Source organism: Streptomyces sp. NPDC005955, from assembly GCF_042871255.1.
Lineage (GTDB): Bacteria > Actinomycetota > Actinomycetes > Streptomycetales > Streptomycetaceae > Streptomyces.
This window is the reverse complement of record NZ_JBIAIF010000018.1, coordinates 1-57,671: the sequence shown is the minus strand read 5'-3', so window position 1 is coordinate 57,671 and position 57,671 is coordinate 1. Positions and strand designations below refer to the sequence as shown.

Below are 57,671 nucleotides of genomic sequence, written 5' to 3'. Positions count from 1 at the left end.
GGAGCGGGTCGCCGCCGAGCGGACCGTCCTGATCGCCCTGGAGGACCTGCACTGGTCCGACGCCTCCACCCGCCACCTCCTCGCCTACCTCTTCCGCACCCTGCGCCGCGGGCGGATCGTCCTCCTCGCCAGCTACCGCGCCGACGACATCCACCGGCGCCACCCGCTGCGCCCCCTGCTCGCCGAACTCGACCGGCTGCGCACCATCCGCCGCATCGAACTGAATCGTTTCAGCCGTGATGAGGTCGGTGCCCAGATGGCCGGCATCCTCGCCGCGGAACCCGACCCCACCCTCGTCGACGAGATCTTCGACCGCTCCGACGGCAACCCCTTCTTCGTCGAGGAACTCGCCGTCGCCGCGGGCGAGGACTGCTGCCCACCGCTGTCCGACTCGCTGCGCGACCTCCTCCTCGTCCGGGTCGAACGGCTCCCCGACCACGCCCAACGGGTCGTCAGGACCGTCGCCGAGGGCGGCTCCAGCATCGGCCACGCCCTGCTCGCCGCCGTCGCCCGACTCGGCGAGGACGACCTCATCGAGGCACTGCGCGCCGCGGTCGGCGCCAGCATCCTCCAGCCCACGCCCGACGGCGACGGCTACCGCTTCCGGCACTCCCTGGTCCGCGAGGCGGTCAGCGACGACCTGCTGCCCGGCGAGCGCTCCCGCCTCAACCGGCGCTACGCCGAGGCCCTGGAAGCCGAACCGGCCCTGGTGCCCGCCGACGAGCGCGCCACCCGCCTCGCCAGCTACTGGTACCACGCGCACGACCCGGCCAAGGCCCTGCCCGCCGTGCTCGAAGCCTCCACCGAGGCCCGCCACCGCCACGCCTACGCCGAACAGCTGAGGCTGCTGGAACGGGCGATGGAACTGTGGGACGAGACGCCCGAGGAGGTCCGCGCCCTGCTGTGCGCGGGTGACAACGTCGGGTCGGCCCCGCGCTGTGACGTCACCCCCGGGACCACCCGCCTCACCTATCACGACGTACTGGCCGAGGCCACCGTCGCCGGACGGCTCTGCGGGGAGCGTGACCGTGCGCTGAAGATCACCAAGCGGGCCCTGCGGCTGCTCCAGGAAGAACCCGACGCCCTGCGCGCCGCCTGGTTCTGGGTGCAGCGGTCCATGCTCGTCCAGACCCTCGCCCGGGGCGACGGCTGGCAGGAACTCGCCACGGCCCAGGACCTGGTGAGCGGTCTGCCGCCGTCCCTGGTGCACGCCGAGGTCCTCGCCCGGGTCGCCAACTGGTTGATGCTCCACCAGCCGGGCCCGGACAGCCTCACCGCCGCCGAACGCGCCGTCGAGTACGCCCGCATGGTCGGCGCCCGGGACATCGAACTCAACGCCCGCCTCACCCTGGGCGGCCTCATGGTCGACGCGGGGGACGTGGAGGCCGGGCTCGCCGAGATGTACGAGGTCAAGGAGAGCGCGCAGGACCTGGGCCGGGGAGCGGTCGGCCGCGTCTACGTGAACCTGCCCTCCGCACTCGAAGGCGTCGGCCGCTCCCGGGAGGCGGTCGCCCTCCTCGACGAGGGCGCCGAACTGGCCCGCACCCTCGGCCTGCGCGACACGGAGGCGTGGATCTGGAGCAACCGCGCCGAGTCCCTGTACGCGCTCGGCCGCTGGGACGACTCCGCCTGCTCCATCGCCCGCACCCGGCACCCCGTCTACGGTTCCAAGCCCCGCGCCTCCGCGGCCGTCCACGCCGCGCACCTCGCGCTCGCCCGCGGGGACGACGCGGAGGCCACCCGTCAACTCGCGGAGGCCCGCCGCTGGTACGGCAGCTACGGCCCGATGCCCCAACACTCCCTCCCGATGGCCGCGGTCGCCCTGGAGGTCGCCGCGCACGAAGGCCGGGTCCTCGACGCCCGGGTGGAGCTCGACGCCGCGATCACCGGCGGGTTCCCGCCCGGCACCCAGCGCTACGGCTGGCCCCTGCTGCGGGCCGCCGCCACCGTCGAGGCCGACGCCCGTGGGCTGCCACCGGCCGGCCCGGGCCGGGCCGCGGCCCTCGCGCGCATCCGGTCCGCCGCCCGCACCCTCACCACCGGTGCCCCGGTCTGGCAGGCCCACGACCACTGGGTCCGTGCCGAGCTCCGTCGCGCCGAAGGGACCGACACCCCGGCCGACTGGCAGGAGGTCGTCACCGCTTTCGGCCCGCTGGAGCGCCCCTACGACCTGGCGCAGGTCCGCTTCCGGCTCGCCGAGGCCCTGCTCGGCGCGGAGGACGACCGCACCCGTGCCACGGAACTCCTCCGACAGACCGCCGCCCTCGCCCGCCACCTGGGGACCGTCCCGCTCGGCGAAGCGGTGGAGCGGCTGGCCCAGCGGGCCCGCCTGTCCCTCACCGGCCTGCCCGCCCCGGCCCCCGTCGACCCGTTGACCGCCTTCGGCCTGACCAGCCGGGAACGCGACGTCCTACGGCTGGTCGCCGCCGGGCGCAGCAACCGTCAGATCGCCGAGGAACTGTTCATCGCGCCGAAGACCGCGAGCGTGCACGTCTCCAACATCCTGGGCAAGCTCCAGGTCTCCGGCCGGGGCGAGGCGGCGGCCCTGGCCCACCGGCTGGGGGCCTTCCCGCCGGCGCCCCGTGCGGTCGGCGCGGGCAGCGAGCGGCCCGCCGCCCGGTGACGTTCCGCGCACCCCCGGACACGGGGCGGGCTCGACTACGCTGACGGGGAGAACCGGCCCGAGGAGGCACCGTGTTCAACGTGATCGACGCAGTCTTCGCCCCCGGACGCAGGCACACCGACGACGAGACCAAGCGCCTGGAACTCACCCGCGAGGACCAGAGCGACGGTGACCCGGGGCGGGGGCCGATAGACCTCGGCTCCGGCAAGGTCACCGTCCGGGTACCGCCACCGGCACCGTCGTCGCCGCCCGCCGAACCGTCGGACTGACGGCCGCGGGTCAGCTCACCCGCAGCTCCAGGACCCGGTCGTCGGCGCCCCCGGGCGACCCGCGGCCGTCCGTCTCGCTGGTCATCAGCCACAGCCGGTCGTCGCCCGCGGCCACCACCGTGCGCAGCCGCCCGTACTCGCCGCGCAGGAACGCCTGAGGCTCGGGCGCGCCGTCCACCCCGCTCACCGGGATGCGCCACAGCCGCTCCCCGCGCAGCCCCGCCATCCAGATCGAACCCTGGGCGTAGGCGATGCCGCTCGGCGAGGCGTCCGAGGTGGGCCACTGCGCCACCGGGTCGCGGAACCCGGCCCCGCCGCCCTTGCCCTCGACCTCGGGCCAGCCGTAGTTGCCGCCCGGGACGATCTCGTTGAGCTCGTCCCAGGTGTCCTGGCCGAACTCCGCGGCCCACAGCCGCTTCTCCTCGTCCCAGGCGAGCCCCTGGACGTTGCGGTGTCCGTACGAGTAGACGTACGAGTCCTCACCCAGGGGGTTGCCCGGTGCCGGCTCGCCCTCCGGGGTCATGCGCAGGATCTTCCCGGCCAGCGACCCCTTGTCCTGGGACAGTCCCGTCTGGCCGATCTCCCCCGTGCCGGCGTACAGCATCTTGTCGGGGCCGAAGGCGATCCGGCCGCCGTTGTGGTTGCTGCCCTTCGGAATCCCGCGCAGCACCGTGTCGGGTGCGCCGAGCTGCTGCCCGGTGGGCTTGTCCTCCTCGTACCGCAGCCGCGCGATGCGGTTGTCCGAGGCGGTGGTGAAGTAGGCGTAGACCATCCGGTCGGAGGCGAAGGAGGGCGAGAGCGCGAGCCCCATCAGCCCGCCCTCGCCGGCCGCCGCCACCCCGGGTACGGTGCCCAGCTCCACCCGCGCACCGGTCCGGCCGTCGATCCGGCTGATGGTGCCCTCGTCGCGGGAGGAGACCAGCAGGTCGCCGTCGGGCAGCGGGGCGAGGCCCCAGGGGGACTTGAGGTCCTCGGCCACCGTGCGCACCACCGCGGCGGTGCCCTTCGCCGGGGGAGCGTCGGCGTCGGCCCCGGACGCGGAGGCCGAGGGCGCCGTCGACGCGTCCGTCGTCCGGCTCCCGAGGGCGGGGAGGTCGGAGCCGTCCGAGGAACACCCGGTGAGCAGGAGCGCGGCGGTGGTGAACACGGCCGTCACGGCTGGACGTCGCACGATCTCGGTCCCTTCGTCGTGGTCAGTGGGCACGGCCGGGCGGTTCGGCACCGTCGACCGTCGGCGGGCCGGGTGCCCAGTCTCCCGTACACCGCCCGGCCCCGGAACGTTCCCGGTCCGCACGCCGGGTGTCGCCGGTCACCGACACCTCCACCCGGTGGGTCCCGTCCTCCCCACCCGGCGCCCGCACCGGGCCGCTCGCGGCCGCCTCGTGTCAGACGCCCACGACGGGTCGCCCACCGGCCAGTTCGAGGCGGCTCCCGGTGAACCGCTGCCGCATGAGCCGGTCGTGGGTGACCACCACCAGCGCGCCCTCGTACGAGGTGAGGGCCTGCTCCAGTTCCTCGACCAGGGCCGGGGAGAGGTGGTTCGTCGGCTCGTCCAGGAGCAGCAGGTCGACCGGCCGCGTGACCAGCCGGGCCAGCTCGATCCTGCGCCGCTGGCCGTACGACAGCTCGCCGATCCGCAGCCGCAGGTCGGCGGGCCGGAACAGGCCGAGGGAGAGCAGCAGGTCGCGCTGCTCCTCCCGGTCGCCGGGCCGGTCGTGGGCGAAGGCGTCGAGCACGCTCAGGTCCGACGGCCACGGCACCTGCTGCTGCCGCAGCATCCCCACCTTCCCGGACACCCGCACCGTGCCGCGCTGCGGCCGGACCTCGCCCGCGAGGACCCCGAGCAGAGTGGACTTGCCCGCCCCGTTCGGCCCGGTGACGAGCAGCCGCTCGCCCGGAGAGAGCGACAACTGCGGCAGGTCGAGCCGGTCGTCCAGATGGACGTCGATGAGCTCGGCGGCGGGCCGGACCGTGCCGCCGGCGGCCTCGCCGTTGCTCGTGCCGGTGGGCACCGATGCGGCGAACACCAGGGGATCGGGCGGTAGTCGGACCGGTGCGGCGGTCAGCCGGGCGACCCGCTCCTTCGCGTTCCGGATCCGGACCGTCGCCCCGTGGCTGCGGTCGCGGGAGCGGAACGCGCCGTGCCCGAACTTCGCCATCGGCACCTTGCGCGGGATCGCCCCGAGCCGCGCCGCGTTCGACTCGGCCAGATGACGGCTGCGCACGAGCTCGTCGCGCCAGTGCCGGTACTCCTGGAGACGGCGGCTGCGCTCGGCGGCCTTCGCCGTGCGGTAGCCGGCGTAGCCGTCGCCGTAGCGAGTGATCTTTCCCTCCGCGACCTCCAGGATCGTGCTGGTCAGGTTGGCCAGGAAGGCGCGGTCGTGGGTGACCGCGACCACCGTGCCGCGGTGCTCGCGCAGGTGCGCTTCGAGCCAGCCGACGGCTTGGTCGTCCAGGTCGTTGGTCGGTTCGTCGAGCAGCAGCAGCTCCGGTCGGGCCGCGAGCGTCGCGGCGAGCGCGAGCCGGGACCGCTCACCGCCGGAGAGCGAGCCGAGCAGGCGGTCGCGCGCCAGTCCGGGCAGGCCGAGCCCGTGCAGGGCGATGTCGACGCGGTCCTCGGCCCGGTAGCCGTCGCGCGCCTCGTACAGGGCGAGGTGCCGCTCGTAGGCCGTGAGAGCGGATGCGAGAGCGGGACCCTCGTCGGCCGTCTCCAGCTGTTCTTCGTCGCAGCGCAGTTGGGCTTCCAGGGCCCGCAGTTCGGTCAGTGCCAGGTCGACCGCGTCCTGGACGGTGGCGTCGGCGGGCAGGTCGAGCGCCTGCGCGAGATAACCGACGCCGCCGGGCGCGCTGACGGTGACCTCACCGCTGTCGGGCCGTTCACTGCCGGTCAGCAGCTTCAGCAGCGTGGACTTCCCCGAGCCGTTGTCCCCGATCACGCCGACCTTCTCGCCGGGCCGGACGGAGAGGTGGACGTGGTCGAGGACGAGCTTCTCGTCGTAGCGCTTGGTGAGGTCGTGCACGGCCAGTTGGGCGGTATGGGTGCGCAAGAGCGGCCCCCCTTCGGTGGTGACGGACAGGTGGCGGTGCGCCCACCGCGGAGCGAGGCTCTACGCGGTGGCGCGTGCTGTCGTCACAGGGTTCCCATGGGCAAGAAGGTACGGGGCGATGGCCTCCGTGTCAAGACGGTGCGTATCGTCTCGCAGGAGGAGCGGGCAGACGCAAGGCCGCCCGACGGCTCCCGCCCCTTCCGGATGCCGCGCCGCCGCAGGTGGAGGCGGATCGCCCGGGACGAGTGGGCCTGGTCGGCCAGGACCACGTCCGGCGTGGCTCCGGGGCGCCCCTGGCCGGGCCGTGACCCGGGTGAACGCCGGTGCGTCACCGGCCTGCCCGGGCGCGAACCCGAACGCCGGCGGGCGGCAGCGGGCGCCTGCGGCGAGCGGTGAAGACCTTCAACGGCTCCCTCGGTACGGGCACACCGGGCATCGGTCAACGACGCACGTCAACCAACGATCCGACGATCGGATCGACACGGAGCGACCCACGTCCTAGTCCCACGGCTCCCAGGACTCCCGGACCGGCGGCAGCCCCGCGATCTCCGCCCGGTCCGCATCGGTCAGCCGCAGCCCCGCCGCCCCCGCGTTCTCCACCACCCAGCGGGCCCGCTTGGCGCCCGGGACCGCGACCACGTGCCGGCCCCGTTCCAGCACCCACGCCAGCGCGACCTGCGCCGGGGTCACCCCGGCCGCGGAGCCGCCGTGCCGCCGGGCCACCCGGCGCAAACCCGCCACGATCGCCTGGTTCGCGGCCATCACCTCCGCGGTGAAACGGGGGTGCCGGGCCCGTACGTCGTCCGGTTCGAAGCCCTGACCGGGGGTCAGCGTGCCGGTGAGGTAGCCGCTGCCCAACGGCATCGCGGCCAGGAAGCCGACCCCCCGCGCCTCGCACCAGGGCAGCAGCACCTCGACGGCCTCCGGCGACCACACCGACAGCTCCGCCTCGACCGCGGCGACCGGGAACACCTGTTGCAGCCGCTCCAACTGGCGCACCGTCACCGCGTGCGGCCGCTCCCCGGACCGGCGGGAGGCGCGCACGCCCAGCGCACACACACCGAGGGCGCGCACCTTGCCCGCGCCCACCAACTCGGACATCGCCCCCCAGGTCTCCTCGACCGGCACCTCCGGATCGGGGCGGTGCAACTGGTACAGATCGATCACATCGGTCTGGAGTCGACGTAGCGAAGCGTCACAGGCCCGCTTCACATAGCTGGGGCGACCGTTGGCCACGATGTGCTGGTCGCCCACCAGCAGGCCGCACTTGGTGGTGACGAACGCCTCGGCCCGACGCTGTCTGAGGACCCGTCCGATCAGCAGCTCATTGGTGAAGGGGCCGTACATGTCGGCGGTGTCGAGGAGCGAACAGCCCAGGTCCAGGGCCGTGTGCAGGGTGCGCACGGACTCCTCGCCGCGCCGCCGGGAGGCGGAGTACGCCCAGCTCATCGGCATGCAGCCGAGCCCCACCGCACCCACCCGCAGTCCCGTCGCGCCGATCGTCCTGCGCTCCACCTCGCCGTACCCTCCCACTGCTGTTCGAGCGGCCCCCAAACTAACCGCTGCGCACCGGACCTCCTCGCCGCAGGGGCCGCCCACCGGCCGTCGCGGACCGGCCCGGGAGCGCCCACTAGCCTCGGAACCATGACAGGTGACGTGTGGCTGCCCGTGCCCCCGGACGAGATCGAGGGCCTTCCCGACGCCCTCTCCTACTACTTCTACGACGGCGGCGAGGACGGCGGGCAGGCGTACCCCGCCGACCCCGCGGACTGCGCGTTCTTCACGGTGCCCTATCTGAAGCAGCCGTCCGTGAAGGTGGGCGCACTGCCCCTGATGCACCGTCTGGAGGTCATCCAGACGCTCACCGCGGGAGTCGACGACGTCCTGCCGGCGCTGCCCTCCGTGCGCTCCGGCGTGCACCTGTGCAATGCGCGCGGGGTGCACGACGCCAGCACCGCGGAGTTGACCCTCGCACTGATCCTCGCATCCCTGCGCGGCGTCCCGGACTTCGTGCGCGACCAGGACCGCGGCCGGTGGCGCTCCGGCTTCCGCCCCGCGCTCGCCGACCGCTCGGTGCTCATCGTCGGCTACGGGTCGATCGGCGCGGCGATCGAGGAGCGGCTGCTGCCCTTCGAGGTCGCGGCCGTCACCCGGGTCGCCCGCTCCGCACGGATCGCCGCCCGCGGTCCGGTGCACGCCCTGGACGCAACCCCCGCCCTGCTCCCGCACGCCGACGTCGTGGTCCTCGCCACCCCGCTCACCGATGAGACCCGGCACCTGGCCGATGCCGCGTTCCTGGCCCGGATGAAGGACGGCGCGCTCCTGGTGAACGTCGCCCGGGGCGCCGTCGTCGACACCGGGGCGCTGCTCGCGGAGCTGACCCGGGGCCGCCTCACCGCCGCGCTCGACGTCACCGACCCCGAGCCGCTGCCCGAGGACCACCCCCTCTGGCACGCACCGGGGGTGCTGATCAGCCCCCATGTGGGCGGGCCCTCCAGCGCGTACCTGCCGCGGGCCCGGCGGCTGCTGGTCGCACAGTTGACCCGGTACGCGGCGGGGGAGCCGCTGCTGAACCCGGTGCTCGTCACCGGGTGAGCCGCACGGAGCGGCCACCGGTCGAGGTCCGCACGGCGTGCGCGGAGCGACCGCGGCGCACCGAGGTGCGTCGAGCGCCCCCCGGGGTGCCGCGCACCGCCGGGCCACGCCGTGCACGACCCGCGGAACGTCCCCCGGCGCGCCACCCGGCGGTCGGGGACCTCCCGCCTTCCCCCAAATGCTCCGTGTGTCGGAAACGCCGCCGACCGTCACGGAGAGTAGAGCAACTATGTCCCTGAGTGACGAGTCTGGTGTATCGTCGGCATCAAGGGGCTGCGCCGCACGCTGTTCGGCGCGGGGGACGAGACAGTGAAAACGCAAGGGGGGCGATCGTTGATGCACGGCCTATGGAACGACCATCCGACACGCAGAGGAATCCGACGGCGATCCGCGCGCGCACTCGTACGCCGCGGACCGGGCGGTGAGAGCAGCCGCCGCGAAGACACCCGCCCGCGCCACCGATGTCAGCGAGGGCAGCGCAACCGTGCCCGCTCCCAGCCGGGGAGCGAGCGGTGAGCGCCCGGGGCGCCGCCCTTTCCGTCCGGCCCCGTACGGGCGGCGGGACCGGCCTGGTGACCCAGATCCTCCTCGCCTTCGTCTGCGGGGGCTACGCGACCGGGGCGGCCCTGGACTGGGGATCGCCCGAAGTGGCCCTCGTCATGGGTGACTTCGGGCTGAGCGCCGCCGCGGCGACCGCCGCCGTGTCCTGCCTGCTCTACGCCCGCACCCGACACAGCCGCTCACGGGTGGCCTGGTACCTCTTCGCCCTCTCCTCGGCGATGGCGGCCCTGGGCAACGGCGTCTGGGGCTGGTACGAGGTCGTGCTGCGGGAGCCGGTGCCCAGCCCCAGCTTCGCCGACCTGTTCTTCCTGTGCTTCGCCCCACCCGCCATCGTGGGCCTGCTCCTCCTCGCCAAACGACCCGTGACCAGGGCCGGCTGGATCTGCCTCGCCCTCGACACCTGGCTCATCGGCGGGTCCCTGCTCACCCTCTCCTGGAGCCTGGCGCTCGCCCACACGGCACGCTTCGACGGCCAGAGCGTCGCCCACGCGGCGCTGTCCCTGGCGTACCCGCTGCTGGACATCGCCCTGGTCAGCATCGTCCTGGCGCTCCACTACCGCCGCACGGCCGTCAACCGCTCCGCGGTGAACACCGCGATCGGTGCGCTCGCCGTCACCGTGATGTGCGACGCCCTCTTCAGTTCGCCGATCCTGCACGCCAGCTACCGCTCCGGGCAACTCCTCGACGCGGGCTGGTTCGCGGGCTCCCTGCTGCTCGCCTACGCGCCCTGGGCCTCGCTCCCGGACGCGACCGGACGGCCCCCCGACCAGGAACCCGTGCCCGACGAACGCCCCCTGGTCCTGCCGTCCTTCCCCGTGTCGGTGCTCCCGGTATCGGGCCCGCCATCCCGTGGGGACACGGTGCTGCGGTCCTTCCCGGCGCTCCGCCTGCCGCACCAGCGCGCCGCCACCGACAGCGGCGGCGACGACAGTCCGGCGCCGCGCCCGCCGAGCGGCGTCCCGTTCGGCGTCCCGCCCGGCGGGATCCCGTCCGGCACCAAACGCCCGCACGAAGGCGCCCCGTACCGCGGCCGTCCGCACGGCGCCCACGGCCATGAGGGCCACACCCACCAGCGGCGCCACGAGGACCACGGGCACCAGGGCCACGGCCACGCCCCGACGAGCCGCAGTGCACGGTGGGGGCAGCCGCTCCGGTCGGTTCCGGCGCCCGACCGCGGGTGGCCGGAGACCGGAACCGACCCCGGTGCCTACGGGCCCGCCCGGCACCCGGCCCAGCCGTCCCAGCCGTCTCAGTCGCCGTGCCCGCACGAGGGCGCACCCCGGACCGCCCCGCGGCCGCTCGCCGGCTCGCTCGCCGCGCTCGCGCCCTACCTGGCGGCCACGGTCTGCACCCTGGGCATCCTCTACAACGTGCTCAACGACCGCAGCATCGACCGCGTGGTCCTGGTCACCGCCTGCACGGTCGTCCTCGCCCTGGTCGTCCGGCAGGGCATCGTACTGATGGACAACACCACCCTCACCCAGGAACTCGCCCAGAAGGAGAACCACTTCCGCTCCCTGGTGCAGGGCTCCAGCGACGTCATCATGATCGCCGCGCCCAGCGGGGTGCTGCGGTACGTCAGTCCCGCCGCCGCCGGGGTCTACGGCCGTGACGCGGAGGACCTGATGGGCAGCGAACTCGCCGCGCTGATCCATCCGGACGACCTCGGGGCGGTCGTCCACGAGGTGCGCAGGTTCCTCGCCGCCAGCGCGGACGACGAGCCCACGACCCGCATCGAGTGCCGCTTCCGCTCCGGCAGCGGCCAGTGGCTGCACGTGGAGTCCACCGTCAACCGCCACCACGGCGGGCTGCTCTTCAACAGCCGTGACGTCACCGAACGCGTCCGACTCCAGGCCCAGTTGCAGCACAGCGCCGAGCACGACCCGCTCACCGGTCTGCCCAACCGGGCCCTGTTCACCCGCCGGGTCGCCCGCGGCCTCGGCGGACGCCGCTCCGCCGACCGCGATCCGGGCACCGCCGTGCTCTTCATCGACCTCGACGGCTTCAAGGCGGTCAACGACACCATCGGGCACCAGGCGGGCGACGAACTCCTCGTCCAGGCCGCCCGCCGACTCCAGGAGGCGGTACGGCAGAGCGACACCGCCGCCCGCCTCGGGGGCGACGAGTTCGCCGCCCTCGTCCTCGGCGACGGCACCACCGACCGGGCCGCCCGCGAACGCCACATCCTCGACCTCGCCGACCGGCTGCGGGCCCGACTGTCCGAGCCCTACCCGATCGACGGCAACGACGTCCGGGTCGCCGCGTCCATCGGCGTGGCCTTCGCGGAACCGGGCGTCGGCGAGAGCGAACTGCTGCGCAACGCCGACCTCGCGATGTACCGGGCCAAGGCCGCCGGCAAGGGCCGTGTCGAGCTCTACGCCCCACAGATGCAGGCCGACGTGGTGCGCCGCGCCGAACTCGCCGGACGCCTCAGGGCCGCCCTGGACGACGGCGAGTTCGCCCTGCTGCACCAGCCCGTGGTGCACCTGACCACCGGGGTGATCGGCGCCGTCGGCGCGCAGGCCCGTTGGAGATCCGCCGAGGACGGCCTCTTCACCCCCGCCGAGTTCCCGTGGGCGCCCGACGACACCGACCGCGCCGCGGAGCTCGGGCGCTGGACGCTGGAGGAAGCCCTCGCCCGGGCCGCCGACCGGGCCGACGCGGGCCACCCCACGACCGTCGTCGTCCGGGTCGGCGCCCGCCACCTGGTCGAGCGGTCCCGACCGCTGTCCACCGTCGAGGCCCTGCTGGCCCGGCACGGGCTCGCCGCCGGGAGCCTGGTGATCGAGCTGGCCGACAGCGACCCGACGGTGCCCTTCGACGAACTGGAACGCCGCCTCACGGCCCTGCGCAGACTCGGGGTGCGGATCGGCCTCGACGGTTTCGGCAACGGGCACGGAGCCCTCACGGCTCTGCGACGGCTCCCGCTGGACATCCTCCGACTGGACCGGAGCCTGGTGGAGGGCGTCGTCGAGTCCGGACGGCTCCACAAGATCACCAGCGGTCTGCTGCGCATCGCCACCGACCTCGGCCTGGAGTCCGTCGCGGACGGGGTGGACCTACCGGAACAGGTCACCGCGCTGCGGGCGATGGGCTGCACCTACGGTCAGGGCGCCGCCTTCTCCGCCGCACTGGACGAGTACCGGCTGCGGCGCGCCCTGAGCACCGGCCGCTACCCGGTCCCCCAGGAGGCGCCCGCCGGCGCCCCCCACGAGGACGCCCGGGACACCGGGGGAGAGGGCTGGGACGGTCGCGGCGCCGTCACCGCGTCCGTCCTCGCGGGCGGCGGGGCCCCCGCTCGGCCCGCCCGCGAGCCGAGCGGCACCGGCCCGGCCGCGGCCCGTGAGGCCCGACCGTCGGCAGGCGGATACGGCCAGCTCAGCCCGGGTGCGTACCCGGCGTTGCCGCCGCCCGCGCACCGTCGCGGGCTCTCCGCCCGCTCACATAATGAGACCCACGTCCCACCCACTTGACAGGGGTTGAGTGCGGGGGAGAGGGTCTGAGCCATGCGCACCCGAATTCTCGTACTTGGACAGCGCGTCGGCTGAAGCAGGGTCCTTCACGGCACCCAGCGAACGCACCGGCGCGCTCCCCTCGCTTGCCTCACGGCACGAGGGGTTTTTTGTTGCACCGGCACCGCGCCGGTCGCCAGACCAGACCGCAGCACTCCGTACAACTCTCGCAAATCCCCCTCAGCATCGAGAAGAGAATGCCGATGACCGAGCAGGCCACCGGGGCCCATCCGCAGCCGCGGCCCCGTTCCGGAGGACAGTCCGTCACCGTCGAGCACGTCACGGGCGCGCAGTCCCTCATCCGCTCCCTTGAGGAGGTCGGGGCCGAGACGGTGTTCGGCATTCCGGGCGGCGCGATCCTGCCGGCCTACGACCCGATGATGGACTCCACCCGGGTGCGACACGTCCTGGTCCGGCACGAGCAGGGAGCCGGTCACGCGGCCACCGGGTACGCCCAGGCCACCGGCAAGGTCGGGGTCTGCATGGCCACCTCGGGGCCGGGCGCCACCAACCTGGTCACGCCCATCGCCGACGCGCACATGGACTCCGTCCCGCTCGTCGCGATCACCGGCCAGGTCGCCTCCGCCGCCATCGGCACGGACGCCTTCCAGGAGGCGGACATCGTCGGCATCACCATGCCGATCACCAAGCACAACTTCCTGGTGACCAAGGCCGAGGACATCCCGCGGACGATCGCCGAGGCGTTCCACATCGCCGCCACCGGCCGCCCGGGCCCGGTCCTGGTCGACATCGCCAAGGACGCCCTCCAGGCCCGCACCACCTTCAGCTGGCCCCCCGCCCAGGACCTGCCCGGCTACCGTCCGGTCACCAAGCCGCACGCCAAGCAGATCCGCGAGGCCGCCAAGCTGATCACCCAGGCCAAGCGGCCCGTGCTGTACGTCGGCGGCGGGGTCATCAAGGCCGGTGCCACCACCGAGCTGAAGGTCCTGGCGGAACTGACCGGCGCGCCGGTCACCACCACGCTGATGGCGCTCGGTTCCTTCCCCGACAGCCATCCGCAGCACCTCGGCATGCCCGGCATGCACGGCTCGGTCGCCGCCGTCACCGCGCTCCAGAAGGCCGATCTGATCATCGCCCTCGGCGCCCGCTTCGACGACCGCGTCACCGGCAAGCTGGACAGCTTCGCCCCCTACGCCAAGATCGTCCACGCGGACATCGACCCCGCCGAGATCGGCAAGAACCGCGCCGCGGACGTGCCCATCGTCGGTGACGCCCGCGAGGTCATCGCCGATCTGGTCCAGGCCGTCCAGAAGGAGCACAGCGACGGCCACACCGGCGACTACGCCGACTGGTGGACCGACCTCGACCGCTGGCGCGACACCTACCCGCTCGGCTACGACCAGCCCGCCGACGGCTCGCTCTCGCCGCAGCAGGTGATCGAGCGGATCGGTCAACTGGCCCCCGAGGGAACCATCTTCACCGCGGGCGTCGGCCAGCACCAGATGTGGGCCGCCCACTTCATCCGCTACGAGCAGCCCGCCACCTGGCTCAACTCCGGCGGCGCCGGGACCATGGGCTACGCGGTGCCCGCGGCGATGGGCGCCAAGGCCGGTCAGCCGGAGCGCACGGTCTGGGCGGTCGACGGCGACGGCTGCTTCCAGATGACCAACCAGGAACTGACCACCTGCGCCCTCAACAACATCCCCATCAAGGTCGCCATCATCAACAACGGCGCCCTCGGGATGGTCCGCCAGTGGCAGACCCTGTTCTACAACCAGCGCTACTCCAACACCGTCCTGCACAGCGGTCCCGGCGAGGCGACCGGTGACGGCCAGCCCGTCCCCGGCAAGCCCGCCGGCGGCACCCGCGTCCCGGACTTCGTGAAGCTGGCGGAGGCCATGGGCTGCGTGGCCCTGCGCTGCGAGTCGCCCGACGAACTCGACAAGGTCATCGCCGAGGCCAACGCCATCAACGACCGTCCCGTGGTCGTCGACTTCATCGTCCACGAGGACGCCATGGTGTGGCCGATGGTCGCCGCCGGGACCTCCAACGACACCATCATGGCCGCTCGTGACGTCCGCCCCGACTTCGGCGACAACGAGGACGACTGAGGCCCGGAAGACGATCGAGGCAGGGAAGAAAATGACCGTCATGTCCAAGCACACGCTCTCGGTCCTGGTCGAGAACACCCCCGGCATCCTGGCCAGGATCGCCGCACTGTTCTCCCGCCGCGGCTTCAACATCGACTCGCTCGCCGTCGGCGTCACCGAGCACCCCGACATCTCCCGCATCACCATCGTGGTGAACGTCGAGGACCTCCCCCTCGAACAGGTCACCAAGCAGCTCAACAAGCTCGTCAACGTCCTGAAGATCGTGGAGCTGGAGCCCGGTTCGGCGATCCAGCGCGAACTCGTTCTGGTGAAGGTCCGCGCCGACAACGAGACGCGCTCCCAGATCGTCGAGATCGTCCAGCTGTTCCGCGCCAAGACCGTCGACGTCTCGCCCGAGGCCGTCACCATCGAGGCCACCGGCTCCAGCGACAAGCTGTCGGCGATGCTCAAGATGCTGGAGCCGTTCGGCATCAAGGAACTCGTCCAGTCGGGCACCATCGCCATCGGCCGGGGCGCCCGTTCCATCACGGACCGCTCGCTGCGGGCCCTGGACCGCTCCGCCTGACCCGGCGGCGGCGGGACCCACCCGGTCCCGCCGCCCCACCCAAGCCCTCGTGTGCGCGGGACCCTCCGCGCGCGTGGGGCGGTACGACCAGCGCACCGGCGCCCTCCCGCACGACGTGGGGGCCCGCGCGCGTACCACCCCACGCGCGCGCCCGCATCGCGAGACCCCGCACCGTCCCCGTCCCCGCCCGCCGTACGGTGGGACGCACAACCAGCGACACCGGTAGAAACCAAGGAGAAACCCAGTGGCCGAGCTGTTCTACGACGCCGACGCCGACCTGTCCATCATCCAGGGGCGCAAGGTCGCCGTCATCGGATACGGCAGCCAGGGCCACGCCCACGCGCTGTCGCTGCGTGACTCCGGCGTCGACGTCCGGGTCGGTCTGCACGAGGGCTCGAAGTCCAAGGCCAAGGCCGAGGAGCAGGGTCTGCGTGTGGTCACCCCCGCCGTGGCGTCCGCCGAGGCCGACGTGATCATGATCCTCGTGCCGGACCCGCTCCAGGGCAAGGTCTACGAGGAGTCCATCAAGGACAACCTGAAGGACGGCGACGCCCTGTTCTTCGGACACGGCTTCAACATCCGCTTCGGCTTCATCAAGCCCCCGGCCGGCGTCGACGTGTGCATGGTCGCCCCCAAGGGCCCGGGCCACCTCGTGCGCCGCCAGTACGAGGAGGGGCGCGGCGTGCCCTGCATCGCCGCCGTCGAGCAGGACGCCTCCGGCAAGGCCTTCGCGCTCGCCCTGTCCTACGCCAAGGCGATCGGCGGCACCCGCGCCGGCGTCATCAAGACCACCTTCACCGAGGAGACCGAGACCGACCTGTTCGGTGAGCAGGCCGTCCTGTGTGGTGGCGCCTCGGCGCTGGTCAAGGCCGGGTTCGAGACCCTGGTCGAGGCCGGCTACCAGCCGGAGATCGCCTACTTCGAGTGCCTGCACGAGCTGAAGCTCATCGTCGACCTCATGTACGAGGGCGGCCTGGAGAAGATGCGCTGGTCGATCTCCGAGACCGCCGAGTGGGGCGACTACGTCACCGGCCCGCGGATCATCACCGACGCCACCAAGGTCGAGATGAAGAAGGTCCTCGGCGAGATCCAGGACGGCACCTTCGCCACCAACTGGATGAAGGAGTACGAGGCCGGGCTGCCGAAGTACAACGAGTACAAGAAGGCGGACGAGGGGCACCTCCTGGAGACCACCGGCAAGGAGCTGCGCAAGCTCATGAGCTGGGTGGACGAGGAGGCGTAAGCCTCCGGGGCGCGCGCCTGCCCGTGCGCCCCGCGCCGGGGCACCGGCACTCCCGTGCGCTGCCGTGCGCCTGTGCGCCGCACCGCGCCCGCACGGGGCGCCCCGGCACGGAACCGTCGGGGGCGCGCCACGTCCCATCAGGCCGGGAGGGGCCGGATCACACGATCCGGCCCCTCCGGTCGTTGACGTCTCCCGCTGTTCGTCCTCGTCCGTCCGTGCGGATCGGGTGCGTTGTTTGTCCAGTCCGGCCAGCCACGGATGGGTGATCCTTCCGGTGCGGCGGAATTCGTCCCCCGTCACGCCACTACACTGCACAGCACATACGCGTCAGGCCCACAGCGTCGTGCGTCTTCCACGCGGCAAGCCAACCTCCACCGCCTGCGGCCGTCGGGACGGCCGTCCGCAATGGACTTGTGAGGACTCACGTGAGCACTGCTGCCAACGGCAAACCGGTCGTACTCATCGCTGAAGAGCTGTCGCCCGCGACTGTCGACGCACTCGGGCCCGACTTCGAGATCCGCCACTGCAACGGGGCGGACCGCGCCGCGCTGCTGCCCGCCATCGCGGACGTCGACGCCATCCTGGTCCGCTCGGCCACCAAGGTCGACGCCGAGGCCATCGCCGCCGCCCCCAAGCTGAAGGTCGTCGCCCGCGCGGGCGTCGGTCTCGACAACGTGGACGTGTCCGCCGCCACCAAGGCCGGCGTGATGGTCGTCAACGCCCCGACCTCCAACATCGTCACCGCCGCCGAACTGGCCTGCGGTCTGCTGGTGGCCACCGCGCGCAACATCCCGCAGGCCAACTCCGCCCTGAAGAACGGCGAGTGGAAGCGGTCGAAGTACACCGGCGTGGAACTCGCCGAGAAGACCCTCGGCGTGGTGGGACTCGGCCGCATCGGTGCGCTCGTCGCCCAGCGGATGTCCGCCTTCGGCATGAAGGTCGTCGCCTACGACCCCTACGTGCAGCCCGCGCGCGCCGCGCAGATGGGCGTGAAGGTCCTGTCGCTGGACGAGCTCCTCGAAGTCTCGGACTTCATCACCGTCCACCTGCCGAAGACCCCCGAGACCCTGGGTCTCATCGGCGACGAGGCGCTGCACAAGGTCAAGCCGACCGTGCGGATCGTCAACGCCGCGCGCGGCGGGATCGTCGACGAGGAGGCGCTGTACTCGGCGCTGAAGGAGGGGCGCGTCGCGGGCGCCGGGCTCGACGTGTACGCGAAGGAGCCCTGCACCGACTCGCCGCTGTTCCAGTTCGACCAGGTCGTCTGCACCCCGCACCTCGGCGCCTCGACCGACGAGGCGCAGGAGAAGGCGGGCATCGCCGTCGCGCGCTCCGTGCGGCTGGCGCTCGCCGGCGAACTGGTGCCGGACGCGGTGAACGTCCAGGGCGGCGTCATCGCCCAGGACGTCAAGCCGGGGCTGCCGCTCGCCGAGCGGCTGGGCCGGATCTTCACCGCGCTCGCCGGTGAGGTCGCGGTCCGGCTCGACGTCGAGGTGTACGGCGAGATCACCCAGCACGACGTGAAGGTGCTCGAACTGAGCGCGCTGAAGGGCGTCTTCGAGGACGTCGTGGACGAGACGGTGTCCTACGTCAACGCTCCGCTGTTCGCCCAGGAGCGCGGGGTGGAGGTCCGACTGACGACCTCCAGCGAGTCGCCCGACCACCGCAACGTGGTCACCGTGCGCGGCACCCTCGGCGACGGCCAGGAGGTGTCCGTCTCCGGCACCCTGGCCGGTCCCAAGCACCACCAGAAGATCGTGGCGATCGGTGAGCACGACATCGACCTCGCCCTCGCCGACCACATGGTCGTCCTGAAGTACGCGGACCGCCCCGGGGTCGTCGGCACGGTCGGCCGGGTCCTCGGTGAGGCGGGCGTCAACATCGCGGGCATGCAGGTCTCCCGCTCGGTGGCCGGTGGCGAGGCCCTCGCGGTCCTCACCGTCGACGACACCGTGCCGGCGACGGTGCTGGCCGAGCTGGGTGACGAGATCGGTGCGGTGTCCGCCCGTTCGGTGGACCTGACCCACTGAGGTCAGGCCCGCCGTGAGGCGGTGAACCACGCACGGACGGGCCGGTCGATCCCCCCGGATCGACCGGCCCGTCCGTGTGCGCAGGACGCCCTAGACGGGGTCGAGGGCGCTCGGTACGGGTCGTTCCGCGGGGACCCCGGCCGTCGCCCGGCGCACCAGCACCAGGGCGAGGACGGCCGCGAGCAGCAGGACCGCCGTGCCGCCGAGGGCCGCCGCGGCCATGCCGTCCGTGAACGCCCCGCGGGCCAGGGCCGTCAGCGCCGCCCCGGTGCCCGCGGGCAGTTCGGCGGCGACCGCGAGGGCCCCGCCCAGCGTTTCCGCGGCGGCTTCCGGTAGCCCCGGCGGGGCGTCGTCCTCCATCCGGTGGCGGAAGACGGCGGTGCCGATGGAGCCGAGGACGGCCATGCCCAGTGCCCCGCCGAACTCCTGTCCCGTCTCCAGCAACGAGGACGCCGATCCGGCCCGTTCCGGTGGGGCCGCCGCCAGCGCCACGTCCGTCATCTGCGCCATCACGGTGACGACTCCGCAGGCCAGTACGCCCGATCCGGCCAGCACCAGCCACAGCGAGTCGGTCCCGGCCGCGGTCAACAGCGCGAAACCCCCCGCCGCCGTGACGAAGCCGCCGGCGACGACGTGACCCCGGTGGGCGCCCCGCTGGACGAGCGCCGTGGTCACCGGGGCCGCGAGAGCGATCAGCACCGACGGCAGCAGCGACCACAGGGCGGCCTCCATCGCGCTCTTGCCGAGCACGGACTGGAGGTACTGGGTGGTGAAGTAGGCGGAGCCCATCATCGCGAACATGGCGAGCGAGTTGAGGAAGACCGCCGGGCCGAAGCCGCGCCCGCTCAGCAGCGCGGGCGGGATCAGCGGGGACGCCGCGGTGCGCTGGCGCAGGACGAACAGGGCGGTGCAGAGCAGACCGGCCAGCAGGGACAGCACGGAGGGCGTCGCGAAGCCCTCCGAGGGGATCTCCTTGAGCCCGTAGACCAGCGGGAGCACGGCGGCCATCGACAACGGCACGCTCAGCAGGTCGAAGCGGCCGGGCGCCGGGTCCTTCGACTCGGGGATCAGCAGCGGCGCGAGCACCAGCAGCAGTGCCATGGCGGGCAGGTTGACCAGGAAGACCGAGCCCCACCAGAAGTGCTCCACGAGCACCCCGCTCATGACCGAGCCCAGCGCCACGCCGCCCGTCATCACGGCCGACCAGACGCCGATGGCCGTGGCGCGCTGCGCCGGGTCCTGGAACAGGCTCCGGACCAGGGCCATGGTCGACGGCATCAGGGTCGCCCCGCCGATGCCGAGCAGCGCGCGGGCGGCGATCAGCATCTCGGCGCTGTTGGCGTACGCGGCGCCCAGGGAGGCCGCGCCGAACGCGACCGCACCGATCAGCAGCAGCTTCCGGCGGCCGATGCGGTCGCCCACCGAGCCCATCGTCATCAGCAGGCCGGCGAGGACGAAGGCGTAGATGTCGAAGATCCACAGCTGTTGGGTGCCGCTCGGGGCGAGGTCCGCGCTGATCGCCGGGACGGCGAAGTACAGCACGGACACGTCCATCGAGACCAGGAGCAGCGGCAGCATCAGGACCACCAGTGCGGTCCACTCGCGGCGCCCGGCGCGGGGCGGGGGAGGGGCGGCGTGCCGCGGGGCACCCGCCGGAGGATTGGTCATGGCGGAACCATACGAGCGTATAAAACACTTGTCTAGTACGGTTGTATAGATCGCCGCGGGCAGCCGAACGGGGCGGGTGTGCGACCGCCGGTACGCTGCCCGGCATGGGACACCGTGAGGATTTGCTCGAAGGCGCCAAGCGCTGCCTGCTGGAGAAGGGCTTCCTGGAGACGACGGCGCGCGACATCGTCCGGGAATCGGGAACGAACCTGGCGTCCATCGGCTACCACTACGGTTCCAAGGACGCCCTCCTGGCGCAGGCGTACGTCGATCTGATCGAAAACGTCAGCCTGGCGTTCGACGAGGTCCCGGACGGCGACGACCCCACCGGGGACGGTTCCCTCGCCCGCTTCGAGCGCTCCTGGGAGAACGTGATCCGCACCTTCACCGAGAACCGGTCGACCTGGCGGCTCGGCCTGGAGGTGATGGTGCACGCCGACCGGCTCCCCGGGGTGCGCGAACACCTCGCCCGGGCGAGCGGCGCGGCCCGCAGCGGGCTCGTCGCGATGTTCCTCGGCGGCCCCGAGCCGGAGCCGACCGACCCGTTGGCCGTGACGGCCGGCGGCTTCTACTCCACCCTGCTCCAGGGCCTGATGGTGCAGTGGTTCTTCGACCCGGGCACCACGCCGACCGGCGCCGAACTCACCGAGGGGCTGCGGCAGGTCATGGCGGCCGCAGAGCGCCCCTGACCCCGGCCCGGCCGCACCGGGCCGGGTCGGTCAGCAGACGGCGCCGGCCGGGACCGCGCCGGCCCCTGCCCCTGCCTCGGCCCCGGCTCCGATGTCGTCCGGCTCGGGCTGCGGGGTGACCGCGATGATGCCGTCCAGCGCGTCGCGCGCGCTCAACAGGTCGGTGATCGCGGTGTCCAGCCGCTCGCGCTCCTTCAACAGTTCGGGCAGCACCCCCCAACAGGCGGGTACGAGGTCCACGCCGTCGTCCACGTGGCAGGGCATCAACTCCGCGATCGTCCGGGTGCTCAGCCCGGCGGCCAGCATGGTGCGGATGCCCCGCACCGTACGGACGTCCGCCTCCTCGTACTCGCGGTACCCGCTGGGCAGTCTGCGGGGCGCCAGCAAGCCCTGTTCCTCGTAGTACCGCAGCAGCCGCTGGCTGACCCCGGTTCGGCGGGAGAACGCACCTATGCGCATGTGACCGTCACCACTCAGATTCGCTTGACTCTCACATCTATGTGAAACCCTAACGTGCCGTTCATGACGAACCAGCAAGCAAGTGCCGCATCCGACACCCCCGTTACCCTCATCGGCCTGGGCCCCATGGGCCTCGTCCTCGGGCACGCCCTGGTCGACGCCGGCCACCCCGTGACCGTCTGGAACCGCACCCCCGGCAAGGCCGACGACCTCGTGGCCAAGGGCGCGCACCGCGCCGACAGCGTCGCCGAGGCGGTGGCCGCGAGCCCCGTCACGCTCCTGTGTCTCAACGACTACACCACCTCGTACGCGATCCTCGACGGCGCCGAGGAGGCCCTGGCGGGCCGCGCCCTGGTGAACCTCAACTCCGGTACGCCCAAGGAGGCCGCCGCGGCCGCCGCGTGGGCGGAGCGGCTCGGGATCGCCTATCTCGACGGCGCGATCATGGTGCCGCCGACGCTCATCGGCAAGCCCGGTTCCGTGCTGCTGTACAGCGGTCCCCGGGACGTGTTCGACCAGCACCGGACCGCGCTGGACACCCTGGGCGACTCCCGTTTCCTGGGCACCGACCCCGGCCTCGCCGTGCTCTACAACACGGCCCTGCTGGAGATGATGTACACCACCATGAACGGTTGGCTGCACGCCACCGCCCTGGTGGGCTCGTCCGGGGTCAAGCCCACCGAGTTCGCGGAACTCGCCTTCGGCTGGTTCGTGCCCACGGTGCTGAACAACGAGGGGTTCCTGGCCGGTGCGGTCCACCTCGACGAGGCCGCGTACCCGGGTGACCTCGGCACCCTGGAGATGAACCTGAACGCGTTGGACCACATCACCAGGACCAGTGAGGAGCAGGGCATCCGCGCGGATCAGCCGCGGTTGTTGCGGACGATCGCGGAGCGGGGCGTTGCCCTCGGGCACGCGAAGGACAATTACTACGCGTTGCTTGAGGTGTTCAAGCAGCCCGAGGTCGCCGGCTGACCGCGCGGTGCGCAATTGGTTGCTCGCGCCGTTCCCCGCGCCCCTGAGGGTGCGTCCGGGTCGGCGTGTGCGGTTGCCTGCGGGTACGCGGTGGTTCTGCGCAGTTCCCCGCGCCCCCGAAGCCACACGCCCACCAGGACGCCCCCAGAGGGGCGCGGGGAACGGCGCGAGCAACGACAGCGCACCCGCACAGGACAGCGCAGGCCCGCCAGGACGCCCCCAGAGGGGCGCGGGGAACGGCGCGAGCAACCACCGCGCACCCGCACGGGACAGCGCAGGCCCGCCAGGACGCCCCGAAAGGGGCGCGGGGAACTGCGCGGGCGACCACCGTGCACCCGCAGGGACGGGCAACCGAAGCGCACCCGCACGGGATGAGCGCACGGCCCCGGAGTCGTCCGTCAGGCGGGAACCCCGACCGATCGGCCGATGCCACGTCGAGCGTGATGGGCGATGCGCACCCCAGGGCCCGGGAGCGAAGCTCCCTGCATGACCACGCCGAACCCCCCGATGACGCCCCGCAGGCCCGTCATCGAAGTCAGCGACCTGCGCAAGACCTACAGCGGCCGCCCCGTCGTCGACGGCGTCACCTTCACCGTCGAAGAGGGCGAAATCTTCGGCATCCTCGGCCCGAACGGCGCCGGCAAGACCACCACCGTGGAGTGCATCGAGGGGCTGCGCGTCCCCAACGGCGGCCGGATCCGCGTCGCGGGACTCGACCCGGTCGCCGACCACGCGGCCGTGACCCGCGTCCTCGGCGCCCAGCTCCAGGAGAGCGAACTCCAGGCGAAGCTCACCGTGCGCGAGGCGCTGGAGCTGTACGCGGCCCTGTACCCGAACCCGGCCGACTGGCGCCCGCTCGCCGAACGCCTGGGCCTCACCGAGCACCTCGCCACCCGCTTCGCGGTGCTCAGCGGCGGTCAGAAGCAGCGCCTGTTCATCGCCCTCGCGCTGATCGGGAACCCCAGGATCGTGGTGCTGGACGAGTTGACGACCGGACTCGACCCACGGGCCCGGCGTGACACCTGGCAGATCGTCGAAGACGTCCGCGACCGCGGCGTCACCGTCCTCCTGGTCACCCACTTCATGGAGGAGGCGCAGCGGCTGTGCGACCGGATCGCCGTGATCGACCGCGGGCGGGTCACCGCACTGGACACGCCCCACGGCCTGATCCACCGGACGGCCGGAGCCACCCTCATCTCCTTCACCCCGTCGGCACCCCTCGGTGACGAGCAGTTGGCCGCGCTGCCCCAACTCGCGTCCCTCGCCCACCAGGACGGCCGGATCACCCTCGGCGGAACCGACGAGACCGTCAACGCGGTGCTCTCGCTCCTCGCCCGGTACCACATCACTGCCCATCAACTCCGCGTCACCGACGCCACGTTGGACGACGCCTTCCTCGATCTGACCCAGGACTTCACGGACGCATGAGCACCCACCGCACCCGCCCCGCCCACGCCCGTCCCGTCGAAGAGCCGACCTGGAGCCGCACCATGACCGTCCCCGCGACCCCGTCCCGCGCGGCTTCCCCCCGCACCGCCGTGCTGCGGGCCGAGGCCCGGCTCTTCCGCCGTGAGCCCGGGTCCCTCTTCTGGGCCCTGGGCTTCCCGACCCTGCTGTTCGTGGTCCTGGGCTTCGTCCCCAAGTTCCAGGAGGTGAGCGACGACCTCGGGGGCGTCCGGCTCATCGACGTGTACGTGCCGGTGGCCGTGCTGGTCGCCCTGATCATGGCCGGCCTCCAGGTGATGCCCCCCGTCCTCACCGGCTACCGCGAGCGGGGCGTCCTGCGCCGGATGTCGACCACGCCGATGCGCCCGTCCGCCCTGCTGACCGCGCAGATGGGGCTGAACGGCGCTGCGGCCCTGCTGTCGGCGCTGACCTCCCTGACGGTCGGCCGACTCGCCTTCGACGTGGCGCTGCCGCGCCAGGTCCTCGGCTACGCGCTGGCCCTGCTGCTCGCCGCCGCCGCGGCGCTCGCCCTCGGCGCCCTCGTGGCGGCGTTCGCCCCCACCGCGAAGGTCGCGACCGCCATCGGTTCCTCGATGACCTTCCCGATGCTGTTCACCGCGGGCGTCTGGGTGCCCGTGGCGGCCATGCCGGACGTCCTCGCCCGGATCGTGGAGCTCACCCCCTTCGGTGCCGCGGCCAGCGCCCTCGACGCGGCGGCGGCCGGCGACTGGCCCGCCTGGTCCCACCTCGGTGTCCTCGCCGTGTGGACGCTCGTGCCCGCCGCCGTCGCCATCCGCTGGTTCCGCTGGGAGTAGGCGCGGGAACGGGAGGTGTGCGGCCGTGCAGACTGAGGGGATGACCACCGTGGACAGGGACATGGAGCGGCGCTGGGACGTCTTCCACCGGTGGCAGCCGTACGGGCTGCTCGGCGTCGGAGCGGTCCTTTCGGTCCCCACGGCCGAATTGATGCCTGGCACCGCCGAACGGATCGCCGTCGCGGTGCTGGTGGTCGTGGCGCTCGTGCTCCAACTGTGGTGGGGCCGGGCCGTGCGCACCCACCGGGGTCCGGACGCCACCTCTGCGGCGTACTACACCGTGCGCTGGGCGATCGGCTTCGCCCTCACCTGGCTCAACCCGATCTTCGCGTTCTACGTCTCCACCGGCTACTTCGACGTCAACGAGCGGATACCCGACCGGCGCTGGCGGCGGGTCGGCCTGGTCGCCTGCTCCGTGCCGGTCGCGGGCGCACAGGCCGGCGGGCTGCCCTTCCACGGCGGGGCGGGCTGGCTCCTGTTCGCCGGGCTCCTGATGGCCAACAACGTGCTGCTGACGTTGGTCGCCCACTTCTACGAACTGGAGGATTCGCTGTCCCGGGCCCGGGCGGAGAGCATCACCCAACTCGAAAGCGCCAATGCGGCCCTCCAGCAGGCGCTCGACGAGAACGCGGCCCTGCACGCCCAACTCCTCGTGCAGGCGCGGGAGGCGGGCATCGCCGACGAACGCCGGAGGCTTGCCGCGGAGATCCACGACACCCTGGCCCAGGGGCTGACCGGGATCATCGCCCAACTCCAGGTCGTCGCGAACACCCCCGACCCGGCGGTCGCCCGCACCCATGTGGACCGCGCCTCGGACCTCGCCCGGCACAGCCTCGGCGAGGCCCGCCGCTCGGTGCAGAACCTGGCACCGGTGGCCCTGGCCCACGACGGCCTGCCCCGGGCGCTGCGCAAGACCATCGACCAGTGGGCCGAACGGGCGGACGTGCGGGCCGAGTTCATCCTCACGGGCGCGGCGGAACACCTGCACGCGGAGGTGTCGGCCACCCTGCTGCGCATCACCCAGGAGGCCCTGGCGAACGTCTCGAAGCACGCGGACGCCTCCCGCGTCGTCACCACCCTCAGCTTCATGGGCGACGAGGTGACCCTCGACGTGCGCGACGACGGGCGGGGCTTCGACCCGATGGCCGTGCCCGAACGCACCGGCACCGGCGGCTTCGGACTCGACGGCATGCGCGCCCGCGCCGCCCGCATGGCGGGATCGCTCACGGTGGAGGCCGAACCGGGGTACGGCACGGCGGTGTCGGCTCGCGTACCGTTGGTGCGCCATGACCGATGACGCCCCCACCGATCGCACCGCCACCGATGACACCGCCGAGGCCGCCGTCATCTCGTTGCTGATCGTCGACGACCACCCCGTCGTACGGGACGGGCTGCGCGGCATGTTCGCGTCCGCACCCGGTTTCACCGTGCTGGGCGAGGCGTCCAACGGCACGGAGGCGGTCGCCGCGACCACCGCGCTCGACCCGGACGTGGTCCTGATGGACCTGCGGATGCCGGGCGGCGGCGGGGTCGACGCCATCACCGAACTCACCCGCCGCGGCGCCCGGGCGAAGGTCCTCGTGCTCACCACGTACGACACGGACTCCGACACCCTCCCCGCGATCGAGGCGGGAGCGACGGGCTACCTGCTGAAGGACGCCCCGCGCGACGAACTCTTCACGGCGGTCCGGGCGGCGGCCGAGGGCCGTACCGTCCTCTCCCCGGCCGTGGCCTCGCGGCTGGTCCGGGCGGTCCGCGCGCCCGGCAACGAGCCGCTGTCCGCCCGTGAACGCGAGGTCCTCGTCCTGGTCGCCCGGGGCACGTCGAACCGGGAGATCGCCCATGAACTCTTCATCAGCGAGAGCACGGTGAAGACCCACCTCGCCCATCTGTACGCCAAGTTGGACGCCAACGACCGCGCGGCGGCGGTGGCGAAGGCGTACGAGCGGGGCATCCTGGGTCAGGCCCGTCCGTAGGGGGCGCCACCGGGGCCGCACCAGTGGCGTAGCACGGGTGCTACGGTCACCGACTGTGACCGATCAGTGGAATGAGATCTTCGAGGCGGGAGTCCGCGTACCGGCAGGTGGGGACCTCGATGCGTTGACCGCCGAACTCGCGCGGTGTCTGCGCGATCCCGATCCGGACGTCCGCGACGGGGCGCCGTACGTGGTGCTGCGCACCTGGATCGCCCGCGACGTCATCGCCGGTGGGCGCAGGCTGCGACTGGGCGACGAGATGGCCGTCCGGTTCACCGATGACGAGATCCAGGCCCGGACCTTCGCCCCGCTGGTGCTGGACATGATCGTCAGCCGCGGCGACTTCGCGCCGCCCTGGCTGGAGGCGTTCACGCACTGGTACGCCACCGAGTCCGATCTGCGCGGCTTCGACCCGGAGTTGGGGTGGCTGCACGCGGTCGCCCACGGCGCGGACCTGCTGGGGACCTTCGGCACGCACCCGCGGGTCGATCCGACCGCGATGCTGGCGCTGGCCGCCGAGCGGCTGCTGGCCCGCACCGACCACGTCTTCGACCAGCGGGAGGACGACCGGCTGGCCGGCGCCCTGGCCCGGGTGCTCACCCGTCCCGAGCTGACCGCCGGGACGTCCACGGCGTGGCTGGACCCGATCGACGCGGACTTCGCCGCGCTCGCCCGCGGGCCGATGCCCGCCCACGCCTTCAACACGATGCGCACCCTGCGGATGCTGTACCTGCTGGCGGACCGCGGAGTGCCGCTGGTCCCGTCCGGACCGCGGCATCCGCTCGCCCACCCGGACGCGCTCAAGGACCGGCTGGCCGAGGTGCTCGACCGGGTCTTCGGCCACGCCCCGCTCAAGGACTTCCCGACCGGTCACTGACCCGGCCACAGCCGGGCCGCCTTGAGTGCCATGTGCAGCAACAGCCGGTCCTCGCCGTCGTCCAGGTCCAGGCCGGTGAGCTGCTCCACCCGGGACAGCCGGTAGTACAGGGTCTGGCGGTGGACGCCCAGCTCGGCGGCGGCCCGCCCGGCCTGACCGGCACGGTCCAAGTACACCTCGGCGGTGCGGGCCAGCTCCCGGTGCGCCGGCGCGAGCAGCTCCCGGGCCGCCGGATCGTGCGCCGTCTCGCCCCCCGGCGGAGCCAGGGCGGTCAGCAGCCGGTACGGACCGATGGCGGACCACTCGGCCACCGGGGTGAACCGGGACTCCGCCCGGGCCGCCCGGGCCGCCGCGGCGGCCTCCCGCCAGGCGCCCGCCAGATCGGCCAGATCACGGCGGGGCGCGCCCACCCCGGCCGTCGGTGACGTCCGCTCGCCGGGGGACGCCCCGGACCGCCGCCGTTCGGCGGCCGTCGTGCGCAGCCGGTCCGCCACGGTCAGCGCCGGGTCGAGCGCGTCGGGCGTCCGCAGCCGCACCAGCACGGCGAGCGCCTGGGCGTCCGGGCCCCAGGGCAGGGCGCACAGGGCGCTCGCCGCGGGCAGCGCCCGCACGGACGGCAACGGGGGCGCCGCGGCACCCGTCACCGACCAGGGCGCCACGCAGACGACGCCGTGCAGCCCGTCCGCGCGGGGCCCCAGCGCGGTGCGCAGCGCGGCCACCGCCATGTCGCCCTGCCAGCCGGGCCCGGCCGTCAGCACCGCCCGCAGCTCGCGGGTGAGGTCCGCGCCCGCCTGCTCCTCGTCGGCGAGCAGCACCCCGATCCGTTCGGTGACCTCCATCGCCGCGGCGAGCTGCGCCCGGCTCGGGCCGGGGTCGTCGTCCAGCAGCCACACGTACCCGAGGACGACGTTCCGGTGGCGCACCGGAAGGCAGATCCTGCCCCGGTTCACCCCCGTCTCGGGGGCCGCCGGGATGCGCACCGGACCGGTGGCCCGGGTGATGCCGAAGCCCTCGAACCAGGCCCGCACCGCGGCCGGGGAGCCGCGGGTGAGGATCGAACGGGTCCTGACCGGGTCCATCGCCGTGTCGTCGTCGCTGTCGTGGGCGCCGAACGCGATCAGCCGGAAGTCCCGGTTCTCCAGGGTCGCGGGCGCCCCGAGCAGCGCCGAGACCTCGTCCACGAGTTCCTGGTAGTCGCCGTAGTCGCCCTTCACGGGTGCCATTCTCCCCTGCGGCGGCCGGTTCTTCATACAGATGTCTGAGATCCGGGCCGAGGATGCGTGACAGCTGTCGATGGCCCAGGATCGGAGCGATCCCTAGTTTTCACGGTGGTTCCCCTTGCCGTCCCCGGACCGTTCACTTCCTTGTCGGACCCCCGGGCCAGCGGCCTGTTCGTTCTCTCCGTGGAGGTGGCCCGTGCTGGGTCCCGTGATTCTCGCCGCGTCGCGCAGCGACAAGATGCGCCGGTTCGTGTCGGCGGCGCCGGGCACCAAGCAGGTCGTGGCCCGGTTCATCGCCGGGGAGACCGTCGACCAGGTGATCCCGATCGTGCGCGAGGCCGCCGAGCGGGGCCTGGAGGTCACCCTCGACGTCGTCGGCGAGGACATCACCACCCGCGAGCAGTCGTTCGCCGCCCGGGACGCCTATCTGGAGCTGATCGGCCGCCTCAAGGAGCTGGGACTCGGCGCGCGCGCCGAGATGTCGGTGAAGCTGTCCATGTTCGGCCAGGCCCTGGAGGGCGGCCACGAGCTGGCGCTCGCCAATGTGCGGCCCGTCGTGGAGGCCGCCGCCGAGATCGGCACCACCGTCACCCTGGACGCCGAGGACCACACCACCCTCGACTCGATGTTCGCCATCCACAGCGAGCTGCGGAAGGACTTCCCGCAGACCGGATGCGTCATCCAGGCGTACCTGTTCCGCACCGAGGAGGACGCCCGCCGGCTCGCCGCCGAAGGCTGCCGGGTGCGCATCGTGAAGGGCGCCTACAAGGAGCCCGCCGCCGTCGCGTTCCAGGACAAGGCCGAGATCGACAAGGCGTTCGTCCGCGTGCTGCGCATCCTCATGGAGGGCGAGGGGTACCCGATGATCGGGTCCCACGACCCGCGTCTGATCGCCATCGCCCAGGACCTCGCCCACCGCGCCGGGCGCAAGCTGGACGAGTACGAGTTCCAGATGCTGTACGGCATCCGCAGCGAGGAGCACCTGAGGCTCGCCGCCGAGGGCCACCGCATGCGCGTGTACACCGCCTACGGAACCGACTGGTACGGCTACTTCATGCGTCGCCTCGCGGAGAAGCCCGCGAACCTGCTCTTCTTCGCCCGCTCCATCCTCACCAAGGGCTGAGCGCTCCCCGCCCCCTCCCGACCCACTTAGGAGACACGGAAACCATGGACGCTGTGACCCAGGTCCCCACGCCGGTCAACGAGCCGGTCCACGGCTACGCGCCCGGCTCCCCGGAGCGCGCCCGGTTGGAGACCAAGCTCAAGGAGCTGGCCGAGAACCCGATCGACCTCCCCATGACGATCGGCGGCGAGAAGCGCCTCGGCGCCGGCGACGCCTTCCAGGTCGTGCAGCCGCACAACCACCGCGCCGTGCTGGGCACCTACCGCAACGCCACCCGCGAGGACGCCCAGGACGCCATCGACGCGGCCCTGGCCGCCGCCCCCGCGTGGCGCGCGATGTCCTTCGACGACCGCGCCGCGATCATCCTGCGCGCCGCGGACCTGCTCGCCGGTCCCTGGCGCGAGACGCTGGCCGCCTCCACCATGCTGGGCCAGTCCAAGACCGCCCAGCAGGCCGAGATCGACACGCCCTGCGAGCTGGTCGACTTCTGGCGCTTCAACGTCCAGTACGCCCGTGACCTGCTCGCCGAGCAGCCGCCGGCGAACTCGCCGGGCGTGTGGAACCGCCTCGACCACCGCCCGCTGGAAGGGTTCGTCTACGCGATCACGCCGTTCAACTTCACGGCCATCGCGGGCAACCTGCCCACCGCCCCCGCGCTCATGGGCAACGTCGTCGTGTGGAAGCCGTCCCCGACGCAGACGCACGCCGCCGTGCTGCTGATGCGCCTCCTGGAGGAGGCGGGGCTGCCCAAGGGCGTCATCAACCTCGTCACCGGCGACGGCATCGCCGTCTCCGAGGTCGCCCTGCACCACCGCGACCTGGCGGGCATCCACTTCACCGGCTCCACCCCCACCTTCCAGCTGCTGTGGAAGACGGTCGGCGAGAACATCGCGAAGTACCGCACCTACCCGCGGCTGGTCGGCGAGACCGGCGGCAAGGACTTCGTCGTCGCGCACCCCAGCGCCGACCGCGCCGTCCTGAAGACCGCCCTGACCCGCGGTGCCTTCGAGTACCAGGGCCAGAAGTGCTCCGCGACCTCCCGCGCGTACGTCCCCGCCTCGATCTGGAACTCCGGCTTCAAGGAGGAGTTCGCGGCCGAGGTCGACGGGCTCGCCATGGGTGACGTCACCGACCTGTCGAACTTCATCGGCGCCGTCATCGACGAGCGGTCCTTCGCCAAGAACAAGGCCGCCATCGACCGTGCCAAGGCCGACGACACCTGCACGATCGTCGCCGGCGGCACCTACGACGACTCGGTGGGCTACTTCGTGCGCCCGACCGTCGTCGAGTGCTCCGACCCCGCCAACGAGGTCTTCACCACCGAGTACTTCGGCCCGTTCCTCGCCGTCCACGTCTACGAGGACGACCGCTACGACGCCATGCTCGACCAGATGGAGTCGGTGTCCGACTACGCCCTCACCGGGTCCGTCATCGCCGGTGACCGCGCCGTCGTCGCGCACACCATGAACAAGCTCCGCTACGCGGCCGGCAACTTCTACATCAACGACAAGTCGACCGGTGCGGTCGTCGGACAGCAGCCCTTCGGCGGCGGTCGGGCCTCCGGCACCAACGACAAGGCCGGCGCTCCGCAGAACCTCATGCGGTGGACGTTGACCCGGGCCATCAAGGAGACCCTGGTCCCGCCGACCGACTACACCTACCCGCACATGGGCTGACCTCGACCAGGGCGGTCCTCACCCGGCCGTCCTCCGGCGGTGGCTCCCTTCCCAGCCCAGCCACCGCCCGCCCGCGCGTGGACCGCCCCCCGGCCCACGCGCGGGCCCCCAGACACCGCCCCGTTCCCTGAACCCCCAAGTCAGGGTCCGGGGCGGTCTCCATCGGGTGCGCCGCCCCGCGCGGTGCGCTGTGGCTCTTGCGCAGTTCCCCGCGCCCCCAATCCCACTCGCTCCCCGCCCCGCCCCGCCCCGATAGGGGCGCGAGGAACGGCGCGAGCAACCCCCACGCACCCGCCGGGGACCAGCGCACCGGCACCCGGCACGGGCCCCGCCAGGGGCGCGGGGAACTGCGCGAGCAACCCCCGCCCACCCGCCAGGGGCCAGCGCACCGGCACCCGGCACGGGCCCCGATAGGGGCGCGGGGAACGGCGCAAAGCCACAGCGCACCCGAGCAGGACCACGCACGCGCAGCCCCACGCGGGTCAGACCTCCACCAACACCTGCTCCAGCGACTTCCGCACCAACGCCGGCACCTCGCAATCGACGGCCGGATAACCGATCGGGACCACCGCGAACGCCTTCTCGTTCGCCGGGCGCCCCAGCACCTCCCGCAGGAACCCCATCGGGCTCGGCGTGTGCACCAGCGCCGCGAGCCCCGCCAGGTGCAGCGCGGTCAACAGCATGCCGACCGCGATCCCCACCGACTCGTCCACGTAGTAGTGCTTGCGCCGCGCGCCGTCCGGCCCCACCCAGTACCGCTGCTGGAACACCACCAACAGCGCGGGCGCATCCGTGAGGTGCGGCTTCACCTCGTCGGTGCCGAGCGGACGCAGCGCCGCCAACCACTCCTCGCCCAACCGCCCGTCGTAGGAGGTCCGCTCCTCGCGCTCGGCGGCCCGCCGGATCAGCTGCCGCACCTCCTCGTCCCGCACCAGGACGAACGTCCACGGCTGCTGGTGCGCCCCGGACGGCGCGGTGCGCGCACAGGCCACCGCGTCCCGCACCACCTCGACCGGTACCGGGTCCGGCGAGAACATCCGTACCGTCCGCCGTTCCTCCATGCGCCACCGCAGCTCGGCCGCGCAGGCCACCGAAGCGGCGGCGGGCACGCGCACCGGGCGGTAGGGCTCGGGCCGGTAGGGCTCGCCGTGGATCGGACGCCAGGGCCGTGCGGTCTCCGTCATACCGGGGAGTGTGCCGGGTGACCCGGGTGCGCGGGCAGACAGCACCGGGTGATAGTCCGGCACTGTCACCCGTACACCTCGCCGGCGCCGGAATTCGCGTGCGCCGCCTGGCGACGGCTGCCGATACTGGGGCGATGACCGCCTCCCCGCCCCCTGCGCACCCCACCGTCACCGACGTCCGGATCGCCCACACCGCCCAGCTCACCGCCGAGGAACTGCGCGCCGTGCGGGCGTTCCTCCACGACGCCTTCGACGGCGACTTCAGCGACGGGGACTGGGAGCACACCGTCGGCGGGATGCACGCCCTGGTGACCGACGAGCGGGGGATCGCCGCCCACGGCTCGGTGATCCAGCGGCGGGTGCTGCACGCCGGGCGCTCCCTGCGCGTCGGGTACGTCGAAGGGGTCGCCGTCCGCGCGGACGTCCGCCGGCGCGGCCTCGGCGGGCGGGTGATGGCCGCCCTGGAGCAGGTCGTGGCCCGGTCGTACGCGTGCGGCGCCCTGTCGGCGAGCGACGCGGGCGCAGCCCTGTACGAGCGGCGCGGCTGGCAGGTGTGGCCCGGGGCGCTGGGCGTCCTCGGACCGCACGGCGAGGAGCGGCTGCCGGAGGAGGAGGGCACCACCTACGTGTGGGCCGCGCCGGACGCCGACCCCGACCACCGCATCCCGGACGCCGCACACCCGTTGCTCTTCGACTGGCGCGACGACGACGTGCTGTGACGTCGGGGCCGGCGGGCGGCGCGGGCCGGACCTACCGGGTCCTTCGGGGGCATGGCCCGGACCGCGATCACCGTGATCACTGCGCCCGCTGCGCCCACCGCGATCACCGCGCCCACCGCCTCACACCGCGTTCAGCGCCACCGTCGGGTGGAGCCGGGCGGCCCGGATCGCCGGGTAGAGACCCGCGACCATCCCGATCAGCAGGGTCGCCGCCAGCCCGCCCGCCAGGGACCAGGGCGGGACCACCGCCGTCCACCCCTGCACCGTCGCGAAGCCGTAGGTCGCCGCCGCGCCCAGCAGTGCACCCGACACCCCGCCGAGCGCCGACAACAGCAGCGACTCGGTCAGGAACTGGAGCCGGATCGCCTGGCGGGTGGCGCCCAACGCGCGGCGCAGACCGATCTCCTGACGACGCTCCAACACGGAGATGACCATGGTGTTGGCCACGCCCACCCCACCGACCAGCAGGGCCACCCCGCCCAGTCCGAGCATCAGCCGCGTCAGGCCCTCGTCGGTGGCGGCCTTGGCGGCCAGTGCGTCCGAGGGCCGGGACACCTTGACGCCCCCCGGCTGCCCGGGGCTGATGGTGCGGGCCAGGACCGTCCCCACCTCCTCGACCGAAGCGTCCGTGGAGCGCTCGAAGACGGTGGTGGGATGCCCGTCGAAGCCGAAGTAGCGTTCGGCGGCGGGGAACCCGACCATGGCCACCCGGTCCAGGGTCGGGACCAGCACGATCGGTTCGAGGATGCCGACGACCACCACCCGGGTGTCGTTCATCATGATCGTCTCCCCGGTGTCGGTGACCCCCAGCCGTTTCGCCGCCTCGGACCCGAGCACCGTCGCGGGCAGCCGCGAACTGGCCGCGTCCAACCAGACGCCCCGGTCCACCTCGCCGCCGAGCGCGGTCAGCAGATCGGTACGGGCCGCCTGGGTGGTGACCCCGGCGGTGCGTTCCTCGGGGACCAGATCGCTGCGCCGGATGCGGGCGTCGACCTCGGCGGTGGCCGTGGCGTGCTGCACCGGGCCGATCCGTTCGACCATCGCGACCGCGCTCTTGGGGAACTTGAGCGGCTTCCCCTCGTGGTCCTCGCCCGCTTCGGCGGTGAGCAGGTTGGTGCCGAGGCGGTCGAGCTGGGCCATCAGGTCCGACCGGCTCGACTCGGACAGCCCGATCACCGTGACCATGGTCGCGATGCCGATGGCGATGCCCAGGGCCGACAGCACCACCCGGGCGCGACGGGCCCGCAGGCCGACCGCACCGACGCGCAGCACGTCCCGGGCGGAGAGCCGGGCGGGTTTGAGGTCGTTCCTCATGCACCGGCTCCTTCCGCACGGTCGACGGGGGACGGGCCGGTGCCCGAGTCCGAGACGATCTCGCCGTCCCGGAAGCGCACCCGGCGCGGCAGCGCGTCCGCGATCCCCTGGTCATGGGTGATCACGCAGACGGTGGTGCCGGACGCGTTCAGCTCGTGCAGCAACTTCATGACGACCGCGCCGGACGCGGTGTCCAGCGCCCCGGTCGGCTCGTCGGCCAACAGCAGCCGGGGGTCGCCCACCAGGGCGCGGGCGATGGCCACGCGCTGCTTCTCGCCGCCGGACAGTTCGTTCGGGGTGTGCCCGAAGCGGTGGTCGAGGCGCACCCGGGCCAGCGCTTCGCGGGCCCGGGCCCGCCGCTCGCGCAGCGACACCCCCGCGTAGAGCAGGCCGTCCGCGACGTTGTCCACCGCATCGCGCCCCGCCGCCAGGTGGAAGTGCTGGAACACGAAGCCGATGTGCCGGGCGCGCAGCGCGGAGAGCCGGGAGTCGGGGAGTGCGGACACGTCGTACCCGGCGATCCGCACGGTGCCCGAGGTGGGCTTGTCGAGGGTGCCCATCACCTGGAGCACCGTGGACTTTCCGGAGCCGGACGGGCCGACGACGGCGAGCAGTTCGCCCTCGTGGACGGTGAGGTCCACCCCGCGCAGGGCGTGCACCCCGCCCGGGTACGACTTGGTGGCGTCCCGGAGCTCCACCACCGGGGTCGGGGCGGCGGTCGGCGTCGGCGTCGGTGGTGGCGTCACGGTTTCGCCACTCCCACCCGCAGGCCTTCGCGGACGTCCGGGCCGCTGACCTCGATCCGTCCGTCGGCGGTCATCCCGGTCTCCACCCGCACCACCTGCGAGGTGGTGCCCCGCACGACCTGGAGGCCGTAGCCGCCGTTCTCGCCGCGCAGGGCGACGACCGCCTCGACGGGCACCGCGAGCACCCCTTCGCGCGCCTCGCTGACGAACCGCACGCTCGCCGACTTCTTGGCGTCCTCGCCGGCCACGGCGCCCGCCCCGCCGTCCAGGACCACCTCCACGGTGATGCCGTCCTGGGCGCCCTCGCCGCCTTCGCCGGTCGCCTCGGGGCGCACCGTCCCGGCGACCTTGCCGACGGCGGTCTTCCCGCTGGGCAGGACGACCTCGACCTTGGTGCCGCTGGAGGTGAGCGCGCCGTCGGACTGCTCCAACTCGGCCCGGACGACCGGTTTGGTGGAGGCGACCGTCAGGACCGGTCCGCCCGGGGCGACCTGGTCGGCGAGGGCCGCGTCGGCCTTCGCCACCTTGACCTGGCCGGGCTGGAAGACGACGTCGCCCTTGCCGACCCGACCGGTGGTGTCGCGGTTCAGGGTCTTCTGCCACTGCTTGACGGCGGCCTCGGTGTCCTCGTCGTACCAGACGTCGACGTACAGCTCCGCCCCGTACCCCAGGTCACGGAGGTTGCGCTCCAGTTGGAGGACGTCGCTGCCCCGGTCGCCCCGCTTCATCTCGCGGAACATCGGGACCGGGCCGTACAGGAGGGTGACGGGTTTGTCGTTCAGCTCGTACAGGGCCTGCCCCGTGGTCACGATCTCCCCCTCGTCCGCGGCGACCGTGACGGTGCCCTCGACGGCGGACTTGACGGTGCGGCGCTGGGCGAAGTCGAGCTTGCCGTCGACGGTCTTGGACTGCACCAGATCGGTGCGCACGACGGTCGTGGTGGCGGGCGGCAGGTCGCCGCCCTGCCCGGCGGTGTCCGCGCCGTCGCCGCCGCCGAGGTACAGGAAGCCCCCGGTGACGGCGGCGACCACGGTCACGGCGCCGAGCACGAGGAAGGTGGAGCGGCGCTTCACTGCATGCCCGCCACGCTGTCGATCAGCTTCGGCTTGCAGGCCCGCTCGGCCTTCTTGTACGCGGGCGACTCGTGGTCGAGCACCGGGGACGCGGGGTTCGGGTCGCCGCCGGGGATCGCGTTGCCGCCGCTCATGGTCGGGTTGGTGAACCGGGAGACGCCGTTGTCCCGCATGCACTGGGCGTGCGCGAGCATCGACTCGAAGGACTTCTGCTGGTCGCGCTCGGGCTCGACCGCCATGACCGCCTGGAGTTCGGGCAAGCAGACGTTGTTCTTGCCCGCCTTGATGCCCTGGTTGCGTCCGGGCTGGGAGCCCAGCTCGTTGACCTTGTCCCAGTCGAGGTAGCCGCTGAGCTTGGGGTCGGGGAACTCCGGGTAGTCGCCCTTGGCGCGCATGCACTGGACGAACGTGACCTGGGCGTCGTAGAAGGCGCTCTTGCCCGCGGGCCGGGTCTTCTTCCCGGCGGACTTCGCGGGCTGCCCGGCCTCGGAGGGTTCGGCGGACTCGGCGGCGGTCGGGGTGTCCGGGGCGTCGGCGATGCCGTGGCTCTTGGTGCCGCCCCCGTCGTCACCCCCGCCGCACGCCACCGAGAAGGCGAGGACGGGGGCCGCGACGAACGCGGCCAGGCGCAGTCGGGAGGTACTGCGGGAGGTCGTCTTGAAGATCATGGCGCTCACCTTCGCCACGCCAGTTCATGGCCACTCCATGACCACATGATGGGAACGTAACAATGCTCCCGACCTGCCCGTGGACCGGGGACGGGGGGCGACGGGCCGGCCGTCGGGGTGCACATAATCGACCCCATGCCGCATGTGTTGCTCATCGAGGACGACGCGTCCGTACGGGACGGAATGGAGCTCGTGCTGCGCCGGCACGGGTACGCCATCGACACGGCGGCCACCGGGGAGGAAGCGCTCGCCCTGCTGGACGGCCCGGGCGGCGAGGACGTCGACCTGGTGGTGCTGGACCTGATGCTGCCGGGGATGGACGGCTTCGAGGCGTGCCGCCGCATCCGGGGCCGGAGCGCCACCCTGCCGGTCATCATGCTCACCGCCCGCGGCGACGACCAGGACGTCGTCACCGGCCTGGAGGCGGGCGCCGACGACTACGTGACCAAGCCGGTCACCGCGCCCGTCCTCGAGGCCCGCATCCGGGCCGTGCTGCGACGTGCGGAACCGTCCGGCCAGATGCGGACGGACGCCGACCTCGCCGGGCTGGTGATCGACCGGGCCGGGCTGACCGTCACCAAGTACGGGGCCACGATCGCGCTGCCGCCCACCGAACTGCGGCTGCTGCTGGAGCTGTCGGCCTCCCCGGGCCGGGTCTTCAGCCGTGAACAACTCCTCGAATCCGTCTGGGACCACACCTTCCTCGGCGACTCCCGGCTGGTGGACGCCGCCGTCGGACGGCTGCGGGCCAAGCTGGAGGACGTGCCGGCGAAACCGCGCTACGTGCAGACCGTGCGGGGCTTCGGCTACCGCTTCGGGCCGCTGTGAGCCGCCCGGCCGGGGACCGGCGCGGTGCCGGTCCGCCACGGCGCGCCCCGGGGTTCTTCGGCGGGCTGCGCGTCCGGCTCGTCGCCACCTTCGTCGCGGTCGCCCTGATCAGCGCGGTGACCGCAACGGCCCTCGCCTACCGGGACGCCCGCACCGCCGTCCTGCAACGCACCCAGAACGCCGCGGTGGACGACCTGCGCGAGCGCACCAACCAGGTCGCCGCCGACTTCGACCTCCCGCCCGACCAGCGCTCGCTGACCCGGTTCGCGGTCAAGGTCTCGGAGGGCGTCGGCACCGGCGACCGCAAGGTGGTCGCCCGCTACCAGGACCTCGTCGGGGTCTCCGACGCACTCGCCGACACCCAGGGCCGGATCACCCCCGAACTGCGCGCCGCGGTGCGCGCCGGGGAGGCGGCCCGGTTCCAGCGGGTGAGGTGGCGGGGCGAGCCCTACCTGGTCGTCGGCATGCCGGTGCGGTACGCCGACGGGGACCGCCGCACCTCGGGCCTGGAGGTCTTCGCGATCAGCGACCTACGGGCCGAGCACGAGGACACCGCCGCCCTGCTGGACTCCGTGCGGGACGGCATCGCGGGGGTGGTGGTGCTGGCGGTGGTGCTGGCGCTGCTGGCCGCGGGCACGGTCCTGCGTCCGGTACGGAAGCTGGGCCGGGCCACCCGCAAGCTGGCGGCCGGCGACCTCGGCAGCCGGGTCGCCGTCAAGGGGCGCGACGAACTCGCCGATCTGGCGCGGACGTTCAACGAGACCGCGGACGCGCTCCAGGCCTCCGACGCGGAACTGCGGGAACAGGAGGCGAAGGCGCGCCGTTTCGTGGCCGACGTGTCCCATGAACTGCGCACGCCCCTCGCGGCGATGACCATGGTGGCGACCGTCCTGGAGGAGGACGCCGACCAGTTGCCGCCGGACGCGGCGCGGGCCGCCCGGACCGTCGGGGCGGAGACGGCGCGGCTGGCCCGGCTGGTCGAGGACCTGATGGAGATCTCCCGCTTCGACGCCAAGGCGGTCCGGCTGAACGCGGCGGAGACGGACCTCGCCGACACCGTACGGGCGTCGCTCGCCCTGCGCGGCTGGACGGACCGGGTGGTCACGCACCTGCCGTCGGGCGTGCGGGCGGTGGTCGACCGGCGCCGCATCGACGTGATCGTCGCGAACCTGGTGGGCAACGCCCTGCGGCACGGTGCCCCGCCGGTCACGGTGACCCTCCGGGTGGAGCCCGTGGCGGGTCGGGACCGGGTGGCGCTGGAGGTCGCCGACCACGGCCCCGGGCTACCGCCCGGAGCACGGGAGCGGGTCTTCGACCGCTTCTACAAGGCGGACGAGGCCCGTACCCGCAAGGCCGACGACGATGACGACGGCGGCGGCCAGGGCAGCGGCCTCGGCACCGCGATCGCCTGGGAGAACGCACGACTGCACGGCGGCACCATCGAGGTCGCCGACGGGCCGGGGAGCGGCGCGGTGTTCACCCTGCGGCTGCCCCGGCGGCTCACCGAGGAGGACGCGCAGTGAAGGCACGGCAGGGGCTGGTGGCCGCCGTCCTGGGGGCCGCTCTCGTGGGCTGCGGCGTCCAGCCGACCGGGGTGGTGGACGCGGGGGAGCCCGCGGCCGGACTGTCGCGCGGCATGCGGCTGTACTACGAGTCCGACACCGGGCTGCGTGCGGTGCCCATGCTCGACCGGAAGATCGAGGCGCTCGACTGGGTGGTGAAACTGCTGCTGAGCCCGCCGCCCGTCGGACAGGGCGACGGACTCACCACGCTCGTCGTGATGCCGGGCCCCTACTCGGCGACGGGTACGGGCAAGCGCGTCACCCTGCACATGGAGGGCCTCTACCCGGGCGACGGCAAGGGGCAGTTGGTGTGCTCGCTGGCCCGTGCCCAGTCGGTGCTCGAACCGAAGGTCAGGGCCGCCGAGGTCGAGGTCACCCTGAAGCCGTCCGAGGGCGCCGCGCTCGGGCCCCACCGGTGCGCGGAGTTCCTCAACCGCTGAGCCTCCACCTGCGGCTCGTACCTGGGGCGTACCCGTCGTGACCTGGGAAAACGTCGACGCCGTCTCAGATAGTAGGAAGTCCGACTACTTGTGGAGACAGATGGGTCCCGCTGCCTTAGCTTGGTAGGAGCCGAACGTTCCGCTCGACCGAGCGATCGCGGTCGCGAGCCCGTGTCCCCGCGCAGGTGATCCCTGCGGACCGCGCTCCCCGCCCCCGACGGCCCCACGCCCCCGGCGCGACGCATCCCCTCCGAGCACTCCCGTACGCCAAGGAGCAGATCACCATGGCCGAGACGACCACCCGACGGGTCCGCCACCCCCGCACCGACGACGCCGAGCGCAAGAACGCCGCCGCCGCCCTCCAGCGCGCCCTCGACCGCCGTGACAACGGCGGCGCCACCGGGCACTGAGGGAACACCCGCCCCTCCCGCCTGGGATGTCCGAATGGTGGACCATCGGTGTCATCCCCTGGGACGGAGAGTAGGGTGCCGCCATGTCTCCCAGCATCAATCTCGCAGTGATTCCCGGTGACGGCATCGGCCAGGAGGTCGTAGCCCAGGGGCTCAAGGTCCTCAGTGCCGTCCTCCCGGAGGACGTGAAGCTGGAGACCAAGGAGTACGACCTCGGCGCCCAGCGCTGGCACCGTACCGGGGAGACGCTCCCCGACGCGGAGTTGGAGGCCCTCAAGGGCCACGACGCCATCCTCCTCGGTGCGATCGGCGACCCGTCCGTGCCCTCCGGGGTGCTGGAGCGCGGACTGCTCCTCAAGCTGCGGTTCGCCTTCGACCACTACATCAACCTGCGGCCGTCGAAGCTGTTCCCGAACACCGCGACCCCGCTCGCCGGCCGCCCCGAGATCGACTTCGTCGTCGTCCGCGAGGGCACCGAGGGCCCCTACACCGGCAACGGCGGCTCCCTGCGCACCGGTACGCCGGCCGAGGTCGCCACCGAGGTCAGCCTCAACACCGCCTACGGCGTGGAGCGGGTGGTCCGGGACGCCTTCGAGCGCGCCAACGCCCGCCCCCGCAAGAAGCTGACGCTCGTCCACAAGAACAACGTCCTCGTGTACGCCGGTCACCTCTGGAAGAACACCTTCGACAAGGTGGCCGCCGAGTACCCCGACGTCACCACGGACTACCTGCACGTCGACGCCGCGACGATCTTCTTCGTCACCCAGCCCGAGCGCTTCGACGTGATCGTCACCGACAACCTCTTCGGCGACATCCTCACCGACCTCGCCGCCGCCGTGACCGGCGGGATCGGGCTGGCCGCCTCCGGCAACATCAACCCGACCGGCGCCTTCCCGTCCATGTTCGAGCCGGTGCACGGCTCCGCGCCCGACATCGCGGGCCAGGGCAAGGCCGACCCGACCGCGACGATCCTCTCCGTCGCCCTGCTGCTGCGCCACCTCGGTCACGAGGCCGCGGCCGCCCGCATCGAGGAGGCCGTCTCCGCCGACCTCGCCGAGCGCGACGGCACCCCGCGCACCACCGACGAGATCGGTGACGCGCTCGCCGCACGCGTAGCCGGCTGACCCGGCGCGCCACACGTCCCGGGGCAGGCCCCCGGACACCCGGGGCCCACCCCGGAACGAGAAGCCGCCGGCGCCCAGGAGCGTCCGGCGGCTTCTCGTGTGCCGCCCGCCGGTGTCACCATCAAAGCCGGGGCGGGCCCGTGCCGGGCCGGCTCCGCGCGCCCGCCCGGTCCGTTCCCCGACGGTCTCCCCGTGGCCCCGCCGTGCGCGCGATACTCGAAAGCCAGGGCCGTGCATTCGTCGCGTACCCACCCGTACACGACGAAGCTCGGACGTCCTAGTATCGTCACGCGCGGGCGTGAGCCGTGAGGACAGACGGGACTCGGCCCCCTGACCACCTACGGTGAAGGACAACCAGTCATGACGACGCCCACGATCGAGCTGAAGCCCTCCTCGCACCCGTTGCCCGAGGAACAGCGCGAGGCGATCCTGCGCAACCCCGGCTTCGGCCGTCACTTCACCGACCACATGGTCACCGTCAAGTGGTCCGAGGGCCGCGGCTGGCACGACGCCGAGCTGGTGCCGTACGCCCCGATCTCCCTCGATCCGGCGAACATGACCCTGCACTACGCGCAGACCATCTTCGAGGGCCTCAAGGCGTACCGGCGCCCCGACGGCTCCGTGGCCACCTTCCGGCCCGCGGCCAACGCCGACCGGTTCCGCTCCTCCGCGCGGCGGCTCGCGATGCCCGAGGTGTCCGACGACCTGTTCATCGCGGCCTGCGACGCCCTCGTCACCCAGGACAAGGCGTGGGTGCCCGCGCACGGCGAACAGTCCCTCTACCTGCGGCCCTTCATGTTCGCGACCGAGGTCGGCCTCGGGGTGCGGCCCGCCAACGCGTACCTGTTCGTGGTGATCGCCTCGCCCGCCGGCCCCTACTTCCCCGGGGGCGTCAAGCCCGTCTCCGTCTGGCTGTCCGAGGACTACGTCCGCGCGGTCAAGGGCGGCACCGGGGCGGCCAAGACCGGCGGCAACTACGCGGCCTCGCTGGTGGCCCAGAAGGAGGCCGCCGCCGAGGGCTGCGACCAGGTCGTGTGGCTCGACGCCGTGGAGCACCGCTGGGTCGAGGAGATGGGCGGCATGAACCTGTACTTCGTGTACGGGGACCGGATCGTCACGCCCGCGCTGACCGGTTCGCTGCTGCCCGGGATCACCCGGGACTCGCTGCTCACCATCGCACGGGACCTCGGGTACACCGCCGAGGAGGGACGGATCTCCACGGAGGACTGGGAGCGGGACGCCGCCAGCGGTGCGCTCACCGAGGTGTTCGCCTGCGGGACCGCCGCCGTGATCACTCCGGTGGGTACCGTCAAGTCCCGGCGCGGAGAGTGGACCCAGGGCGACGGGGAGCCCGGCGCGGTCACCATGCGGCTGCGCGGGGCGCTGCTCGCCCTCCAGTCCGGCGCCGCGGACGACCCCTACGGGTGGATGCACGACCTCGGCTGAGCCCCGTGCGGTGCGCCCGCCGGACCTCGGCGGGCGCACGCTCAGCCCGGGACGCGACCGGGGGAGAGGGCGACCGGGCAGTCCAGGGCGTGTTCGGTCAGGGTCAGCGACGCCTGGAGGCGGGCGATCCGGTCCCGGAGCAGGTCCCGGTGGCGCTCCAGCCGGTCCCGTCGCTCGGCGGGCGAACCGCAGTCCAGCGTGCGGCGGATCGCATCGAGCGACAGCCCGGCCGCCTTGGCGCGCAGCACCGCCGCCACCCGTGCCGCGTCCCCCTCGTCGTAGCGCCGCCGGCCCGCGCCGTCCCGCTCGGGGTGGAGCAGCCCCACGCCCTCCCAGTGCCGCAACACGTGCGTCCCCAGCCCGAAGCGCCCCGCGAGTTCCCCGACCGTCATCGTCGTGCGTCCTGCGCTTGACTTCATGTCGGCATTAAGTCGCAGCCTGGACCGCATGGACAAGCCGCCCGCGACCCCCGCCGTCGCCGAGAACCCCGTCCTCGCCCTGCTGGACCGGGTCGATACCACCCCGGAAGCACGCGCCCTGCGGGCCCGCTCCTACGAACTGCTCGGCGTATGGGCCGGCACCCGGCTGCTCGACGTGGGCTGCGGCGGGGGCCGCGCGGTGGCCGAGACGGTGCGGCTGGGTGCCCGGTCCACGGGGGTCGACCCCGACCGGGGAGCCGTCGCGGCGGCCCGCGCACGCTGGCCACGGGGCCGTTTCCTGGTGGCCGACGCCCGTGCCCTGCCGTTCCCCGACGCCTCCGTGGACGCCTATCGCGCCGAGCGGGTGCTCCATGAACTGGTCGAGCCCGCGGAGGCCGTGACCGAGGCGCGGCGGGTCCTGGCGCCCGGCGGACGGATCGCCCTGATCGGCCACGACTGGGACGCCTTCGTGATCGACTCCGATGACGCCCGGCTGACCCGGCGGATCGTGCACGCCCGCGCCGACCTGGTGGTCAGCCCCCGGGCCGCCCGGGGCTTCCGTGCGCTGTTGCTGGCGGCCGGCTTCTCGGACGTGCGGGTGGAGGTGCACACCACCGTGCTCACGGGTGAGGCTGCGCTCGCGGTGGTGAGCAGTGCGGTTCGCCGCGTGGTTGCTGTCGGGGTGGTCGCCGCGGAGGAGGGCGCTGCGTGGGTCGCCGGGCAGCGGGGGCGGGCGTTCGTGGCGGTTCCCGTGTTCCTCGCGTCCGCGCATGCGGTGCCCTGAGCGCTTCGTCGTTCCCCGGGTGCGGCCCGGTGGGCCCTGTTCGCGCAGTTCCCCGCGCCCCTGGGGTCCGGGGGTGGTCGCCGTCGTTCCCCGCACCCCTGACGCCCGGGGTGCGGGGAACGGCGCGGGCACCCCCCGTGGTCCCGCACGGTGCAGCGTGCCGCAGCGATCGGGCGCCGCCGGGGCCCCGTGCCGGGGGGTCGGGGCCGGAGGTATCGCGTCCCGTCAGGGGTGCGGGGAACGGCGCGGGCACCTCCCCGTGTCCCGCACGGTGCAGCGTGCCGCAGCGATCGGGTGCCGCCGGGGCCCCGTGCCGGGGATCGGGGCCGGCGGAATCGCGCCCCGATAGGGGCGCGGGGAACGGCGCGGGCGACCGATCGCGACCGCACCGTGCAACGGACCGCCCCGACCGCGGGGGCAACCACCAGCAACCCGCAGGGGAACCGTCCACCCGGTGAGACCGAACCGCACCGTTCGGAGAACTGTGGCACACTGCCACCCGTGCTTTCGTTGGCCATGATTATCGGCAACAGGCGCGCCGGTCCGCAGGACCGCTGACCCGACACCACCAGGTGATCAGCGGCCCCGTGCCCCAGACCCGCGCGCAGACCTCTCGCACCCGCGAGGGGTCTTTTCGTTTCCCGGACCCCAACCCGACCGGACACGAACAGCACGCGAAGATGGGGGCAAGTGGAGCCAGCAATTCCGGAGCCACGCACCCGACAGGAGTCATCCCGCAATGAGCAGTCAGGCCAAAGACGACAGTTTCCACGTCTTCGACACCACGCTGCGCGACGGCGCACAGCGCGAGGGCATCAATCTCACGGTCGCGGACAAGTTGGCCATCGCCCGGCACCTGGACGACTTCGGCGTGGGCTTCATCGAGGGGGGCTGGCCGGGCGCCAACCCCCGGGACACCGAGTTCTTCGCCCGGGCCCAGCAGGAGATCGACTTCCGCAACGCCCAGCTCGTCGCCTTCGGCGCCACCCGCCGCGCCGGCGGCAAGGCCTCCGAGGACCCGCAGGTCCGGGCCCTGCTGGAGTCCGGCGCCCCGGTGATCACCCTGGTCGCGAAGGCCCATGACCGCCATGTGGAACTGGCCCTGCGCACCACCCTCGACGAGAACCTGGAGATGGTCCGGGACACCGTCTCCCACCTGTGCGAGCAGGGTCGCCGGGTGTTCGTCGACTGTGAGCACTTCTTCGACGGCTACCGGGCCAACCCCGACTACGCCAAGGCGGTCGTCCGCACGGCGAGCGAGGCCGGGGCCGACGTGGTCGTCCTGTGCGACACCAACGGGGGCATGCTCCCCGCCCAGATCCACGCGGTGACCGCCACGGTCCTCGCCGACACCGGGGCCCGCTTGGGCATCCACGCGCAGGACGACACGGGCTGCGCGGTCGCCAACACGCTGGCCGCCGTGGACGCGGGCGCCACCCACGTCCAGTGCACCGCCAACGGGTACGGCGAGCGCGTCGGCAACGCCAACCTGTTCCCCGTGGTGGCGGCCCTGGAACTGAAGTACGACCGCCGGGTGCTGCCCGAGGGCAAGTTGCGCGAGATGACGCGCGTCTCGCACGCCATCGCCGAGGTCGTCAACCTCACGCCCTCCACGCACCAGCCGTACGTGGGAGTCTCCGCGTTCGCGCACAAGGCCGGACTCCACGCCTCGGCGATCAAGGTGGACCCCGACCTCTACCAGCACATCGACCCCGAGCAGGTCGGCAACCGCATCCGGATGCTGGTCTCCGACATGGCGGGTCGCGCCTCGATCGAGCTGAAGGGCAAGGAACTCGGCGTCGACCTCGGCGGTGACCGCGAGCTGATCGGCCGGGTCGTCGAGCGGGTCAAGGAACGCGAGCTGCGGGGCTACACCTACGAGGCGGCCGACGCCTCCTTCGAACTGCTGCTGCGCGAGGAGGCCGAGGGCCGGGCCCCCCGCTACTTCCGCACCGAGTCCTGGCGGGCGATCACCGAGGACCGTCCGGACGGCAGCCACGCCAACGAGGCCACCGTGAAGCTGTGGGCCAAGGGCGAGCGGATCGTCGCCACCGCGGAGGGCAACGGCCCGGTCAACGCCCTCGACCGGGCGCTGCGGGTGGCCCTGGAGCGACTGCACCCTGAGCTCGCCACCTTCGAGCTGGTCGACTACAAGGTCCGCATCCTGGAGGGCCGCCACGGGACCCAGTCCACGACCCGGGTCCTGATCTCCACCAGCGACGGCACCACCGAGTGGTCGACGGTCGGGGTCGCGGACAACGTGATCGCCGCCTCCTGGCAGGCGCTGGAGGACGCCTACACGTACGGGTTGCTGCGGGTGGGCGTGGAGCCGACCGAGTAGGCGTCGGGCGGGGCGCGGCCGACCGGTCGCGCCCGCCGCCGACGGGGGCATCGGCGCCGGATCGGGTAGCGTCGAAGGCATGAACGCCGCACCGTCCCGAGGACTCCCGGCGCTCCGGGGTCCGACCCTCGCCCTGCTCACCGCCGTGGTGGCCGTGCTGCTCACGGTCCTGGCCCCGGCCCTCGCACGGGCGGCCCCGCCCGCCGCCCCGGCCCCCTCCGTGGCCGCGGTCACCGCCCGGGCCGTCGACACCGACACCGTCGCCGCCGCCCTCCGGGACGGCCCCGTCTACGTCGATCCGGCGGCCTCCGCACTGCTCTCCGGCGCGGACGCGGACGCCCTCGCGAAGAAGATCACGGATGCCGACAAGCCGTTGTTCGTCGCGGTGCTCCCCGCCGGCTACCCGACGAAGGACCTGTTCACCGATCTGCGGACCGCGACCGGGATCACCGGGGTGTACGCGGTCCGGCTCGGTGACCGGTTCGACGCCCGGGCCGACAGCTCCGTGATGTCGCCGGCCGCGGTGGGCAACCTGGTCCGCAGCGTGGAGGGCGACGGCGCGGCGGCGGCCCAGCTCAACGACTTCGTGGACCGGGCGCTCCCCACGGCCCGGGGCTCCGCGCCCGCTTCCTGGAACGCCGACGGAACGGGCCGCGGGACGTCCTTCCCGGTGGCCGCGCTGGTGGCGGCGGGGACGGTCGTGGCCCTCGGCGGGGCGGGCGCGTACGCGGTGTCCCGTCGCAGGAAGCGGCACCACGAGGAGGCGCAGCGGGCCGCCCTCGACAAGTTGCGGGTCGTGGTGGACGAGGACATCACCGCCTTCGGCGAGGAGCTCGAACGGCTCGACTTCCACCCCGCCGAGGCGGGCGCCGACGACGCGATGCGCGGGGACTACGAGCAGGCACTGGACTCCTACGAGCGGGCGAAGTCGCTGATGGTCGCGGCCCGCCGACCCGAGGAGGTGCGGCCGGTCACCGAGGCGCTCGCGGACGGACGTTTCGCGCTGGCCCTGCTCGCCGCGCGCCGGGCCGGTGAACCGCTCCCCGAGCGGCGGGCCCCCTGCTTCTTCGACCCCCGGCACGGGCCGTCCGTGGCGGACGCCCGCTGGTCGCCCCCGTCGGGTGCCGAGCGCGAGGTGCCGGTGTGCGCGGCGGACCAGGCCCGGTTGCGGGACGGCGTCGATCCGCTGGTCCGCCAGGTCGACACGGAGGGCGGCCGCCGGCCCTACTACGAGGCGGGACCGGCGTACGGGCCCTGGGCGGGTGGCTACTTCGGCGGCGGGCTGCTGCCCGGTCTGCTGGTGGGCACGATGCTCGGGACCATGATGGCAGGACCGGCGTACGCCGCGGACTACGGTTCCGGCTACGGGGACTTCGGCGCCGACGCCGGGTACGGCGGCGGGGACGTGTCCGGGGCGGAGTTCGACCCCGGGGACTTCGGCGGCGGTGACGGCGGCGGTTTCGGTGGTGGCGACTTCGGCGGGGGAGGGGACTTCGGCGGCGGGTTCTGACCCCGCACGCACGAGCGCCCGCCCTCTCGCTCGGGGGAAGCGGAAGGCGGGCGCGCTCGAAGGGACCCGAAGGGTCCGCGGGCACCGGGGCCCGGGGCCGGAGACGGTGCTCCGGCGGGCTCAGCCGGCGTTCTTGATGGCGGAGATGTCGAAGTTCAGCTTGACCTTGTCGGAGACGAGGACGCCACCGGTCTCCAGCGCGGCGTTCCAGGTCAGGCCCCACTCGGAGCGCAGCAGCTCGGCGCGGCCCTCGAAGCCGACGCGCTCGTTGCCGAACGGGTCGGTGGCGGCGCCGTTGAACTCCAGGTCGATGGTGATCGGCCGGGTGGTGCCCAGCAGGGAGAGGTCACCGGTGATGCGGAAGTCCTCGCCGCCGAGGTGCTCGGTGCTGGTGGACCGGAAGGTCATCGTGGGGAACTCGTCGATCCGGAAGAAGTCGGCGCTCTTGAGGTGGCCGTCGCGGTCGGCGTTGCCGGTGTCGATGCTCGCCATCTGGATGTCCAGGGCGGCGGTCGAGTTGCCGGGGTTGTGGCCGTCCAGGTCCAGCGTGCCGCTGACGTCCTGGAAGCCGCCCTTGACGTTGGTGACCATGGCGTGGCGGGCCACGAAGCCGATGGTGGTGTGGGCGGGGTCGAGGGTGTAGGTGCCGGTCAGCGGGGCCAGGTGGGGCGCGGTGGCGACGGCGGTGGGGGCGGCGGACTCGTTCTTGCGGCCGAAGAGACCCATGGTGTGCTCCTGGGGGGTGGGGAGGGGGACCGCCTCTCGGTCCACCTTTGGTTGAACTTTCAACGAGGATGACTCTAGAGGTATTCCGTTCAAATTTCAACTGCAAGCGTTCCGGGTTCGGACGCTCACCTTCGGTGACGGAATCCGGGATCGTCGCCCCCGCCCGCTTCCCGCCCGCCCCCCGTCCTCCTCACGGCCCGGACGCGTCCGGGCGGCCGTGACCGGGGCCGACTTGGACTAAAGGAAGGCGGTTCTTGGACTGCCGCCGCCCCGGTGGGTGCCGCCCGTTGACCCGGTGCCGGCGCCCCCGCTACCCAGTCCCCATGTCCCGAAGAATCCGTACGGCGTGTGCGCTGGTCGCCGCCTCATCCGCCGTCTTCGCCCTGGCCGGCCCCGTCGCCGCCGCCCAGCCGGAGGCGGCGACGGCCGTCACCGCCGCTGACCCGGTCAGCGGTCCGACCCTCCGCTCCGCGCAGCTCACCGTCACCGTGGCCGAGGACTTCCCGCGGGTCCTCGCGTACACCGACCGGGCCACCGGAGCCCGACTGCTCGGCTCCACGGCCGAGATCACCGAGGTCACCCTCAACGGCAAGGCGCAGCCCGTGCGGCTCAAGTCCGCACCGGACCTCAGTCGCAGCAGGGCCGCGTACACCCTCACCTTCCCGCAGACGCCGGGCGTCGAGATCGACGCCTCGCTCACGGTGACCGGTCGCACCGTCACCTTCAAGGTGACCGCCGTCCGCGACACCGAGGCGTTCCGGGTCGGCACCCTCGACATCCCCGGCCACGACCTGGTCTCCGTGGGCAGCGGCGACGGCGGCGCCCGGACCGCCTTCACCCGCCTCGACCCGGACTCCACCCGCACCGCCGACGTCTTCGCCGAGGTCACCGCCGACACCCCGGCCGACGCGAGCCCGCGCGGCGCCGCCTACGCCCTCGTCAACACGGGCCGCCTCGCCGCCGCCGTCGAGTCCAACTCCACGTACGACAAGCCCTCCGGCGCCACCGCCGGGGACGACGCCCGTTTCTGGCACCAGGCGCGCAAGGCCGCCGACGGCTCCACCCGGGTCGGCGTCTGGTCCGGCCAGTGGACCCACCGCGGCGAGGGCGCGCCGAAGGCCGCCCGGGGCGACGAGCTGCCCTGGGCCAAGGTCGTCGTCACGCCCGACGCCAACGGGGACCGCGCGGTCGACTGGCAGGACGCCGCCGTCGCCTTCCGGTCCATCGGCGTCAAGGCGCCCGGCGCCGAGCAGACGCCCGACCGGGTCGTCACCCACATCCCGTTCAACTTCGCCAGCCAGGCCACGCACCCCTTCCTGCGCACCCTGGACGACGTCAAGCGGATCTCGCTGGCCACCGACGGCCTCGGCCAGCTCGCGATGCTCAAGGGCTACGCGTCCGAGGGCCACGACTCCGCGCACCCCGACTACGGCGGGGACGTCAACAAGCGCGCCGGCGGCCTCACCGACCTCAACGAGTTGCTGGCGAAGGGCGAGCGGTGGGGCGCCACCTTCGGCGTGCACGTCAATGCGACCGAGGCGTACCCCGAGGCGAAGAACTTCAACGAGACGCTGGTCGACAAGACCAAGCCGGGCTGGAACTGGCTCAACCAGAGCTACTACATCGACCAGCGCCGCGACGTGAACAGCGGTGACCTCGCCCGTCGGTTCAAGGAACTGCGGGACGAGACCCACCCCAACCTGTCGCAGCTGTACGTGGACGTCTACTACTCGCACGGCTGGATCGCCGAGCAGACCGCCCGGGCCATCCGCGACCAGGGCTGGCACCTGTCCACCGAGTGGGCCGACAAGTTCGAACGGCAGTCCCTGTGGTCGCACTGGGCCAATGACCTCAACTACGGCGGGGTCACCAACAAGGGCCTCAACTCGAAGATCATCCGGTTCATCCGCAACAGCGAGAAGGACGTCTGGAACGACGACCCGGTCCTCGGCCAGACCATCCTGGAGGACTTCGAGGGCTGGACCGGCGAGAACGACTGGGACGACTTCTACGCCGCGATCTGGGAGCGGGACCTGCCCGCCAAGTACCTCCAGCAGGAGCAGATCCAGCGCTGGAACGGCAACGACATCACCTTCACGGGCGGGGTGCGCGCCGCCGTCGAGGACGGCACCCGCACCTACTACGACCAGGGCCGCAAGGTGCTGTCCGGCGACACCTACCTGCTGCCGTGGGAGGGCGCCGCACCCGGCAGGGCCGGCAAGGGCGGCAAGGGTGACAGCCGCAAGCTCTACCACTTCAACAAGGCGGGCGGCACCACGACCTGGGAGGTCCCCGGCTCCTCGTACACCGTCCACGAGCTGACCGACAACGGCCGGGTCAAGACCGGCACCGTGCGCGCCCGGAACGGGAAGATCACCCTGACCGCCGAGGCCGGACGGCCCTACGTGCTGTACGCGCAGGGGCGTGCCCCGCGGGCCACCGACCCCGCCTGGGGCGAGGGCGGCCCGGTCCGGGACCCCGGCTTCAACGACGCCCGGCTCGACGACTGGCGCACCACCGGCCGGGTCGCCCGCGACACCGACGCCAACGGCCGCAACAGCGCCGCCCTCACCGGTACGGGCCGGGCCGCCGTCGAACAGCGGCTCACCGGGCTCACCCCGGGCCAGCGCTACACCGCCTCCGCCTGGCTGGAGGTCGCACCGGGCCAGGAGCGCCGCACCACGCTGAGCGCGGGAGGCGCGTCCGTGTCCGTCGACCGGTCCACGCTGCGCAACACCGTCGCCGCGAGCGACTGGCACAGCACGTACATGCAGCGCGCCAAGGTCACGTTCACCGCGCCCCGCAACGGCCGGACCACCCTGCGCGTCGAGGCGGCGGCGGGCTCCGACGCCACGGTCCGCGTCGATGACGTGCGTCTGGTCGCGGCCACCGGCAAGGCCCCCGCGGCCCCCGCCACGACGGTCGTCCAGGAGGACTTCGAGCACGTCGACCAGGGCTGGGGCCCCTTCGCCAAGGGCGCCGCGGGCGGGGTCACCGACCCGCGCACCCACCTCGCCCAGAAGAACGCCCCGTACACCCAGTCCGGTTGGAACGGCAAGCTGATCGACGACGTCCTCGACGGCGAGGAGTCGCTGAAGACCCACGAGGGCAACAAGGGCGGCATCGTCTACCGCACCACCCCGGCGACCGTTCCGCTGGAGCCCGGCCGGGCCTACCGGGTCGACTTCGCCTACCAGTCGAGCCACGCCGATTCCTTCGACTGGGTGACCGGCTACGACCAGATCGCCGGCGGCGCCGCCCAGACCGTGGAGACCCGCAGCACCGCCGTGCCCCAGCAGCGCACCACCGGCCGCTTCACCGAGGACGTGGTCGCCGGCTGCGGCGACACCTGGGTGGGGCTGCGGATGCGGCAGGACGCCGACGACAACGCGGACTTCGTGCTGGACGACTTCCGCGTCACCGACCTCGGCCCCACCACCGAACGGCCCGCCTGCGCACAGCTGAAGCTCGCGGGGGAGTCCCCGACCCTGGAGCCCGGCGCCGCGGGCGAGGTCACCGCCACCTTCACCAGCTTCGAGCGGACCGACGCCCGTGAGCTGGGCGTCGCCCTGGAACTGCCCGAGGGCTGGCGCGCCGAGCCGGTCGGGCCGACCACCACCACCCCGGTCGCGCCCGGCACCAAGGTCACCACCACCTGGCGGGTGACCCCGCCGATCGACGCCCCCTACCGCTCGTACCGGCTCGCGGCCCAGGCCACGTACGTGCTCGACGGCGAGCGGCGGACGCTCGACGCCGAAACGACGGTGCGCACCCTGCCGCCGCCCCCGACCGCCGACGCCTGGGCCAGCGACCTGGACTGGACCGACAGCAGCAACGGGTGGGGACCGGTGGAACGGGACCTGTCCAACGGCGAGACGGGCACCGGCGACGGCTCCCCGCTGAAGATCGGCGGCGTCGGCTTCACCAAGGGGCTCGGCACCCATGCCGCCTCCAAGGTCCGCTACTTCCTCGGCGGCAAGTGCACCGCCTTCACCGCCGAGGTCGGCGTCGACGACGTGCAGACCAGCCGCGGCAGCGTCCGGTTCAGCGTGCTCGCGGACGGCGCCGAGAAGGTCAAGTCGCCGGTCCTGAAGGCCAGCGACCCGGCCTGGTCCCTCACCGCGGACGTGACCGGCGCCCGCTACGTCGACCTGGTGGTCGGCGACGGCGGCGACGGGGTCGGCAACGACCACGCCGACTGGGGCGACGCCCGCTTCCGCTGCACCGGCTGAACCACCGCACCCCCGCCCGGCGCCCACCCCGCGCCGGGCGCACCCCCGGACCCCGTCGGGAGCCACCGCTCCCGACGGGGTCCGCCCGTGCGCCCGTCCCCACGGGTGGATTCCGCGCCGACCGGGGCCGGCCCGGGTACCAGGGCGGTATGACCCCCACCCGACGGACCGTGCTGCTCGCCGCAGCCGCGAGCACCGTCCCGTACCGTCCGAGCACCCCCGCCCCCCGGGACGCCGACGCACCGTTCACCGCGCTGCGCCGCCGCTGGCTGGACCTCGCGCTGGGCACCGGCTACGACCCGGCGGCCGAGCCCTACGCCGGCCGACTGCGCGCGCTCGGCGACCGGGCGGAGCACGGGCGCGCGACGATGGCCCCGACCCGCACCGCGCTCTGGCCCGACCAGCCCTTCGCCCGCCCCGCCGGCATCACCCGCAGCTACACCCGGCTGTGGACGATGACCCGGGCGCACGTCCAAGCCGGCACCGGCCGCACCGACGACCCCACCCTGCTGGCCGCCGTGCTCCGCGGCCTCGACCACCTCGCCGCCACCGTCTACCACCCGGGCACCGAACCCCACGGCAACTGGTGGGAGTGGCAGATCGGCTGCCCACGCCCGCTGATGGACACCGCCCTCGCCCTCGGCGACCGCCTCACCGCCCAGCAGCGCGCCGCGGCCTGCGCGGCCGTGGACCACTTCGTGCCCGACACCGCCCTCGGCGCGTACACCGGCACCTCCACCGGGGCCAACCGCGTCGACCTGTGCCGCTCGGTCGCCCTGCGCGGGGTCCTCGGCCGCGACGGCGGCCGGCTGGCCCTCGCCCGCGACGCGCTCTCCCCGGTGTTCCCGCACGTCACCGAGGGCGACGGCCTGTACGCCGACGGCTCGTTCCTCCAACACGCCTCCGTCCCGTACACCGGCACCTACGGCCAGGTGATGCTGGACGGCCTCGCCCGGCTCCTCGCCCTGCTCGACGGATCGCCGTGGGAGGTGACCGACCCGGCCCGGCGCAACGTCGCCGACAGCGTGGAGCGGGCGTTCGCGCCGCTCCTCCTCGACGGACTGATGATGGACGTCGTCAACGGCCGGGCCATCAGCCGCGGGCTGCTCCGCTCCGACGACGGCGTCCCGCGCGGCGACCACTACCACGGGCACGCCGTCATCGCCGCGATCGCCCTGCTCGCACAGTCCCCGGGCGGGGCCGCCCACGGGATCACCCCGGCCCGACGGGACGACTGGCACGCCCGGATCAAGGGCTGGATCGCCCGGGACACCGTCCTGCCGCTGCTCACCTCCCCGCAGTTCGACCCGGCCGACCTGGCCCGGCTGCACCGGGTCGCCGCCCGCCCGGTGCGCCCGGCCCCCGAACCCGTCGGCCACACCCTGTTCCCGGCGATGGACCGCGCGGTCCACCGCCGACCCGCGTTCACCGCGGCCCTCGCCATGGCGTCGAGCCGCACCTCCCACTACGAGTGCGGGGCCGGTGAGAACCCGCGCGGCTGGCACACGGCCGCCGGCCTGCTCCAGTGGTGGCCCGCCGGCCGCCCCACGGACCAGTACGGCGACTGGTACTGGCCCACCGTCGACTGGTACCGACTGCCCGGCACCACGGTCTCCACCCGACGCCTCCCCGACCGGGCCGGCGGCGAATGGGGCGCCCCCCGCCCACCCGCCCGCTGGGTGGGCGGCACCACGGACGGGACGTACGCGGCCGTCGGGCAGGACCTGCACGGCCTCGGCTCGACCCTGCGGGCCAAGAAGTCGTGGTTCTTCCTCGCCGACACCGTCGTCTGCCTGGGCGCGGGCATCACCGCCACCGACGGCGTGCCGGTGGAGACGGTCGTCGACCAGCGCAACCTCGGCGCGGCCGGCACCGCGCGACTGCGCACCGGGCCCGGACCCCGCCCCCGCTGGGCCCACCTGGAAGGGCACGGCGGCTGGGTGCTGGCCGGCGGTCCGGCCCTGCGGACCCTGCGCGAGGAACGCACCGGGAGCTGGTCCGACATCAACACCGCCGGGGCACCCGAGCGCCGCACCCGGCACTGGCAGACCCTGTGGCTGGACCACGGCACCGACCCCACCGCGGGGGAGTACGCCTACGCCGTGCTGCCCGGGGCCCCGCTCGGGGCGGTCGTCGCCCGGGCCGCCGACCCCGGCTGGCTGTCGGTCCCCGCCAACGACGCGGACCGTCAGGCCGTCGCGGTGCACCCGCTCGGAGTCCTCGCGGCGAACTTCTGGCGGGCCGGCTCGGCCGGCGGCCTCACGCTCTCGGCGCCGGCCAGCGTCCTGGTGCGGCTGCGTGGCCGCACCGCCACGCTGTGTGTGAGTGAACCACCGCGCACCGGGCGCCCCCTGGACCTCGTCTGGGACCGGCCGGTGGGCCGCACGCTCGCCCGGGACCCGGGCGTCGAGGTCCTGGCGACCGGACGTCGACTACGGGTGCGGATCACCCCCGGCACCGTCTGCGCCACCCACCGGTGTGAGGTGACCCTCCCCTGAGCGGTTTGTGGAGACCCCACAACCCCCCGACCCCCCTGGCAGAAGGTTCGCGACGGTGTCCGCACCGATCTGTTCGGGGGTACCAGGAAAACGGGCCGGAGACTGTACGGAGTCGACGGGCGGTTTTGCTCGGTCGACTTCGTATGGTCGCTACATGACCGTTTTGGACGAGACTGGCTCCCCTGGCCCATCGGACGCCTCGGGACCCACGGGGGACGAGCCCACCGACGCGCGCGGCCGGGTGGCCGAGCTCCACGCGATCCGGGAGCTGGCGCTGCGGGGGCCCAGCGAGAAGGCGACCGAGGCCCAGCACGCCAAGGGCAAGCTGACGTCCCGCGAGCGCATCGAGCTGCTGCTCGACGCCGGGTCCTTCCAGGAGGTCGAGCAGCTCCGACGGCACCGGGCCACCGGCTTCGGCCTGGAGGCCAAGCGGCCCTACACGGACGGCGTGGTCACCGGCTGGGGGACGGTGGAGGGCCGCACGGTCTTCGTCTACGCCCACGACTTCCGGATCTTCGGCGGTGCGCTGGGCGAGGCCCACGCCACCAAGATCCACAAGATCATGGACATGGCCATCGCGGCCGGCGCGCCCCTGGTGTCCCTGAACGACGGCGCGGGCGCCCGCATCCAGGAGGGCGTCTCCGCCCTCGCCGGGTACGGCGGCATCTTCCAGCGCAACACCCGCGCCTCCGGGGTCATCCCCCAGATCAGCGTGATGCTCGGCCCCTGCGCCGGCGGCGCGGCCTACAGCCCCGCCCTCACCGACTTCGTCTTCATGGTCCGCGAGACCTCCCAGATGTTCATCACCGGCCCCGACGTCGTCAAGGCCGTCACCGGTGAGGAGATCACCCAGAACGGACTCGGCGGCGCCGACGTCCACGCCGAGACCTCCGGCGTCGCGCACTTCGCGTACGACGACGAGGAGACCTGCATCGCCGAGGTCCGCTACCTGCTGTCGCTGCTCCCGCAGAACAACCGCGAGAACCCGCCGCGGACGGCCGCCGAGGACCCCGCCGAGCGCCGCTCCGACGTCCTGCTCGACCTGGTGCCCGCCGACGGCAACCGCCCCTACGACATGGCCAAGGTCATCGAGGAGCTGGTCGACGACGGCGACTACCTGGAGGTCCACGAGCGCTGGGCGCGCAACATCATCTGCGCCCTGGCCCGACTGGACGGCCAGGTCGTCGGGATCGTCGCCAACCAGCCGCAGACCCTCGCCGGGGTCCTGGACATCGAAGCGTCCGAAAAAGCTGCGCGCTTCGTCCAGATGTGTGACGCTTTCAATATTCCGATCGTGACCCTGCTGGACGTTCCGGGATTCCTCCCGGGGGTCGACCAGGAACACGGCGGGATCATCCGGCACGGCGCCAAACTGCTGTACGCGTACTGCAACGCCACCGTGCCGAGGATCTCGCTGATCCTGCGCAAGGCGTACGGAGGTGCGTACATCGTGATGGACTCGCAGTCCATCGGCGCGGACCTCACCTTCGCCTGGCCCACCAACGAGATCGCGGTCATGGGCGCCGACGGGGCCGCCAACGTCATCTTCCGCCGCCAGATCGCCGGCGCCCCCGACCCGGAGGCCATGCGCACCCGCATGGTCAAGGAGTACAAGTCCGAGTTGATGCACCCGTACTACGCCGCCGAGCGCGGGCTCGTGGACGACGTCATCGACCCCGCAGAGACCCGTGAGGTGCTGATCCGCTCGCTCGCGATGCTGAGCTCCAAGCACGCGGACCTGCCCTCGCGCAAGCACGGCAACCCTCCGCAGTAGGGGGCGGCGCCGCCGCGCCCCCCTACCCCACACCCTCACCCACACGGAGTAGCACCCATGACGACCATCGCTTCCGCGACCGAGCCCGGTCTGCTGCGCGTCGAGAAGGGCCACGCCGAACCCGAGGAGGTGGCCGCCCTCACCGCGATCCTGCTGGCGCGCGCCGCTGCCGGGACCGCGGAGCCCGCCCCCGCCGCGCCCGCGGCCAAGCCCGGCTGGCGTCGGCTGGAGCGCCAGTACGGGTTCCGCGCGCCGCACAGCTGGCAGGTCTGAGCCACCGGCCCCGCTTCGACGCCGTCGGGCCCCCCCCGCCCCCCCGGGGGGGCCCCCCGGGGGGGGGCGGGGGGCCCCCCCCGGGCGCCCAATGGGCCCCCCCGGGCCGGCACGGGCCACCCCCCCACGGGCCCGGTGCCCGTGTTGCGGGCGGTAAAA

The 57,671-nt window shown here is 73.1% G+C and carries 44 protein-coding genes and 1 pseudogene (1 of these 45 running past the window's edge); 31 read left to right on the top strand and 14 right to left on the bottom strand.

Going from position 1 to position 57,671, the window contains the following annotated elements; all coding sequences use genetic code 11:
- Positions 1–2,623, top strand: the 3' portion of a protein-coding gene (locus ACFYOU_RS30770) for an AAA family ATPase (RefSeq protein WP_391310258.1). 425 nt of this gene lie to the left of the window's left edge; 2,623 of the gene's 3,048 nt are visible here — the last part of the coding sequence; its start codon lies beyond the left edge, outside the window; its stop codon occupies positions 2,621–2,623.
- A gap of 71 nt (positions 2,624–2,694) precedes the next feature.
- The gene (locus ACFYOU_RS30765) at positions 2,695–2,892 is read left to right on the top strand and encodes a DUF6191 domain-containing protein (RefSeq protein WP_391310256.1); all 198 of its coding nucleotides are present in this window, start codon (positions 2,695–2,697) and stop codon (positions 2,890–2,892) included.
- Positions 2,893–2,902: 10 nt separating this feature from the next.
- Here the strand turns inward: ACFYOU_RS30765 and ACFYOU_RS30760 are convergent, their stop codons facing one another.
- From ACFYOU_RS30760 to ACFYOU_RS30745, 4 genes and pseudogenes are all read right to left on the bottom strand, one after another.
- On the bottom strand, positions 2,903–4,063 hold the full coding sequence (locus ACFYOU_RS30760) for a PQQ-dependent sugar dehydrogenase (protein ID WP_391310254.1): 1,161 nt from the start codon (positions 4,061–4,063) through the stop codon (positions 2,903–2,905).
- Between the two features lie 214 nt (positions 4,064–4,277).
- On the bottom strand, positions 4,278–5,939 hold the full coding sequence (locus ACFYOU_RS30755; RefSeq protein WP_391310251.1) for a TlrC/CarA/OleB/SrmB family ABC-F type ribosomal protection protein: 1,662 nt from the start codon (positions 5,937–5,939) through the stop codon (positions 4,278–4,280).
- A gap of 200 nt (positions 5,940–6,139) precedes the next feature.
- Positions 6,140–6,329: pseudogene (locus ACFYOU_RS30750) on the bottom strand (IS5/IS1182 family transposase); the annotation flags it as partial.
- Positions 6,330–6,437: 108 nt separating this feature from the next.
- Complete coding sequence (locus tag ACFYOU_RS30745) at positions 6,438–7,454, bottom strand: aldo/keto reductase (protein ID WP_391310250.1); 1,017 nt, start codon at positions 7,452–7,454, stop codon at positions 6,438–6,440.
- 129 nt (positions 7,455–7,583) lie between these two features.
- On the opposite strand from ACFYOU_RS30745, the gene ACFYOU_RS30740 reads away from it, so the two are divergent.
- The 6 genes from ACFYOU_RS30740 to serA all read left to right on the top strand — a co-directional run bounded on the left by ACFYOU_RS30740 (position 7,584) and on the right by serA (position 18,517).
- Complete coding sequence (locus tag ACFYOU_RS30740; RefSeq protein ID WP_391310248.1) at positions 7,584–8,534, top strand: NAD(P)-dependent oxidoreductase; 951 nt, start codon at positions 7,584–7,586, stop codon at positions 8,532–8,534.
- Positions 8,535–8,995: 461 nt separating this feature from the next.
- Positions 8,996–12,568 (top strand): EAL domain-containing protein, encoded by a 3,573-nt coding sequence (locus ACFYOU_RS30735; protein ID WP_391310246.1) that lies wholly within the window; start codon positions 8,996–8,998, stop codon positions 12,566–12,568.
- Between the two features lie 236 nt (positions 12,569–12,804).
- Positions 12,805–14,679: an acetolactate synthase large subunit gene (locus tag ACFYOU_RS30730; protein WP_391310244.1), complete on the top strand. Its 1,875-nt coding sequence runs from the start codon at positions 12,805–12,807 to the stop codon at positions 14,677–14,679.
- Between the two features lie 40 nt (positions 14,680–14,719).
- Positions 14,720–15,244 carry an acetolactate synthase small subunit gene (gene ilvN, locus ACFYOU_RS30725; RefSeq protein ID WP_385491307.1) on the top strand — a complete coding sequence of 175 codons (525 nt, stop codon included), beginning with the start codon at positions 14,720–14,722 and terminating at the stop codon, positions 15,242–15,244.
- Positions 15,245–15,488: 244 nt separating this feature from the next.
- Positions 15,489–16,487, top strand: coding sequence for a ketol-acid reductoisomerase (gene ilvC, locus ACFYOU_RS30720; protein ID WP_389772302.1), 999 nt, complete (start codon positions 15,489–15,491; stop codon positions 16,485–16,487).
- A gap of 425 nt (positions 16,488–16,912) precedes the next feature.
- A complete protein-coding gene (serA, locus tag ACFYOU_RS30715; protein ID WP_387008941.1) occupies positions 16,913–18,517 on the top strand; it encodes a phosphoglycerate dehydrogenase in 1,605 nt (534 codons plus the stop codon).
- Positions 18,518–18,607: 90 nt separating this feature from the next.
- On the opposite strand, the gene ACFYOU_RS30710 is transcribed toward serA, so the two are convergent.
- Entirely contained in the window at positions 18,608–20,185 is a 1,578-nt protein-coding gene (locus ACFYOU_RS30710; protein ID WP_391310240.1) for an MFS transporter, read from the bottom strand.
- 104 nt (positions 20,186–20,289) lie between these two features.
- On the opposite strand from ACFYOU_RS30710, the gene ACFYOU_RS30705 reads away from it, so the two are divergent.
- On the top strand, positions 20,290–20,874 hold the full coding sequence (locus tag ACFYOU_RS30705) for a TetR family transcriptional regulator (protein ID WP_391310239.1): 585 nt from the start codon (positions 20,290–20,292) through the stop codon (positions 20,872–20,874).
- A 30-nt stretch (positions 20,875–20,904) separates the two neighbouring features.
- Here ACFYOU_RS30705 and ACFYOU_RS30700 read toward each other — a convergent pair whose 3' ends face one another.
- Positions 20,905–21,333 carry a MerR family transcriptional regulator gene (locus tag ACFYOU_RS30700; protein ID WP_391310237.1) on the bottom strand — a complete coding sequence of 143 codons (429 nt, stop codon included), beginning with the start codon at positions 21,331–21,333 and terminating at the stop codon, positions 20,905–20,907.
- Between the two features lie 63 nt (positions 21,334–21,396).
- Here ACFYOU_RS30700 and ACFYOU_RS30695 point away from each other — a divergent pair, with 63 nt between their 5' ends.
- From ACFYOU_RS30695 to ACFYOU_RS30670, 6 genes are all read left to right on the top strand, one after another.
- Positions 21,397–22,308, top strand: coding sequence for an NAD(P)-binding domain-containing protein (locus ACFYOU_RS30695; RefSeq protein ID WP_391310235.1), 912 nt, complete (start codon positions 21,397–21,399; stop codon positions 22,306–22,308).
- Positions 22,309–22,794: 486 nt separating this feature from the next.
- On the top strand, positions 22,795–23,736 hold the full coding sequence (locus ACFYOU_RS30690; protein ID WP_391310233.1) for an ATP-binding cassette domain-containing protein: 942 nt from the start codon (positions 22,795–22,797) through the stop codon (positions 23,734–23,736).
- 62 nt (positions 23,737–23,798) lie between these two features.
- The gene (locus ACFYOU_RS30685; protein WP_391310373.1) at positions 23,799–24,569 is read left to right on the top strand and encodes an ABC transporter permease; all 771 of its coding nucleotides are present in this window, start codon (positions 23,799–23,801) and stop codon (positions 24,567–24,569) included.
- A gap of 40 nt (positions 24,570–24,609) precedes the next feature.
- On the top strand, positions 24,610–25,866 hold the full coding sequence (locus ACFYOU_RS30680) for a histidine kinase (RefSeq protein WP_391310231.1): 1,257 nt from the start codon (positions 24,610–24,612) through the stop codon (positions 25,864–25,866).
- Complete coding sequence (locus ACFYOU_RS30675; protein WP_391310229.1) at positions 25,856–26,545, top strand: response regulator; 690 nt, start codon at positions 25,856–25,858, stop codon at positions 26,543–26,545. Before ACFYOU_RS30680 ends, ACFYOU_RS30675 begins: the two co-directional genes overlap by 11 nt.
- 55 nt (positions 26,546–26,600) lie before the next feature.
- Entirely contained in the window at positions 26,601–27,422 is an 822-nt protein-coding gene (locus ACFYOU_RS30670) for a DUF2785 domain-containing protein (protein ID WP_391310227.1), read from the top strand.
- Here ACFYOU_RS30670 and ACFYOU_RS30665 read toward each other — a convergent pair.
- Entirely contained in the window at positions 27,416–28,645 is a 1,230-nt protein-coding gene (locus ACFYOU_RS30665) for a helix-turn-helix domain-containing protein (RefSeq protein WP_391310225.1), read from the bottom strand. The genes ACFYOU_RS30670 and ACFYOU_RS30665 overlap by 7 nt on opposite strands.
- Positions 28,646–28,838: 193 nt before the next feature.
- Here ACFYOU_RS30665 and ACFYOU_RS30660 point away from each other — a divergent pair, with 193 nt between their 5' ends.
- Positions 28,839–29,765, top strand: coding sequence for a proline dehydrogenase family protein (locus tag ACFYOU_RS30660; RefSeq protein ID WP_391310223.1), 927 nt, complete (start codon positions 28,839–28,841; stop codon positions 29,763–29,765).
- A 44-nt stretch (positions 29,766–29,809) separates the two neighbouring features.
- Entirely contained in the window at positions 29,810–31,441 is a 1,632-nt protein-coding gene (pruA, locus tag ACFYOU_RS30655; protein ID WP_389772271.1) for an L-glutamate gamma-semialdehyde dehydrogenase, read from the top strand.
- A 482-nt stretch (positions 31,442–31,923) separates the two neighbouring features.
- Here the strand turns inward: pruA and ACFYOU_RS30650 are convergent, their stop codons facing one another.
- On the bottom strand, positions 31,924–32,625 hold the full coding sequence (locus ACFYOU_RS30650) for a nitroreductase family protein (RefSeq protein WP_389772268.1): 702 nt from the start codon (positions 32,623–32,625) through the stop codon (positions 31,924–31,926).
- Positions 32,626–32,759: 134 nt separating this feature from the next.
- Between ACFYOU_RS30650 and ACFYOU_RS30645 the strand changes: the two genes are divergently transcribed.
- Entirely contained in the window at positions 32,760–33,344 is a 585-nt protein-coding gene (locus tag ACFYOU_RS30645; protein ID WP_391310220.1) for a GNAT family N-acetyltransferase, read from the top strand.
- A 120-nt stretch (positions 33,345–33,464) separates the two neighbouring features.
- Here the strand turns inward: ACFYOU_RS30645 and ACFYOU_RS30640 are convergent, their stop codons facing one another.
- The 4 genes from ACFYOU_RS30640 to ACFYOU_RS30625 are packed head-to-tail and all read right to left on the bottom strand — an operon-like array spanning position 33,465 to position 37,145.
- Complete coding sequence (locus tag ACFYOU_RS30640; RefSeq protein ID WP_391310218.1) at positions 33,465–34,658, bottom strand: FtsX-like permease family protein; 1,194 nt, start codon at positions 34,656–34,658, stop codon at positions 33,465–33,467.
- The gene (locus tag ACFYOU_RS30635; protein ID WP_391310217.1) at positions 34,655–35,404 is read right to left on the bottom strand and encodes an ATP-binding cassette domain-containing protein; all 750 of its coding nucleotides are present in this window, start codon (positions 35,402–35,404) and stop codon (positions 34,655–34,657) included. The genes ACFYOU_RS30640 and ACFYOU_RS30635 overlap by 4 nt, the downstream gene beginning before the upstream one ends.
- Positions 35,401–36,477, bottom strand: coding sequence for a peptidoglycan-binding protein (locus tag ACFYOU_RS30630; protein ID WP_391310216.1), 1,077 nt, complete (start codon positions 36,475–36,477; stop codon positions 35,401–35,403). The genes ACFYOU_RS30635 and ACFYOU_RS30630 overlap by 4 nt, the downstream gene beginning before the upstream one ends.
- On the bottom strand, positions 36,474–37,145 hold the full coding sequence (locus tag ACFYOU_RS30625) for a hypothetical protein (RefSeq protein ID WP_389772255.1): 672 nt from the start codon (positions 37,143–37,145) through the stop codon (positions 36,474–36,476). Before ACFYOU_RS30625 ends, ACFYOU_RS30630 begins: the two co-directional genes overlap by 4 nt.
- 135 nt (positions 37,146–37,280) lie before the next feature.
- On the opposite strand from ACFYOU_RS30625, the gene ACFYOU_RS30620 reads away from it, so the two are divergent.
- The 6 genes from ACFYOU_RS30620 (at position 37,281) to ACFYOU_RS30595 (ending at position 42,955) form a co-directional block, all read left to right on the top strand.
- On the top strand, positions 37,281–37,973 hold the full coding sequence (locus ACFYOU_RS30620) for a response regulator (protein WP_391310214.1): 693 nt from the start codon (positions 37,281–37,283) through the stop codon (positions 37,971–37,973).
- Positions 37,970–39,496, top strand: coding sequence for an ATP-binding protein (locus ACFYOU_RS30615; RefSeq protein WP_391310212.1), 1,527 nt, complete (start codon positions 37,970–37,972; stop codon positions 39,494–39,496). The genes ACFYOU_RS30620 and ACFYOU_RS30615 overlap by 4 nt, the downstream gene beginning before the upstream one ends.
- Entirely contained in the window at positions 39,493–39,975 is a 483-nt protein-coding gene (locus ACFYOU_RS30610; protein WP_391310210.1) for a hypothetical protein, read from the top strand. Before ACFYOU_RS30615 ends, ACFYOU_RS30610 begins: the two co-directional genes overlap by 4 nt.
- A 284-nt stretch (positions 39,976–40,259) precedes the next feature.
- Complete coding sequence (locus tag ACFYOU_RS30605; RefSeq protein WP_387008904.1) at positions 40,260–40,385, top strand: hypothetical protein; 126 nt, start codon at positions 40,260–40,262, stop codon at positions 40,383–40,385.
- Positions 40,386–40,468: 83 nt separating this feature from the next.
- Positions 40,469–41,509: a 3-isopropylmalate dehydrogenase gene (locus ACFYOU_RS30600; RefSeq protein ID WP_387008902.1), complete on the top strand. Its 1,041-nt coding sequence runs from the start codon at positions 40,469–40,471 to the stop codon at positions 41,507–41,509.
- Between the two features lie 360 nt (positions 41,510–41,869).
- On the top strand, positions 41,870–42,955 hold the full coding sequence (locus ACFYOU_RS30595; RefSeq protein ID WP_389772244.1) for a branched-chain amino acid aminotransferase: 1,086 nt from the start codon (positions 41,870–41,872) through the stop codon (positions 42,953–42,955).
- Between the two features lie 41 nt (positions 42,956–42,996).
- Here ACFYOU_RS30595 and ACFYOU_RS30590 read toward each other — a convergent pair whose 3' ends face one another.
- Positions 42,997–43,374 (bottom strand): MerR family transcriptional regulator, encoded by a 378-nt coding sequence (locus ACFYOU_RS30590; RefSeq protein ID WP_391310206.1) that lies wholly within the window; start codon positions 43,372–43,374, stop codon positions 42,997–42,999.
- A gap of 28 nt (positions 43,375–43,402) precedes the next feature.
- Here ACFYOU_RS30590 and ACFYOU_RS30585 point away from each other — a divergent pair, with 28 nt between their 5' ends.
- The 3 genes from ACFYOU_RS30585 (at position 43,403) to ACFYOU_RS30575 (ending at position 48,009) form a co-directional block, all read left to right on the top strand.
- Positions 43,403–44,158, top strand: coding sequence for a methyltransferase domain-containing protein (locus tag ACFYOU_RS30585; protein ID WP_391310205.1), 756 nt, complete (start codon positions 43,403–43,405; stop codon positions 44,156–44,158).
- Positions 44,159–44,897: 739 nt separating this feature from the next.
- Positions 44,898–46,499: a citramalate synthase gene (cimA, locus tag ACFYOU_RS30580; protein WP_389772241.1), complete on the top strand. Its 1,602-nt coding sequence runs from the start codon at positions 44,898–44,900 to the stop codon at positions 46,497–46,499.
- 79 nt (positions 46,500–46,578) lie between these two features.
- Positions 46,579–48,009, top strand: a complete 1,431-nt coding sequence (locus ACFYOU_RS30575) for a hypothetical protein (RefSeq protein WP_391310202.1) — start codon at positions 46,579–46,581, stop codon at positions 48,007–48,009.
- Between the two features lie 120 nt (positions 48,010–48,129).
- Here ACFYOU_RS30575 and ACFYOU_RS30570 read toward each other — a convergent pair whose 3' ends face one another.
- On the bottom strand, positions 48,130–48,735 hold the full coding sequence (locus ACFYOU_RS30570) for a YceI family protein (protein WP_391310200.1): 606 nt from the start codon (positions 48,733–48,735) through the stop codon (positions 48,130–48,132).
- A 323-nt stretch (positions 48,736–49,058) separates the two neighbouring features.
- Here ACFYOU_RS30570 and ACFYOU_RS30565 point away from each other — a divergent pair, with 323 nt between their 5' ends.
- The 4 genes from ACFYOU_RS30565 to ACFYOU_RS30550 all read left to right on the top strand — a co-directional run bounded on the left by ACFYOU_RS30565 (position 49,059) and on the right by ACFYOU_RS30550 (position 57,512).
- Positions 49,059–52,967: an endo-alpha-N-acetylgalactosaminidase family protein gene (locus ACFYOU_RS30565; RefSeq protein ID WP_391310198.1), complete on the top strand. Its 3,909-nt coding sequence runs from the start codon at positions 49,059–49,061 to the stop codon at positions 52,965–52,967.
- 149 nt (positions 52,968–53,116) lie between these two features.
- A complete protein-coding gene (locus tag ACFYOU_RS30560) occupies positions 53,117–55,465 on the top strand; it encodes a polysaccharide lyase family 8 super-sandwich domain-containing protein (protein ID WP_391310196.1) in 2,349 nt (782 codons plus the stop codon).
- Positions 55,466–55,619: 154 nt separating this feature from the next.
- On the top strand, positions 55,620–57,239 hold the full coding sequence (locus ACFYOU_RS30555; RefSeq protein WP_389772229.1) for an acyl-CoA carboxylase subunit beta: 1,620 nt from the start codon (positions 55,620–55,622) through the stop codon (positions 57,237–57,239).
- Positions 57,240–57,296: 57 nt separating this feature from the next.
- Positions 57,297–57,512, top strand: a complete 216-nt coding sequence (locus tag ACFYOU_RS30550; RefSeq protein WP_389772226.1) for an acyl-CoA carboxylase subunit epsilon — start codon at positions 57,297–57,299, stop codon at positions 57,510–57,512.
- Positions 57,513–57,671 lie beyond the last annotated feature (159 nt).

Excerpts from the sequence above, each read along its gene's own strand:
- ACFYOU_RS30590 (WP_391310206.1), bottom strand. The coding sequence starts at position 43,374 with ATGAAGTCAAGCGCAGGACGCACGACGATGACGGTCGGGGAACTCGCG.
- ACFYOU_RS30665 (WP_391310225.1), bottom strand. The coding sequence starts at position 28,645 with ATGGCACCCGTGAAGGGCGACTACGGCGACTACCAGGAACTCGTGGAC.
- ACFYOU_RS30695 (WP_391310235.1), top strand. The coding sequence starts at position 21,397 with ATGACGAACCAGCAAGCAAGTGCCGCATCCGACACCCCCGTTACCCTC.
- ACFYOU_RS30705 (WP_391310239.1), top strand. The coding sequence starts at position 20,290 with ATGGGACACCGTGAGGATTTGCTCGAAGGCGCCAAGCGCTGCCTGCTG.
- ACFYOU_RS30710 (WP_391310240.1), bottom strand. The coding sequence starts at position 20,185 with ATGACCAATCCTCCGGCGGGTGCCCCGCGGCACGCCGCCCCTCCCCCG.
- ACFYOU_RS30555 (WP_389772229.1), top strand. The coding sequence starts at position 55,620 with ATGACCGTTTTGGACGAGACTGGCTCCCCTGGCCCATCGGACGCCTCG.
- ACFYOU_RS30595 (WP_389772244.1), top strand. The coding sequence starts at position 41,870 with ATGACGACGCCCACGATCGAGCTGAAGCCCTCCTCGCACCCGTTGCCC.
- ACFYOU_RS30645 (WP_391310220.1), top strand. The coding sequence starts at position 32,760 with ATGACCGCCTCCCCGCCCCCTGCGCACCCCACCGTCACCGACGTCCGG.
- ACFYOU_RS30730 (WP_391310244.1), top strand. The coding sequence starts at position 12,805 with ATGCCGATGACCGAGCAGGCCACCGGGGCCCATCCGCAGCCGCGGCCC.
- ACFYOU_RS30585 (WP_391310205.1), top strand. The coding sequence starts at position 43,403 with ATGGACAAGCCGCCCGCGACCCCCGCCGTCGCCGAGAACCCCGTCCTC.
- ACFYOU_RS30605 (WP_387008904.1), top strand. The coding sequence starts at position 40,260 with ATGGCCGAGACGACCACCCGACGGGTCCGCCACCCCCGCACCGACGAC.
- ACFYOU_RS30600 (WP_387008902.1), top strand. The coding sequence starts at position 40,469 with ATGTCTCCCAGCATCAATCTCGCAGTGATTCCCGGTGACGGCATCGGC.
- ACFYOU_RS30680 (WP_391310231.1), top strand. The coding sequence starts at position 24,610 with ATGACCACCGTGGACAGGGACATGGAGCGGCGCTGGGACGTCTTCCAC.
- ACFYOU_RS30570 (WP_391310200.1), bottom strand. The coding sequence starts at position 48,735 with ATGGGTCTCTTCGGCCGCAAGAACGAGTCCGCCGCCCCCACCGCCGTC.
- ACFYOU_RS30625 (WP_389772255.1), bottom strand. The coding sequence starts at position 37,145 with ATGATCTTCAAGACGACCTCCCGCAGTACCTCCCGACTGCGCCTGGCC.
- ACFYOU_RS30640 (WP_391310218.1), bottom strand. The coding sequence starts at position 34,658 with ATGAGGAACGACCTCAAACCCGCCCGGCTCTCCGCCCGGGACGTGCTG.
- ACFYOU_RS30735 (WP_391310246.1), top strand. The coding sequence starts at position 8,996 with ATGTCAGCGAGGGCAGCGCAACCGTGCCCGCTCCCAGCCGGGGAGCGA.
- ACFYOU_RS30650 (WP_389772268.1), bottom strand. The coding sequence starts at position 32,625 with ATGACGGAGACCGCACGGCCCTGGCGTCCGATCCACGGCGAGCCCTAC.
- ACFYOU_RS30685 (WP_391310373.1), top strand. The coding sequence starts at position 23,799 with ATGACCGTCCCCGCGACCCCGTCCCGCGCGGCTTCCCCCCGCACCGCC.
- ACFYOU_RS30575 (WP_391310202.1), top strand. The coding sequence starts at position 46,579 with ATGAACGCCGCACCGTCCCGAGGACTCCCGGCGCTCCGGGGTCCGACC.
- ilvN (WP_385491307.1), top strand. The coding sequence starts at position 14,720 with ATGTCCAAGCACACGCTCTCGGTCCTGGTCGAGAACACCCCCGGCATC.
- ACFYOU_RS30565 (WP_391310198.1), top strand. The coding sequence starts at position 49,059 with ATGTCCCGAAGAATCCGTACGGCGTGTGCGCTGGTCGCCGCCTCATCC.
- cimA (WP_389772241.1), top strand. The coding sequence starts at position 44,898 with ATGAGCAGTCAGGCCAAAGACGACAGTTTCCACGTCTTCGACACCACG.
- ACFYOU_RS30550 (WP_389772226.1), top strand. The coding sequence starts at position 57,297 with ATGACGACCATCGCTTCCGCGACCGAGCCCGGTCTGCTGCGCGTCGAG.
- ACFYOU_RS30700 (WP_391310237.1), bottom strand. The coding sequence starts at position 21,333 with ATGCGCATAGGTGCGTTCTCCCGCCGAACCGGGGTCAGCCAGCGGCTG.
- ACFYOU_RS30740 (WP_391310248.1), top strand. The coding sequence starts at position 7,584 with ATGACAGGTGACGTGTGGCTGCCCGTGCCCCCGGACGAGATCGAGGGC.
- ACFYOU_RS30560 (WP_391310196.1), top strand. The coding sequence starts at position 53,117 with ATGACCCCCACCCGACGGACCGTGCTGCTCGCCGCAGCCGCGAGCACC.
- ACFYOU_RS30690 (WP_391310233.1), top strand. The coding sequence starts at position 22,795 with ATGACCACGCCGAACCCCCCGATGACGCCCCGCAGGCCCGTCATCGAA.
- ACFYOU_RS30675 (WP_391310229.1), top strand. The coding sequence starts at position 25,856 with ATGACCGATGACGCCCCCACCGATCGCACCGCCACCGATGACACCGCC.
- ACFYOU_RS30620 (WP_391310214.1), top strand. The coding sequence starts at position 37,281 with ATGCCGCATGTGTTGCTCATCGAGGACGACGCGTCCGTACGGGACGGA.
- pruA (WP_389772271.1), top strand. The coding sequence starts at position 29,810 with ATGGACGCTGTGACCCAGGTCCCCACGCCGGTCAACGAGCCGGTCCAC.